The organism is Shewanella sp. ENK2 (assembly GCF_043568515.1).
GTDB lineage: Bacteria > Pseudomonadota > Gammaproteobacteria > Enterobacterales > Shewanellaceae > Shewanella > Shewanella japonica.
On record NZ_CP171406.1, the window covers coordinates 2,702,816 to 2,760,486 of the forward strand.

At 40.8% G+C, this 57,671-nt stretch carries 38 protein-coding genes, 1 tRNA gene, 2 pseudogenes and 1 riboswitch (1 of these 42 cut by a window edge); of the genes and pseudogenes, 20 read left to right on the forward strand and 21 right to left on the reverse strand.

All coding sequences use genetic code 11. The features are described from left to right. Positions 1 to 435 precede the first annotated feature (435 nt). Both tcdA and ACGEDC_RS11900 read left to right on the forward strand, forming a co-directional pair. Entirely contained in the window at positions 436 to 1,230 is a 795-nt protein-coding gene (tcdA, locus tag ACGEDC_RS11895; protein ID WP_394498325.1) for a tRNA cyclic N6-threonylcarbamoyladenosine(37) synthase TcdA, read from the forward strand. A 301-nt stretch (positions 1,231 to 1,531) separates the two neighbouring features. Further along, positions 1,532 to 2,143, forward strand: coding sequence for a superinfection exclusion B family protein (locus ACGEDC_RS11900; protein ID WP_080914885.1), 612 nt, complete (start codon positions 1,532 to 1,534; stop codon positions 2,141 to 2,143). Between the two features lie 130 nt (positions 2,144 to 2,273). On the opposite strand, the gene ACGEDC_RS11905 is transcribed toward ACGEDC_RS11900, so the two are convergent. Further along, positions 2,274 to 2,405 carry a DUF3149 domain-containing protein gene (locus tag ACGEDC_RS11905; protein ID WP_076540587.1) on the reverse strand — a complete coding sequence of 44 codons (132 nt, stop codon included), beginning with the start codon at positions 2,403 to 2,405 and terminating at the stop codon, positions 2,274 to 2,276. A gap of 338 nt (positions 2,406 to 2,743) precedes the next feature. Here ACGEDC_RS11905 and ACGEDC_RS11910 point away from each other — a divergent pair. Then, positions 2,744 to 2,828: transfer RNA gene (locus tag ACGEDC_RS11910), tRNA-Leu, on the forward strand. Between the two features lie 378 nt (positions 2,829 to 3,206). On the opposite strand, the gene ACGEDC_RS11915 is transcribed toward ACGEDC_RS11910, so the two are convergent. Both ACGEDC_RS11915 and ACGEDC_RS11920 read right to left on the reverse strand, forming a co-directional pair. Next, a complete protein-coding gene (locus ACGEDC_RS11915) occupies positions 3,207 to 10,382 on the reverse strand; it encodes a LamG-like jellyroll fold domain-containing protein (protein WP_394493421.1) in 7,176 nt (2,391 codons plus the stop codon). Between the two features lie 1,116 nt (positions 10,383 to 11,498). Then, on the reverse strand, positions 11,499 to 12,059 hold the full coding sequence (locus ACGEDC_RS11920) for an outer membrane beta-barrel protein (RefSeq protein ID WP_394493423.1): 561 nt from the start codon (positions 12,057 to 12,059) through the stop codon (positions 11,499 to 11,501). A gap of 548 nt (positions 12,060 to 12,607) precedes the next feature. Here ACGEDC_RS11920 and ACGEDC_RS11925 point away from each other — a divergent pair. Beyond that, positions 12,608 to 13,914, forward strand: a pseudogene (locus ACGEDC_RS11925) (anaerobic C4-dicarboxylate transporter). Between the two features lie 69 nt (positions 13,915 to 13,983). On the opposite strand, the gene ACGEDC_RS11930 reads toward ACGEDC_RS11925, so the two are convergent. The 5 genes from ACGEDC_RS11930 to ACGEDC_RS11950 all read right to left on the reverse strand — a co-directional run bounded on the left by ACGEDC_RS11930 (position 13,984) and on the right by ACGEDC_RS11950 (position 20,522). Next, a complete protein-coding gene (locus tag ACGEDC_RS11930; protein WP_394493425.1) occupies positions 13,984 to 17,859 on the reverse strand; it encodes a S8 family serine peptidase in 3,876 nt (1,291 codons plus the stop codon). A 254-nt stretch (positions 17,860 to 18,113) separates the two neighbouring features. Continuing rightward, the gene (gene asnC, locus ACGEDC_RS11935; protein ID WP_055022683.1) at positions 18,114 to 18,575 is read right to left on the reverse strand and encodes a transcriptional regulator AsnC; all 462 of its coding nucleotides are present in this window, start codon (positions 18,573 to 18,575) and stop codon (positions 18,114 to 18,116) included. 394 nt (positions 18,576 to 18,969) lie between these two features. Then, positions 18,970 to 19,647 carry a bifunctional tRNA pseudouridine(32) synthase/23S rRNA pseudouridine(746) synthase RluA gene (gene rluA / locus ACGEDC_RS11940; protein ID WP_055022682.1) on the reverse strand — a complete coding sequence of 226 codons (678 nt, stop codon included), beginning with the start codon at positions 19,645 to 19,647 and terminating at the stop codon, positions 18,970 to 18,972. 128 nt (positions 19,648 to 19,775) lie between these two features. Then, complete coding sequence (locus tag ACGEDC_RS11945) at positions 19,776 to 20,066, reverse strand: hypothetical protein (RefSeq protein ID WP_055022681.1); 291 nt, start codon at positions 20,064 to 20,066, stop codon at positions 19,776 to 19,778. Between the two features lie 36 nt (positions 20,067 to 20,102). Next, positions 20,103 to 20,522 carry a hypothetical protein gene (locus tag ACGEDC_RS11950; RefSeq protein WP_055022680.1) on the reverse strand — a complete coding sequence of 140 codons (420 nt, stop codon included), beginning with the start codon at positions 20,520 to 20,522 and terminating at the stop codon, positions 20,103 to 20,105. A 188-nt stretch (positions 20,523 to 20,710) separates the two neighbouring features. Here ACGEDC_RS11950 and ACGEDC_RS11955 point away from each other — a divergent pair, with 188 nt between their 5' ends. Next, positions 20,711 to 21,700 carry a 2-hydroxyacid dehydrogenase gene (locus ACGEDC_RS11955; RefSeq protein WP_055022679.1) on the forward strand — a complete coding sequence of 330 codons (990 nt, stop codon included), beginning with the start codon at positions 20,711 to 20,713 and terminating at the stop codon, positions 21,698 to 21,700. A gap of 98 nt (positions 21,701 to 21,798) precedes the next feature. Then, complete coding sequence (locus ACGEDC_RS11960; protein ID WP_394493429.1) at positions 21,799 to 22,536, forward strand: dienelactone hydrolase family protein; 738 nt, start codon at positions 21,799 to 21,801, stop codon at positions 22,534 to 22,536. A 103-nt stretch (positions 22,537 to 22,639) separates the two neighbouring features. Here the strand turns inward: ACGEDC_RS11960 and ACGEDC_RS11965 are convergent, their stop codons facing one another. Next, the gene (locus ACGEDC_RS11965) at positions 22,640 to 23,197 is read right to left on the reverse strand and encodes a mechanosensitive ion channel domain-containing protein (protein WP_080914888.1); all 558 of its coding nucleotides are present in this window, start codon (positions 23,195 to 23,197) and stop codon (positions 22,640 to 22,642) included. 150 nt (positions 23,198 to 23,347) lie between these two features. Between ACGEDC_RS11965 and ACGEDC_RS11970 the strand changes: the two genes are divergently transcribed. The 10 genes from ACGEDC_RS11970 to ACGEDC_RS12015 all read left to right on the forward strand — a co-directional run bounded on the left by ACGEDC_RS11970 (position 23,348) and on the right by ACGEDC_RS12015 (position 38,583). Continuing rightward, on the forward strand, positions 23,348 to 24,091 hold the full coding sequence (locus tag ACGEDC_RS11970) for a spermidine synthase (RefSeq protein WP_394493432.1): 744 nt from the start codon (positions 23,348 to 23,350) through the stop codon (positions 24,089 to 24,091). A gap of 180 nt (positions 24,092 to 24,271) precedes the next feature. Next, positions 24,272 to 24,841, forward strand: a complete 570-nt coding sequence (gene ahpC / locus ACGEDC_RS11975) for an alkyl hydroperoxide reductase subunit C (protein WP_055022675.1) — start codon at positions 24,272 to 24,274, stop codon at positions 24,839 to 24,841. 204 nt (positions 24,842 to 25,045) lie between these two features. Beyond that, complete coding sequence (gene ahpF / locus ACGEDC_RS11980; protein WP_394493435.1) at positions 25,046 to 26,653, forward strand: alkyl hydroperoxide reductase subunit F; 1,608 nt, start codon at positions 25,046 to 25,048, stop codon at positions 26,651 to 26,653. Between the two features lie 260 nt (positions 26,654 to 26,913). Beyond that, positions 26,914 to 28,023, forward strand: a complete 1,110-nt coding sequence (locus ACGEDC_RS11985; RefSeq protein ID WP_394493437.1) for a GGDEF domain-containing protein — start codon at positions 26,914 to 26,916, stop codon at positions 28,021 to 28,023. Between the two features lie 195 nt (positions 28,024 to 28,218). Continuing rightward, positions 28,219 to 29,838, forward strand: a complete 1,620-nt coding sequence (locus ACGEDC_RS11990; protein ID WP_065109794.1) for a methyl-accepting chemotaxis protein — start codon at positions 28,219 to 28,221, stop codon at positions 29,836 to 29,838. A 439-nt stretch (positions 29,839 to 30,277) separates the two neighbouring features. Next, positions 30,278 to 33,955 (forward strand): ATP-binding protein, encoded by a 3,678-nt coding sequence (locus tag ACGEDC_RS11995; protein ID WP_394493440.1) that lies wholly within the window; start codon positions 30,278 to 30,280, stop codon positions 33,953 to 33,955. Continuing rightward, complete coding sequence (locus tag ACGEDC_RS12000; RefSeq protein WP_225442170.1) at positions 33,955 to 34,644, forward strand: hypothetical protein; 690 nt, start codon at positions 33,955 to 33,957, stop codon at positions 34,642 to 34,644. Before ACGEDC_RS11995 ends, ACGEDC_RS12000 begins: the two co-directional genes overlap by 1 nt. Next, a complete protein-coding gene (locus ACGEDC_RS12005; protein WP_055022670.1) occupies positions 34,641 to 35,861 on the forward strand; it encodes a hypothetical protein in 1,221 nt (406 codons plus the stop codon). The genes ACGEDC_RS12000 and ACGEDC_RS12005 overlap by 4 nt, the downstream gene beginning before the upstream one ends. 592 nt (positions 35,862 to 36,453) lie before the next feature. Further along, a complete protein-coding gene (locus ACGEDC_RS12010; RefSeq protein WP_394493443.1) occupies positions 36,454 to 37,698 on the forward strand; it encodes a dicarboxylate/amino acid:cation symporter in 1,245 nt (414 codons plus the stop codon). 129 nt (positions 37,699 to 37,827) lie between these two features. Continuing rightward, positions 37,828 to 38,583, forward strand: a complete 756-nt coding sequence (locus ACGEDC_RS12015) for a thioredoxin family protein (protein WP_394493445.1) — start codon at positions 37,828 to 37,830, stop codon at positions 38,581 to 38,583. A gap of 86 nt (positions 38,584 to 38,669) precedes the next feature. On the opposite strand, the gene ACGEDC_RS12020 is transcribed toward ACGEDC_RS12015, so the two are convergent. Then, positions 38,670 to 39,662, reverse strand: coding sequence for a class 1 fructose-bisphosphatase (locus tag ACGEDC_RS12020; RefSeq protein ID WP_394493447.1), 993 nt, complete (start codon positions 39,660 to 39,662; stop codon positions 38,670 to 38,672). A gap of 234 nt (positions 39,663 to 39,896) precedes the next feature. Here ACGEDC_RS12020 and ACGEDC_RS12025 point away from each other — a divergent pair, with 234 nt between their 5' ends. After that, the gene (locus tag ACGEDC_RS12025) at positions 39,897 to 42,167 is read left to right on the forward strand and encodes a S9 family peptidase (protein WP_394493449.1); all 2,271 of its coding nucleotides are present in this window, start codon (positions 39,897 to 39,899) and stop codon (positions 42,165 to 42,167) included. 242 nt (positions 42,168 to 42,409) lie between these two features. Here the strand turns inward: ACGEDC_RS12025 and arcA are convergent, their stop codons facing one another. Further along, positions 42,410 to 43,126, reverse strand: coding sequence for a two-component system response regulator ArcA (gene arcA / locus ACGEDC_RS12030; protein ID WP_055022666.1), 717 nt, complete (start codon positions 43,124 to 43,126; stop codon positions 42,410 to 42,412). A gap of 682 nt (positions 43,127 to 43,808) precedes the next feature. Here arcA and ACGEDC_RS12035 point away from each other — a divergent pair. From ACGEDC_RS12035 to ACGEDC_RS12045, 3 genes are all read left to right on the forward strand, one after another. Continuing rightward, a complete protein-coding gene (locus ACGEDC_RS12035) occupies positions 43,809 to 44,243 on the forward strand; it encodes a DUF3293 domain-containing protein (RefSeq protein ID WP_055022665.1) in 435 nt (144 codons plus the stop codon). Positions 44,244 to 44,694: 451 nt separating this feature from the next. Further along, positions 44,695 to 44,871, forward strand: a riboswitch (Lysine riboswitch). 143 nt (positions 44,872 to 45,014) lie between these two features. Continuing rightward, positions 45,015 to 46,364 carry a lysine-sensitive aspartokinase 3 gene (gene lysC / locus ACGEDC_RS12040; RefSeq protein ID WP_055022664.1) on the forward strand — a complete coding sequence of 450 codons (1,350 nt, stop codon included), beginning with the start codon at positions 45,015 to 45,017 and terminating at the stop codon, positions 46,362 to 46,364. A 53-nt stretch (positions 46,365 to 46,417) separates the two neighbouring features. Beyond that, positions 46,418 to 47,557, forward strand: a complete 1,140-nt coding sequence (locus ACGEDC_RS12045) for a succinylglutamate desuccinylase/aspartoacylase family protein (protein WP_394493452.1) — start codon at positions 46,418 to 46,420, stop codon at positions 47,555 to 47,557. 60 nt (positions 47,558 to 47,617) lie between these two features. Here ACGEDC_RS12045 and ACGEDC_RS12050 read toward each other — a convergent pair whose 3' ends face one another. The 10 genes and pseudogenes from ACGEDC_RS12050 to ACGEDC_RS12095 all read right to left on the reverse strand — a co-directional run. Continuing rightward, entirely contained in the window at positions 47,618 to 48,748 is a 1,131-nt protein-coding gene (locus tag ACGEDC_RS12050) for a site-2 protease family protein (RefSeq protein ID WP_394493454.1), read from the reverse strand. 99 nt (positions 48,749 to 48,847) lie between these two features. Further along, the gene (locus tag ACGEDC_RS12055; RefSeq protein ID WP_394493456.1) at positions 48,848 to 49,228 is read right to left on the reverse strand and encodes a DUF4144 family protein; all 381 of its coding nucleotides are present in this window, start codon (positions 49,226 to 49,228) and stop codon (positions 48,848 to 48,850) included. A gap of 178 nt (positions 49,229 to 49,406) precedes the next feature. Further along, positions 49,407 to 51,074, reverse strand: a complete 1,668-nt coding sequence (locus ACGEDC_RS12060) for a DUF342 domain-containing protein (RefSeq protein ID WP_394493458.1) — start codon at positions 51,072 to 51,074, stop codon at positions 49,407 to 49,409. A gap of 177 nt (positions 51,075 to 51,251) precedes the next feature. Then, the gene (locus ACGEDC_RS12065) at positions 51,252 to 52,283 is read right to left on the reverse strand and encodes a methyltransferase (protein WP_055022660.1); all 1,032 of its coding nucleotides are present in this window, start codon (positions 52,281 to 52,283) and stop codon (positions 51,252 to 51,254) included. Between the two features lie 161 nt (positions 52,284 to 52,444). Further along, positions 52,445 to 53,950 (reverse strand): alkaline phosphatase, encoded by a 1,506-nt coding sequence (locus ACGEDC_RS12070; RefSeq protein WP_394493461.1) that lies wholly within the window; start codon positions 53,948 to 53,950, stop codon positions 52,445 to 52,447. 71 nt (positions 53,951 to 54,021) lie between these two features. After that, a complete protein-coding gene (gene gshB, locus ACGEDC_RS12075; RefSeq protein WP_055022659.1) occupies positions 54,022 to 54,975 on the reverse strand; it encodes a glutathione synthase in 954 nt (317 codons plus the stop codon). A gap of 37 nt (positions 54,976 to 55,012) precedes the next feature. Further along, a pseudogene (rsmE, locus tag ACGEDC_RS12080) lies at positions 55,013 to 55,746 on the reverse strand (16S rRNA (uracil(1498)-N(3))-methyltransferase). Positions 55,747 to 55,755: 9 nt separating this feature from the next. Next, positions 55,756 to 56,469, reverse strand: coding sequence for an endonuclease (locus tag ACGEDC_RS12085; protein ID WP_394498326.1), 714 nt, complete (start codon positions 56,467 to 56,469; stop codon positions 55,756 to 55,758). 216 nt (positions 56,470 to 56,685) lie between these two features. Then, positions 56,686 to 57,276 carry a SprT family zinc-dependent metalloprotease gene (locus tag ACGEDC_RS12090; RefSeq protein WP_394493463.1) on the reverse strand — a complete coding sequence of 197 codons (591 nt, stop codon included), beginning with the start codon at positions 57,274 to 57,276 and terminating at the stop codon, positions 56,686 to 56,688. 140 nt (positions 57,277 to 57,416) lie between these two features. Further along, on the reverse strand, positions 57,417 to 57,671 hold the end of the coding sequence (locus ACGEDC_RS12095) for a hypothetical protein (RefSeq protein WP_394493465.1). 915 nt of this gene lie beyond the right edge of the window; only the last 255 of its 1,170 coding nucleotides appear in the window; its start codon lies off the right edge, out of view; its stop codon occupies positions 57,417 to 57,419.

The following is a 57,671-nucleotide window of genomic DNA, read 5'->3' on the forward strand; positions in this document are numbered from 1 at the left end:
TTTTCATCATCTTAATCTTCCTTTGGTAAGGGCTTGATTTTGTTGGGCACTCATCAGGTGTGCTCAACATTGATAGAAATAGTGACTCATAACGGATACGTTAAAGATACTATTATTCTGGATCCTTTATTTGCGCCCGATATTGACATAAAAGCTTCACTGAAAAGTGTGACAATTATCACTAATGATGTTTTTTATTTGATTTGTATCATATTGGTTTACAAGGCTTATATTGCTTTTTAACAAGCAGGCTGCAACCGTTAACTGCACTTATCACAAAATGATGTGGTTAGTTAATGTTTGCAACAGGTGTGTCGAGAAATGTGTCTATCTCAATCTGCTGTATTTATTGCAATGGCAGAGTTTTATTTCGCTCCTCAGCGAATTCGTATAAAATACCGCCCCCGAATAAGTCAGTAGCAAGAGCATCACATGTTGACAGAATCATATTTAAATCGTTTTGGTGGAATTGGCCGTTTATATGGTCAACATGCACTTGAAAACTTTGCCAAGGCACATGTGGTCATTATTGGAATTGGCGGTGTAGGCACTTGGGTTGCTGAGTCGTTAGCTCGTAGTGGGATCGGGCAAATCACATTAGTTGATTTAGATGACATTTGCGTGACTAATACTAATCGTCAATCTCATGCATTAGCGTCAACCATTGGCGAGTCAAAGGTTGAGGTGATGGCAAAGCGTTTACGTGAAATTAATCCAGAATGCGTTGTTAATGAAGTCGAAGATTTTATAACAGCAGATAACTTGGCTGAATACTTGGGCACTAAGCAAGAGCCTCTTGCCATTGATTATGTGGTTGATTGTATTGACGCAGTAAAGCAGAAAGCGGCTTTAATTGCCTGGTGTAAGCGTAATAAACTGAAAATAGTGACCGTGGGTGGAGCGGGTGGTCAAACTGATCCAACCCAAATTCAGTTAACTGACTTAGCTAAAACCATTCAAGATCCTTTACTCGCAAAAGTGAGGGGGATTTTAAGACGTGAATATAATTTCACTAAAAATACGCAAAGACGGTTTGCTGTTGACGCGGTATTTTCGACTCAACATCTAGTTTATCCGCAAAATGATGGCAGTGTATGTAGTACCAAGGCTGCATCTGACGGTAGCATGAGAATGGATTGTGCTTCAGGCTTTGGCGCGGTCACTATGGTCACAGGTACATTTGGTTTTATTGCCGCGAGCAGAGTGTTAGCAAGACTTGCAGAAAAGTAACTAAAGTTATCGCCCCCATTTCAGTGTTGCAACATTTTTTGGCGTAATCCAATAAGGTTACGCCATCTATATTAAGACTTTTCTGTATAACAATGAACGATTTGTCATCTTCACATAGCGTAAGAGAAGCGGAATAATTAGCGGTCGAAATGGTTCTATTTCACATGGCCCACATCATCAGCCACGCCCCTGTGCATCTTAAGTCCTATTAAACATTTATTTTTTACTTACGGATAATCTCTTGGCACCAAAATTGCTTTTTGAAGTGATAGATTCAAAAATCTGACACTTTGGACGTAACATGATGAAATTTAAATTAGATACCTTAAAGTTAGCCAATATTAAGCGTGTATTGGTAAGCGTGATGCTTTGGTGGGTGGTAGCGTGTGCAGTATTATTATTTGCACCGAACCATGTGTTACAAACTTTGTCCCTTGACGGTTTTGTGTCTAACTATGGGCACTTTATTGGTTTAGGTTTAATTGTTGGTGCCGCTTTCTTTTTGAGTCAGTTATTCACATTTGTTGTTGATGAGTCGATTAGTTACTTACGTGAAAAACGTGCCATAGAAACCATTGAAGCGAAAGTGAAGCTATTGGATCCGGCTGAACGTGCCTTATTACGAGAGTTCTTTCTTCAAGGAGCCACTATTTTGGCACTACCGCAAAACGAGTTAGCCGTAAAAGGACTCGTTGCAACAAGTATTCTTGAGCTTGTCGGTAATGAAAGACATTACGCTATTCAAGGGCCTACTGCTGAATATAAGATTTCAATGAAGGCGCGCGTATACCTCAATCGGGAAGTGCTGCGTTTACCCGCCGGCGAACCAAGTAAAGAAGAGTTAACTCATCTAATCAAAGCAAGGCCGCAGTTTATTAATGGATTAGTGCAGCCAAGAAAACATGCCGCTTAATTGACTATGTCGACTTATGTCACTGCTGTATTTTTCAATACGAATTTTTGACACAAAAATGGGGGCTATAAGCCCCCTAATTATTTGCCAAGAAACACAAAAAACTGACTTAAATCAAAATAAGTAATACTTATTCTTTTGGAGCCGACTTCACAATAAACATCCACATCATGTACGACATAATTCCCATAGTGCAGAAGATAACAATCATTGATAGCAAACCTATTGCATTACCAAACATCAAATCTAACCAGAATGCCATTTCATAATCCTCTTTATCGTGAAGTCATAAATAACATATCGCATACATCTGTTAACAATTATGATCTCGATCAATTAACCTCTCGGTTATTGCTGAATGCCTAATGTAATAGATTAGGAGGTAATGAAATATGTGACAGAGGTATTGTCTGTTCACCTATGTAGGGAAGGGCAGCTTACTTAGTCGCTTTAAACGTTCTAAAGCGATGCTTTGAATGAGATTTGAGCTGTTGAATGGAAAACTGCTAAATAGAAGACTAAAGAGCTTGCGATTGTAATTGGCCTAGGTATAATTCTGACTCTCGATTGAGCGCTGCTCTTTTGAGACATCAATATGATGCCGGTGTGGTGAAATTGGTATACACGACGGATTCAAAATCCGTTGCTTTCGAGCGTGGCGGTTCAAGTCCGCCCACCGGTACCATCTCTCTAACCTACTATTAAATAGTAGGTTTTTTTGTTTCTGGGCATCCAGAACAAGTGTGTAACCTCCAATATTTACCTCAAAAACCTCCAAGTGTGACGATTTTTTGCCAATAAGTCGTTTCCGGCTTCGATATGTTTTGTGGCCTCGCGTTGTGCATTAAATCATGAAACCTAAGACCATAAAGTTGTGCGGACTTTATCATTCTATTCCACATTTGATGCGATATTTGGCGACGCAGTTATTTCTTGTGTTGATAGTGAAGCTAGGCTATATCTTTGGTGCATAAACAAAAGACCCATTACCTTAATAAAAAATGCCAGTCAGTGTTACTGACTGGCATTAGCTCTAGAGCGTTTTCCTGCTTAGTAATAACGATTACTGGCGGTTAATCGTGACCACTTTTTTGAGGCTTTCTCTATCATCGGCTGTATAAACAATATACGTGAATGAATCTGTTGCCACCGTACTGTCACCGTCAGGTGTGTAAGTAAACTCGCCTGTGTAGTGACTAAACACTAACTCACCATTGCTTGGTATATCTACAATGTTAAATTCAATGCCTTCACTGATAGGCAACGCTCCGGTAAATGTTTCGTCGTGACCTGTTGTAAATGACAAGTTAAGGCCATTTTCAACCGTTATTGCGCCAAAGATAGTGCCGTTGTATTTATTACTTGCTTTGTTTTTGCGCGTTTCTAATTCGAAATCGTAATATAGCAATAAGTCTTGTTCACAGCCCAACTCCATCACATCTTTACACGCGTTAACCTCGTCTGCAGACAATGCTCGTGTCCAAACGGCTACATCATCGATTTTGCCTTTAAAGGTGTTTGATGTGGTATTGGTAGAGCTGTATGCACCAATGCGCATTGGTACGTGGTTACTTAAGTTACGTTTGGTGCCTAAGCCGTTACTGGAGCTATTTTGTTCGCTACCGTTAACATACGTTTTAATCTTGCCTCCTTCCCAATCGGCAACAACTGCTACGTGGTACCAACGATCTGTTTTAAAAGTGGTTCCAACTGAGTACGTCTTCGCACCATCATTGTAAGCATTATGTTGCCAGCTCAAACGGTTAGTGTCGTCAATACTTAAACTCCATCCTTTGTAGCCAGCATTTGCAGAAATTTTCTTCGCTAGAATATTGCGGTTTGAGTTATTTGAACCTGGCTCTAAATAAATCCAAGCTTGAATGGTAAAATTCTCACCAGCAAAATCAATTGAACCATCACTAGCATCAGCGATCTGTACGTAGTCAGCATTTCCATCAAAGGTTAAATAAGCATCATGCTTTTCAAGCTCTGGTGAGTTAACTAATGTCATTGTACTCTGACTTGTTAGGTCTACTACTTCACCATCAACTAAGTTGTCGAAATTGTAGTAAGACACTAAATTCGGATCACTTAATGACACACCTAATGCGCGATTCGCTGTAATAGTCTGTTGTGAAAGCGCTTGATTCCAAATGCGGATTTCATCAATTTGGCCGTCGAGCTTTTTGCTAACACCGTCATTACCTGAAGCCCAAACAAAGTAAACGTCGCTTGAGTCAGCCGCATCAACTTCAGAGATGATTAATTCACCGTCTAAATACACAGATAGCTGTTGCGTTGGTTGGTCATAGCTAATGGCATAATGCTGCCACTGTCCAATCGTAACAGTTTCTGTTGATTTAAAGGTCGTGTTAGTCGCCTTAATACGTAAGCCACCGTCAGAAAATATTCTAACCGCGGCTTTAGAGTTACTGTCACTTTCAGAGAAGGTCACTAAATTTGAATTATCTTCAGCATTCAATGAATTCACTTTCACCCAAGCTTCCAACGTATACGAACTGTCTGGATTGAAACCTGCGTTCATGGTTTGAACCATCGCTTGATCAGTGCCATTAAATGCGATCGAATCACCAAAACCATTTTTTATCGATAAGTCTTGTGAATACGGACTTTCAATGTAAGTCCACTGAGAACATGTTGGGTTGCCAAAATCCGTACCATCATAAGGTGTTACACAAAATGCTACGTATTTATCAACATCTTCTGTCGATAATGTATATGACTCATAAACTTCATCGCCGATAACTTGTGCATCGGTGTCATTGCCTGTTGCAGAACGATACCACTGATAATTTGATGACTCTTCAATATCATCTTCTGGATCGCTATAGGTGTACGTCGCAGACAATGTTGACTTACCAATATAGTCACCTGCTACGGTGATACCAGATGCCGTTGGTGCGTTATTTTTGTATGACAGTACCGGTTCGCCACACACACCACCTTCGTTACACAAATCAAAAGATAACTGCGTTGTGTAGGTGTTTTGCGCTAACGTAATTTTGGTAGAGCCACCAAAATCAGTTTCTCTAAATGGTACAACGTATTCGGTATCCATTAATGGGCCGTATGAACCTTTTTCGTACTGAAGGCCTTGTTTGCCCATCAAGTAGGTATTAGCAGCAGTACATACTGCTTCTTGCACGTTGTATTCAAATTCTAAGAACTTAAATGGCATTTTCAATGAGCTTGCCATTTTACTCTTGTTAACGAAGTTCGATTCAGTGTTGACCGTTAATACAGCGTCAATCATACCGTCGTTGTCAACATCGTGTGCGAGTTCAGGTGTGAAACTTATGTCTTCTTCAGGATCGAAATAAATCTCAGTACCATCTTCTAACACTAAAATAGCGGCAGATTCAATATTCAATTCAAAGTCTTGATACAAATCGAATGTGAAACTTACAAAGGTATCTAAGGTATTGAACTTGTAGCTGCGGTATAAGTCTTCACCTATAGGTGCGAAGAAGCCTTCAATACAGGTGTCAGTTGCCCCTTCAACTGCCTGCATACCAGCTTTGGCATGCCATTGGGTCCAATTTTTACCCCAGTAAATTTCTTCTGCGACCCAATTCTCTAAATCGTGCCCAGCAAGAAAGCGTAATTTGTCTACTTCTAAGTTAATTGCTTTTTCAATCGCTTTTCTTGCGGTAAGCTGCACATCTGCAGCTAATGATTCACGCGTTAAATTTTTAATAAATAACGCAATCTCTTCATTAGTTTTTTCCGCTGGAGTGAATGAGTATATTGTTGCCGTAGGATCTGAAATGTCGTCACTGATGATTTCAATACCGTCGGTTGCACCAACATGTGCATAGACCACATCAACAAGATAGTCGCCATTCACCATGCTGGTGTCGAATGTGATAACTGAGCTAACTTGTTTCGCTTGGTAGATTGCTGTTGCTAAAGACAACTCATAAAAATGACCATCAATCAGTGCCGTTATTTTCTCATCGGTTAATGCACGTGTTAAATCAAATACCTCTGTATCATCGTCTAACTTATAGCAATCAGCTCGATTCAGGGCATTGGCACAATTGTCGCCATAAACACCAGACGATTCCGCGCCAACGCTTTTCGACACCGAACCATAATCGATTTTTGTTGTGTCGTTCATATTGGGGAATACTTCCGACTCAAAACTCATAAAGAAGTCTTCCACAATTAATTCTGCAGAAATTTCCACTCCTGGAGAAGACGCCATAAAGTTTGCGTTCTGATCAACGGTAAACAAGGTTGTTAAGTTGACAGGTTGACCTACTTGGATTTCATCGGGGAATTTCAAGTCCATTGTTAATGGAATATCTGCTTCAACCCAACCACCAAATACATCTAAACCGCCAACATAGTGAATTTTACCGGCAGATTGCACTCTAAATGCAGGCCATGTTGCCGCACCTGAATCTTCATCAGGTAGCGTCCACGTCATTTTGGTTTCTGTAGAGGCCCACTCAGGTGAATTCATACCCAGTAATTCGAGTACTGTATTTTCACCCCAGTAACTGCCTTCACCACTGACGTCACCGTCAAAGCTGACAGTAATTGCATCCATGTCCAATACGTTTACGGTAATCGTCGCGATATCCGTTACGTTATATTGGTCATAAACAATCACTTCTAAAGAATAAGTTGACGTATTCTCGAAGTCTAAACGGGAAATCGTATTACTGATGCTCAACAACCCTGTTTGTTCATCAAGCACTAAATCGCCATCAGTATTTCCACTTAAGATTTGGAACGTCACAAAGTCGCCAACATCGTTTGGATCGGCGGCAATAGTACCAATCGCAGTACCGCTAGCGGCTGATTCACTCATCGTGAATGCTTGTGCTTCAATGGTTGGCGCGTTATTTACGGTAATTGTGACAACGTCTTGCACTAACATAATGGCAGAGCCTGCCGTAAATACGTTGTAGGTTACGTTGTCGATAACTTGCGTTGTACCTGAGTCAACCCACTGGTTGTTCGCTGCCCCTACATAGTCATTCTCGTCACCTAAAATACGTAAGTTTGAATTGCTGCTGACGCTTTTGTTAAGGGTAATGGAGTTTGCGCCGCTGCCGCGGATGTCAAACACTTCAACGTTACGCACACGAGAAGCTGTAGCAGCAAGGTTTAGGTGAATGCCTGAACCATCAAATACTAAGGTATCAGTGTTACCACCACCGTCAATACGGGTAAAGTCGTTGTCTGATATGTAAATGACGTCTTCACCAGGACCGGTATAAACAGCGTCTGAACCGCCGTTGGTGCGAATTACATCATCGCCGGTTCCCGTCGCTATGTTGTCTGCCGCTGCAGACCCTGTGATTGAATCATCACCATCAGTACCCCAAAGCGTAACTAAATTACCGTCACCATTAAGCACATAGACGGCACCTGTATTGTTTAGGTTGTTTTTATTTGAAGAAGGTGTACCAAATTGAATGTCTTTGATACCGTCGCCATTGATATCACCTGCACTCGCGATGAACTGACCTAACTGCTCGCCACCGTTACCTTCCGAGTAAAAACCTTGGCTCGTTTCAATAATTTCATTTAGGTAAACAGGTTCAGTACCTTTACGACCATATACTGCATAGACACGGCCCTTGTTGTCTTCTGCGAACGGGTCACCAATGATGATGTCGTCATAGCCGTCACCATTTAAGTCACCAGCCCCGCCAATTGAACCTAAAATAACTTGTAATTGGTGGTGGTCGATATTTGACGCATCGTTGTGAATAACAAAGCCGCCATTGCCATTCGCAATGTCACCTAGGTTAATTTCATCAGCAACGTTTACACCACCAAATAAGATATACGCGCGAGGATGCTCAATAGCAGAACAACATCCAGTGTCAGTCAGCAATAAGGCGATATCGTCAACACCATCAGCATTTACATCACCCACGTGTGACGTAGTAAACGATGGCAATGCATCTAACGTTGCGTCACCAAAGTCAAAGCCGAAATTACCACTTCCTTCTGGAACAATCTTTATGCCATTTCCAGCTGACTTGATGTTGTTATATTTAACTGCCTCGCCACCAATGCGGCCATTTACCACATAACTTGTGCCTGACAAGTCCACGTATAAACCATGACTAACGATAAAATCAGTTAAACCATCACTGTTAAAGTCACCAGTAGGCAATACCTGTGCGCCGTATTTCCAATCGCTGAATAGCTTTCGGTTAGGACGGGTAATCGCAAAACCTTGTTCGTTGTAGTCTGTTGCGACATTCGCTAACTGAACCACGTCATTATTCGTTTTACCGTAAACAACGTAGGCAAGATTTGGATCTGGAGAAGCATCCTCTAATAAGTCTCTTAATGTAAATGAGCCTGTGCCCGCTAGGTAGCGAGTGACCGTTTCACCAATAATAATATCGCCAAGGCCATCACCATTAACGTCGCCAACCACCAAAGAGCCACCAGCTAAGTCGTCCTCGTACGCACCGTGAATTGCAAAACCATCGTCACTGCCACCGTTATTTAAATCTGATAGCGGCACATAGTTGGTGCCTGTCTTACCAAAGACGACATAGGTCGAACCTGATTCTTTACCATTTATACTCGAATATGGCGCACCAACAACCACGTCTGATAAACCGTCTCCATTGATATCAACACCACCTGCAACGGCAAAACCAGCGTTGTCGCCAGAGGCCGCCCCCATGATGCCGAAACCTCGAGTACCACCTCGAACCTCAATTAATGACGGGAACGTACCTGTAGCATCACTGAACAGAACATATGCCGCTCCGTTATCTTCTAAAACAAAAGAACCATCATTTGTTAGCACATCAGACTGCGGAGAGCCGACGATAATATCGTCAAAGCCGTCACCGTTAACGTCACCTGCAGGCGCAACTGCCCACCCGGTCCACTCATCAGCACTTAATCCGTCGATGGATTGCGCATTATTGTTTAACGAGTCGTTAATGTCATTAACATTGATAGTTACTGGCGTGTCATATTGATTACCAGCCCCATCGGTAACACGAACAGTCAATGAATATTGGTTGTTACCTAACTCGAAGTCTAATTGTTTTTGGTCCGCTACTTTGACGTCACCCTTTATTGCATCAATGGTGAACACGCCAGCGTCGTTACCTGAAACAATTTCATAGGTGTAATGCTCAAGTGGGATATCCCAACGGCCGACTTCAAAAACTTGGTAATGTAGTTCAAACTCGCCAAAGCTGTTTGGTAGTACGCTTTCGTTATCTGAGTGCAAATAACCTTGCAGGCCCATAGGTGCGACAAAGTTTAAACGTACCGACGCGTCATAAATGTCTTTGTCTTTACCAACCGCTTGTACGAACACAACGGGATTATTGTAAGACTTTGAAAAGTTGATAGAAAATGGACTGTCTTTGTCGGTATCAGATACGGTAATAACACCTGTTTCACCGACGATAGCCATGGTTTCAGTGAATAAGAAACCTGTACCCTGCACGGCAAATACACTGACGTTTTCCGTCGCATGAGCGTCATCATCAAGGTTATCAATATGCACCTTAACTTTATTCGGAGATAATTCATCAATCGCAACACCACTTTGTGAGTTGCCATTGTATGAGGTTAACGACGTTAACATGACTGGATTATCAGTAAATGGTGCGCTGAATGCGTGGCCATAGGGTTCATGAGTGACAGCCTCACCTGTGCTTGCCACCTCGATTGGCTTGTCGTTTATGACCCCAGAAATAGGTTCAGCAAATGCGATCCAACCTAATGTTTCACCTTCACCAGTATCAAGAAAACTTTGAATAACACTGGTGCCTTTTTTGTCTAATTCAGACTCAAGTACCGCTTCAAAGCCTAATGCGCTGACATTGTCTATGCGATGGCGCATCAGTAAGCTGTTATTGTTCTTGCTTGTAATGCCAGAGTAAGAGTAGGTACTTACTTCATATTCAACCGTATAATCACTATTCGATTGAATTTGGCCAAATACAATCGGCGTTTGCGTAAAGTTGGATGAAAACGAGATAGGCTCAAATGCTTCGCCATTTGTAACCCAGTTTTTGATTTCGGTTGTTCCTACTTCTAAACGTACCGTTTTATCTGATACGCCATCAAGGAAAGAAATGGTGCCAATTGTTGAGTTGATTTTTGAGTTTTCATCTACATTGAAAACTTGTGCTGGTAAGGAGGACGCCAGTACAGCATATGGCACAATACCATAGGTTAGCAATAGACTGTTTAAGATCTTTTTCTTATTCATATTTTACTCTCTACACATCCGTAACACATCGCAATGTTGCGAGAGTAACAATCAATTGTGAATCAAATGTGGAATAAAAATGCCTAGAAGGTGTTTATTTAATTTTTAGGTTTTGTAATGATTGTGGGAATATAAAAAGCAGTAATTTGCACTAATAAATGAGATAGGGGTATTTGTGTTCAGGTATTGTTTAAAAGTGACTCTCAAAAAATTTTCTTTGGTTTTTTAACGTATTTTTCATTTCCCGCAGTTTGCTAGATAGCAAATCGCTGAGCTAATTATTTATTTAGAAATAACCTATTATCATGCTGTGTTAACTCGTCAAATGGAAATATTTGGGAGGTGTGATAAAGTCTGTGTAAAAACTCTTAAGTTTTTTATCTTTAGCAACTTTGTATGTTGAAGGTTGTTTATCAACGTCAATCATAAGAAAAGGTAATGGTATAATAGTGACCAAGGTAACCTAAACACTAGTGCTGATTATCTCGGATTTATGAAGGAACACAATCTTGTTCCGTTAGTAAGTTGAGTCTAGATTGTTGTGATAGTGCTATTACTGAAGCTTTTTACGATTTAAAAGAGAATAGTTCAGCTCAGCGAAAGGTATAAGCGATAAGCGAAAATGCTAAAGCTGAGAAATCAGTTGAGTCATTTTTTGCTTCCGTTTCAGTTTGCCTACAACTTTCAGCAAACACAAACTGTTATATGCTCCAAACATGTCGTGGAAACTATTTAGGCTGCATTATTGCTCCAAAATACCATGATTCAAGTTGTGTTGTTTTTCATAGCCTGCATTAATGCCTAACTCGTAAAAGGGATCTTTACTGCGAGAGATTTTTGCAATTACTTCACCTTTTATCCAGCCTAAACTACATAGTATTATTGCTGTGATGCAGGTGTAATGAATAATTTCTGAAAAATATTTAATGGTTATTATTTAATTAAATATTGAAAATAAGTTTAACAAATAGATGGATGTTTAAATGGTAAAAATACTCAGATTTTAAAATGGTGCTTTAATGTTGAGTATTTTTATTGATAATGAAGTTTGAGATAGAGATACAAATAATAAAGGACAACCTAAGTTGTCCTTTATTCTTTTTAAACTATATTTAACTAAAATTTGTAATCAATCGCTAAATAAACTTGTTGAGTATCATTTAATGAGAATGTGCTATTGTTTGCTCCATTACCTACATCTTTTTCATAATCTTGCTTTAAATATTGGTAGCCTATTTCAGTAGACCAATTATCATTGATGTTATACATGAAGCCAGTTTGGCCACCCCAAACAAAATTGTTGCCCGAATCTAAGTTAGCTGCATCGATACTAGTGTGAGTCATACCAGCCGTGGCGCCAACGAACCAGTTCATATTACTTTGACCGAGTGGTACTAGGTAGTCATAAGATAATAAGAAGTTCTGCTGTTTACCAATATCTTCCGAATTATAGCCATAAGTACCATATACACGACTATTATCGTTAATATACTTACCAACACGAAGTTGATATGCCATATCTTTTTCTTTCTCTTTAGCACCATCGACTGAAGAGTCTAACTCGTAAGCATTCTTCTGATAACCAGCAGCACCACCGACAAACCAATCTGATGCCATTGCTGGTACTGACATCATAGACGTTACTACACCAGCTAAAATAAGTTGTTTAGTTTTCATAATTCACTCCAAGGTATTAATCATTATTTCGTTTTTGTTGGAGCCACTATAAGCCTCACTTGCTGTATAAAAACTGAATGAAATTAATTAGTGAGTTTTTGAAGTAATAAAACCTAGTAAAAAATAATTCATAATTGGTTTCTAATAATTGAAATTAGTGATTGCTCTTTCATTGAGTGTGAGGCAGAAAAACTGGCTTTACATTGGTTTAATTAAGCTGATTTTAAACAAGAATATTTACTTGATGGAATACTTAAATATTGAGAGATCACAAATTTATAACTTACTTTAAGAATTCTATGCGCGAGGTCACTGTATCGTTTGTGGCTTATATTTGCAGCTAGTTATTTGTTGTATAAACAATCTGAGGGCTAACCAAAAAGATAACGATTCAATTAGCTCTTGACGACGAATTTTAGTGTTTATTACTTGATATACAAATCCCTTATATCAATAGGGTATTAATACTAGGTTTTACTATTATGGCTGGAGTTGCCATAGATTACTCAATGTTTGCTAAGGAGATTTAGCTAATGTTTTATATTCATATGCTGTTGTTATTGGTCGTGATATTTGTCGGTATCCGTCATGGTGGCGTCGCTTTTGGTTTGTTAGGCGGCTTAGGTGTGTCAGTGCTGGCGTTTGTATTTGGTATTGCACCAGGCTCTCCCCTGTCAGTGTCATGCTGATTATTCTGGCTGTAGTTGCAGCTTCAGCAACATTAGAGGCGACTGGCGGTCTTAAGTTACTGGTAAAATATGCTGAAAAATTATTAAGAAAGCATCCAAGCCAAATTACTTTTCTTGGCCCTTTATGTACTTACTCTTTAACTGTATTGGTGGGAACTGGACACTCAGTTTATCCATTATTGCCTGTTATTTATGATGTTGCTTATAAAAAGGGAATTAGACCAGAACGTCCACTCGCTATGGCTACAGTTGCATCGCAAATGGGAATTACGGCAAGTCCAATTGCAGCAGCTGCGGCTGTGGTCATGGCCACTGCAATGGATAATAATCTTGATATTAGTTTGATTAATGTGCTGTCAGTTACTATTCCAGCAACCTTAATTGGTGTACTAGCAGGTTGTGCTTGGAGTTTAAATCGCGGTAAAGATTTAGATAAAGATGAAGCATTTCAAGAGCGTCTTAAAGATGATGAATTTCGTCAGAATCTGATTGATCCTGAGGTTGAAACTGACGATCAGGCACATACCGATAGCATTGCCAAAAGAGGTTTAGCATTATTTTTGGCCGGGATTTTATCTGTTATTGTGTTAGCTATGTTCAGTAAAGAATTGCTACCAGAAGGCGTAAAAATGTCTGTAGCGATACAGTTCATGATGTTGTCTGTTGGTGCGGTTATATTACTGGCAACCAAGGTTTCGCCACAAAAGATTGTTAATAGTAATGTCTTTACTGCTGGTATGACGGCTGTGGTGATTATTTTTGGTATTGCATGGTTGAGTGACACTATTATTGGACATCATAAAAGCTACTTAGTGAGTTCATTAAGTGACTTAGTGAGCGCCTACCCTTGGTCATTTGCGATTGCTATGTTTATGGCATCTATTTTTCTTAAAAGCCAAGCGGCAGTATTAACTATTATGTTCCCGTTGGGATTTGCATTAGGTATACCCGCACCTGTGTTAATTGGTGTTATACCTGCTTGTTATGCTTACTTCTTTTTCCCATTCTACCCAAGTGATTTAGCGGCAATTAGCTTTGACCGCTCAGGTACGACAAATATTGGTAAGTATGTGTTAAATCATAGCTTTTTAGTGCCAGGATTTATCGGTGTCACCACGGCAACCGTATTGGGCTACTTTATCTCGACATTGGTTATTAACCATTAACTGATAAGTCAATCGACATAAAAAAGCCCAGCATATGCTGGGCTTTATACGTTAAGTGTTAAATAACGATTATGACTTCATTTTACGACGACGGAACATCGCTAAAGGAAGAAGAAGCGTAGTTAACCAGCCCATAGAGCCGCTGTCATCCTTAAGGTCAGGAGCAGAAAGAATATCTATTGAAACTTGTTCAGTAGTACTATCTGCTTCGCCATCATTTGCTGTGACAGTGAAGGTATAGACACCAGTTTTAGTAGAAACAAAGCTAATATCTTTGGCTGTACTATCGAAAGATACATCTACAGGTCCAGCTGTTTGAGTCCAAGCATATGTTAGCGAGTCACCATCAACATCAGCAGCACCAGAACTAACCGTTGCTTCCAGACCTACTAAGATCTTGCTGGCTGAAGGGGATACAGTCGGTGCATCGTTAACATTGGTTACATCAACCACTACTTCAGTTGGAGTGCTTACAGTACCTGCAGCGTCTGTAGCTGAGTAGGTAAACATATCCTTACCGAAGAAATCTTTATTAGGCGTGTAAGTTGCTTCGCCAGACTCTGTGATTGTCACTGTACCATTTGCTGGCTCATCAACAATTTTCACCATACCAAGATCACCTGTCGCGGCAATATTGATAATGCGTTGGGCAGAGGCTGTTATTCCATCACCAGTCACTTTAGAGCGAGCCACTTTTTGAGCTGGCATTGTATCATTCTCTAAAACGTTGAATGTAACAGCTGTTTCTTCAACTGTAGTTGAGCTGTCCATATACCCAAGATCGAAATCTTCCGCTGTTGCTTTATAGTCAATTTTGACTTGTCCAGCAGCTGATGAAACAACTTGAAGGTAGTCATCGTTAGTTACCGCAGTTCCTTCGCCATTGTAGTAATAAGTAGAACCAATCGTGCCACCTATATTTTCTGCACCAATAGATACATTAGCAGGCATATTTGGAATATCTAGATAGTTAAATGAAACATCTTCAACATCACCAGTCTTAATCCAAACACTAAATGAATATGCCGTACCAGATGGGTCGGCATATAATTGGCCATCGTTCCATTCAACAACAATGAAGGTTCCTGATTCAAGTTCGATAATGTTTAAGCCTAATTGACCGCCACCAGTATCAGTTGCAGTTCCATCACTTAAATCAAAATCTGACCAGAAAGGAGCAAGAATGTTATTAGGGTTAGCACTATCAGGTAATTCTTTATTATTCCAAGTACCGCCTGTATTACCGCCACCAACTAAAACAATACCATTGTCTGAAATCGTAATCGTATCGTAAGTTGAACCATTATATTTGAATGATGGAAGACCTTCATAAGTGAATGATTTTTCATCACAGCCTTCGTCACATGTTGGAATAAATGCTAAATCTGCATCAAAAATACTTGGATAAGTACCAGTGAAGGCTTCGATAGACATTTCAGATTGCTCTAAACTTCCAACCCAAGTAATTACACCAGTTTCTTCGTTTACACTAAAACCATTTTGAGAAGCATTGGTTAAAGTAACTGATACATCATCTTCAGAGGTTAACATGGAACCTTCAGGTGCCATTGCTGTGAAGGTAACAGTATTCTCAAACATCGTGTTGTTGAGCACTGCTGAAATTTCCATATCATCTGAAGTCGTCAAATCTGCATCATCAGAAGTTACAGAAATCAATGAAGAGTCGCTAGACTCTTGCGCTAACACTGCGAGAGGTAAATGAGCATCTTGCATGCCTGATGCACTCGAAAGCATCACATTACCGAATATCCAATCACCATATTCTGCAAAAGTAGAATCGACTGTGACCATAAAGCTCGCAGAGCCGCCAGCTGGGATATCTAAAGTACTTGGAGAAACCATGATGCCTGCAGAATCAGAGCTTGCGGCTAATGACCATGAGGTGTCTTCTTCACTCTTATTGTAAACCGTGCGAGTGAAAGTACATGGACCAACACATGAATCAGCAGCAATTGAAGGCTTATCGAAAGTTAATACCGCTTTAGCTGCAGCATCTAAATCCATACGACCCGCACCCATTGCAAACGGTGAAGCTGCAGTAGTTGCATCATCATCTAGGATGCCATCAACAGTTGAAGTTGATGTTAGTGCGGTCTTAATATCATTTGCAGACCAATCAGGATGTAATTGACGCATCATTGCTGCAGCGCCAGCAACATGAGGGCTTGCCATACTGGTACCAGAGATCATATTGAAATCTAGTCCACCATCATCAGGCGAGTAAGCTGATAAGATATTAGTACCTGGAGCAGCAATATCCGGCTTTAAGATATTTTGGTTACCGTTTGGTCCACGTGAGCTAGAACTATTAATGGTATCAGCTAGTTCAGGTACCATTAAACGCTTAATTTCTGAACCAACAGTACCTTCGGTTGCTGTTTCGCCCATAGCATCGATAATATCTAATCCATCACCATTTGAAATCATCACCGATGGGAATGTAACGCCTGGCATAGACATGGTAATCGGTGCACCAGGATTACTGTTATATACTACAAGTGCACTTGCACCTGCATTCATCGCATTTTCAGCTTTCGACGAAAATGCACAAGCACCTCGAGATATTAATGCGATACTGTCTTTAAAGCTATCAACTGGGAAAGCATCACACCCTTCAAAATTAGCTTCATCGATATTTATTGCAGCAACAACAGGTGCTGTAACATCCATTTCGATAACCGTATCAGAACCAGGTATTGCGAGTAAGTCTTCACCACCAGCATTGAAACTGTTGGCAAAGTAGCGGCCTGTTGTGCTGTTGGCTACAGCAATACCAGACTCAATACATGCAGGGCAACCAATAGTGCTTGCGCCATTACCATCGTTACCCGCTGCAGAAACAACGACAACACCCGCCGCTTCAGCTGCTTCAAACATGGTTTTATATGGGCTACTGGCAGGATCCGCACCAGCGCCACCACCCCAAGAATTGTTGATAACATCAGCGCCATCATTAACAGCATGCTCTAACGCTTCCATTAACATGATGTTAGAGCCACTACCACCTGAACAGTCTGCTTTAGAATATAACGCCTTGTATGACATTAAGTATGCTGCTGGAGCTACACCTGATAATTCAACATCAATGTCATTAAATTGGGTAGAGACTAAGTTACCTACCGCTGTACCAGCAACGTGTGTACCGTGACCGCCGTAACCTAGTGGACTCATGTATTCATCAGGACAGACTTCAAAAGTCGGTTGAGACCAACGTGCTACAATCAGTTTGTTATTACAGAATGACTCATCTGTTGTTGAACAGTAATCATCAGTTGGCATGGCACCCATAGGTGCTTCAAAACCCTCATCGGCAAACATTGGGTTTTCTGGTCGAATACCACCATCGATAACTGCAACTCGAATGCCTTTACCTGCATTTGCCATTCCATTCACAGTTGTCCACATTGCTTCAGTATTAATAACTTGAAGCGATGCATCCATGCTGATGTCATACATAGTTTCAGGGTAAACAGATTTAACCCCAGGAATAGCCATTAACTGCTCAACAGTTAAATTTTGACCTGCGACTGTTACGCCATTGAAAAGAGTTTTGAATTGGCGCTCTACTTTACTGTTGGCAGAGATTTTATTGAGTGCATTTGAAAATGCTTTCTGTTCATTAGCAAGATGTGATGCGTAATTTTGAACAGCAGCAGATTGTATATCTAATTTGGCTTCCTTTGCAGTTACTGCTGTTGCAGCAAGATTTTGAGTACCGCCTTGGTATGATGCTACCGCAGGAGAAGATAGTTCAACGATAAATCGTTTTGGTGCAGTTACATTGATAGGGCTGACAGCTGGTTTGCTGTATTGATTACTAGACAATATTTCTAATTCATATTTATTGCCTGTCATTTCGGTGTTTGCAAAGCTAGCACTTGATAATAGTGCTGCTGATATAGCTATAGATAATTTAGTCTTCACAACTTCTTCCTTGGTTAAAGCATTGACCACGTCCAAGCATGTGTAGGGTAGAGACTAGGTCGGTGGTAATGCTGTTTTATAATTTTGTTTATAATGCGTATGGCGCATTCTTCGATGCACTCTACGACTTTTTAACACAAAACTTTAACAAAGGTAACCAAAGGTGTTACAAATTTGCAAAATTATTATGAATTTTAACTATCTCTTAAGTGGTATATCATTATAAAGTAAGTTATAAGCCATTATTTTTTGGACTAAGGCTTAACACCACGAACAATAGGGTTTTGTAGGCTGATTAACGTTTCTGTTGATTGAATTTCATCAATTGACTGGATGCGATTGATTAAAACATGCTGTAATCCATCGATAGACTGGCACATTACCTTTACAAAAACACTGTAATTACCAGTGGTATAATATGCCTCGACAACTTCCTCAAGGGCATTTAACTTTGATATGGCAGCAGGATAATCACCTGCACTTTTTAAATTGATACCAATAAAACAGCAAACGTCATAGCCTAAAGCTTTAGGATCTACTGTTATCCTTGCTCCAGTAATAATGCCTGCTTGTTTCATTTTTTCTACTCGGACATGAATCGTCCCTGCACTGACGGCAAACCGTTTCGCCAGTTCAGCAAAAGGGGTGCGGGCTTCTTCCATCAATGCTTCAAGAATTTGATTATCGAGCTGATCTCTTTGAAATGGGGTTTCCATATTAAAATGCCTAATTTAGTTACAATTAATTATTAATTTAAGGCTAAATATACATAAATGCCATCAAAAACTTCTCATGAAGTCATTTTGATGAATACCCCTTCTATGATTAAGTGGCTTCCGAGGAGGTGAGTTTGAATATGACTATCGACAACTATCTAGAGATAAGTCATTAAAATAACGATGCAGAGTATGTAGTAAAGACAAGTAAGCTGGAAAACTAAGTATGAGAACTCAGTAAGAGACCTAAGTAAAAGAAACAAGCGAGTCAAATAAGGGGAACCATATTAATAGCAATAGCAATAGCAATAGCAATAGTCATAGGGCTGACAGTGCAACAATCTATGATTGAGTACTCGATCATATCTCGGTTTTATCGCTAATTAAGCCCTAATTATTGATCATTAATAGGTTCTATAAATGGCACTTCGGCTTTAAAGGTTAACGCTTGCTGATGATACGGATGATTAAACGAAAGTTCTGCAGCATGCAGTAATAATCGTGTTGATAATCTTTTGGCGAGTGGATCAGCGTAAAAACCATCACCTAAAATGACATGGCCTATTGCCATCATATGAATTCTTAGTTGATGAGAGCGACCTGTAATGGGCGTGAGTTTAACTAAGGTAGATTGTTTGGCGTAACTGATGACTTCTACATAGGTTAATGAGGGCTTACCTAACTTATGGTCCACTTTTTGTTTTGGGCGATTTGGCCAGTCGCAAATCAGCGGGTAATCCACTTGCTTAATCGCAGGATTCACATGGCCCGCAACTCTTGCGTAATAGGTTTTGGCCGTTTCTCTATCTCGAAACTGACGTTTTAACTCACGCTCTGCATTACGGCGCAGTGCAACGACAATAACCCCAGATGTGGCCATATCTAAGCGATGTACAATTTGTGCATTGGGGTGCTTCTCAAGCACACGGCTATATATGCTGTCATGGTATTGAGCTTCTCTTCCAGGAATAGATAGCAATCCTGAAGGCTTATTCAGTACGATAATGTCTTTATCTTCGTGAATGATATCAAGCCAAGGATCGGTTGGAGGAAGGTAAATGAAATCTGCCATGGTAAGCCTTTAACGTAAATGCGCGGCAAAGATACCTTTGCCGCCATATTTGTGCAAGTTGTTCTCGCTACCTTTGTGGCTAAATGACAATTTCAGCCTTTATTTAAATCAAATCGTTAAATTTTGTATTAAGAAAAAGCGTTGCCATTAACGTGCATAATGGTAAAAGTCCAAACAACAAAAGCGAGAGGAACATGAACCAAGGCATAAAAGCTTTGATCTAATCGAGACATACCTTGAGCATTCCAGATTAAATACACATGCGCGATGAGTACTAAAGGAAATAATGACAGTAGCGGATAGAGGGCAAACGGGCTAGCATCAGCAAAAATACTGTGACTAAACAGTGCCCAAAAAACCATAAAACTGGTGGTTAGCGGCGGTGCAGCTAACCGATATTGTTCTGGATAAGGAAACATCCTATAACCTTAATAGCAACAAAAGATACTACTAGATTAACCTTTAATTTCCTTTTTGCCATGTATTACTTTTCGATGGACCACAGAATAATGTCTAAGCCCAGCAGGTCCATGAGATACCACCACTGATAACAGCACAATAAAGATAGTGATCTCAGGCTTCCAATTTGCCATTGGGATAAATAGCAACAAGAGTAAAATTTTACAGATGGTTAATACGCCTTTTAATTGAATTAACCAGCGCCAATCGCGAATAACTTCCCATGCAAACAGGGCAACACCACTGGCCATTGCTATGATCCAATAGTTAAGCCACTCACTTTGCTCTATACCCAGTAGCAGACCGCCACCGGCACCGACGACACCAACAATATGCAAGGCGCGTAAACTGGTTTTTCCGAGGCGTTGGATCCAAAATTGAAATTCTGATACTTCTTGTTGCTGCTTTTTAGACATAGAAAATACGTAATTGGTCAGTTATTGACGTATCAGCTTAACAAATTCATTTCGAATGAATAGCGATCTATAGCAAACTCTAAATTATTGCTATGCTGATGTGATAAAAATGCGCAACCTTGATATCCGATTTACTTATTTGATTTCAAGTATAAGCCGTTGTAACGCTTTCTATTAAGGACAATGACATGAAAATTGGCTTCTTCAGTGCCAAAAATTACGATATTCAGCACTTTGATGCAATCAACCAAGATTTTGGTGCAACCATTGAATATTTCGATTATCGACTTTGCATGCAAAACGTTAAATTGGCTGATGGTTTTGAAGTGGTGTGCGCATTTGTTAACGACTCATTGTGCGAAGAAGTGTTAGTAGAGCTGGCTAAAGGTGGCACAAAAATTATCGCAATGCGCTGCGCCGGATTTAATAATGTGGATTTAGATGCAGCGCATCGATTAGGAATCACTGTCGTCAATGTACCAGCTTATTCTCCCGAGTCGGTTGCAGAGCATACTATTGCGATTATGCTGACATTGAACCGGAAAATACATAAAGCATACCAACGCACTCGTGACGCCAACTTTGCCCTATCGGGTTTGGTGGGTTTTAACATGCATGGTAAAACCGTCGGTGTTATTGGCACTGGGAAAATAGGCATTGCTACGATTAAGATTTTGCTTGGTTTTGGCTGTAAGGTGATTGCTTACGATCCATATCCTAATCAGCAAGTGATTGATTTAGGAGTTAACTATACCAGTCTCGATGAATTGTACCCTCAATGTGACATCATCAGTTTGCACTGCCCATTGACTGAAGATAATCATCATATGCTGTGTACTCAAAGTTTTCATAAAATGAAAACAGGGGTCATGGTGGTTAATACTTCACGTGGTGGATTGTTAAATGCAATCGATGCCATGGAAGCGCTAAAAGAGGGGCAACTTGGTGCATTAGGTTTGGATGTTTATGAAAATGAAAAAGAACTCTTTTTTCAAGATAAGTCCAACGAAATAATTCAAGATGATGTTTTTAGACGGCTGTCAGCCTGTCACAATGTTATCTTCACTGGTCATCAAGCGTTTTTAACTGATGAGGCGCTTAATGCAATTGCCTCGACAACCTTAAAAAATGTCACCGACTTACTCTCAGGGCAGCATTCTGCTAACGAATTAAATTAGATCGTAAGTAAACATGGTGAGACTCATTATGTTAGGTAATGCTCAACGTTTACACATGTTAATAAAACCAGCACTCAGACTGACTAAAAAGAGGGAATATGATAATCACCAAGGAAGTTCATGATATTGACACGCCAACAGGCGTGATGCGCACCTACGTTTATCGCCCAGATGTCGCAGGACAGTTCTCGACAATTATTTTTTACTCTGAAATTTTTCAGCAAACAGCACCTATAGCTCGCAGTGCAGCAATACTTGCTGGGCACGGATTTGTCGTGCTAGTTCCTGAGGTTTTTCACGAGTTAAACCCGATTGGTACCGTGCTTGATTATGATGATATTGGTAAAGATAAAGGCAATGCGGATAAATTTGCAAAGCCCTTAGAACATCATGATAGTGATACGCAAGCAATGGTGGATTTTGCTCGTAGCCAAGCCTATTGCACCAGTAAAGTCGCTGCTATGGGAGTGTGTATTGGAGGGCATTTAGCATATAGAGCAGCGCTGAATGCGGATATCAGTGGCGCTTTTTGCTTGTATCCTACAGACATACATTCCAATACCTTACCGTGTGAAGCATTGAATGATTCACTTACCCGCACGGGGGATATTGCTGGTGAAATGACCTTGGTGTTTGGCAAGCAAGATCCTCACGTGTCTAGTGAAGGGCGCAAAGTGATTTACCAAAAGCTTGAGCAAGAAGGCGTGAGTTTTAGCTGGCAAGAAGTCAATGCTCAGCATGCGTTTATGCGTGATGAAGGTGAACGTTATGATGCGGCACTGGCATTGCAAATGTATTTACAAGCTGTGGCATTTTTTCAGCGCTTATTAAATTAACCCGATACACAGATGCGATAGCACTCGTGAAGATAGCTTAATTAATGAATGCGCTATGGGAGCTCCCCATGTGGCGCATTTTTTATTAGGCCAATGTGTAAAGCTAATCAGGCGTGATATCTTCATCGACATATTGAGAGGCGTTTTTCTCTGTAGATGAGTTTGATTCCTTCACTGTTTTAGGTATTTTTATGACTGCCTTTTGTAGCATAAGGTTATTCGGGTAAGTCATCATATCGCCTTGATCGCGTTTAATTATCACATGAAATAAACTGATTTCGACAATCACCCCTGTCATATCTTCATCTTTATCCACGATTTTTATCTTATCGCCAATTCGATACGGAAATGCAAAGAAAATCAGTACCCCTGCAGTAATGTTGCTTAACATTGACCATTGGGCAAATAACGCAACCCCCAAAACGGCAAAGGCAGATGAAACAAATAACGAGACTTCTTGGTACCCCAATCCTAATGACACAGCCATAATGGATGCAGTAATAAAAAAGAGTAGGTAAGTTAATAGTCTTGTCACTAAACGGCTGCGTACTTCATTGACCTGTTTTTTCTTGGCTTGTTGGCTGATAAATTGCTTCAGCTGTTGCTGTATAAAGATAAATACAGCAATGCAAATAGCGCAAATTAGGATTTGAATTGTCATAGTGGCTCACTTTAATGCGTCAAGTTCCGACTTATTTAAGCTAAGTTTGAAGTCAAGATGATGTGAGTTTGAATTTATCCTGTAAACTGTCTTTCTTGCAACCAAATTCGTCAGGTTGAAATTAGCTGACGGTATACCAGAGTCAGTTCCATGTCAGATTATCAGCAGTTACATCATATTAGTGATGAGATCGGTCCTATCTATGTCTTAGAAGACAATGAATGTCGAATTTTGTCCTTTGGTGACAATGACGAGCAAAGTAAAATCCTTAAAGCCCAGCCCCATATTCCTCAGCATACCTATATTCAAGCGATGTTAGCAGTATTGCTTTTTAGTCAACCTAAAAGTGCAATCATATTAGGTTTAGGTGGCGGTGGGTTAATTCATGCTTTGCGTCGTTATGATGCAGCCATAAAATTGACCGCTGTTGAACTGCGTTCACCTGTTATTGATATTGCTAAACGATTTTTCCAGTTGCCAATTGGCAAAAAGTTGAATTTGGTTCATCAAGATGGCACCGCATTTCTTGCTGAAGGTAATCATAAACGCGTAGATATTATTTTCGCGGATATGTACATAGAGCAAGGCGTCGATGAAAAACAACTTACAGTGGAGTTTATTGCCCATTGTCATCAAAGCTTAAAAACTGACGGTTTTTTGGTACTCAATTGCTGGAAAGAGCATAGCAAAAGTGAACTATTAAAGCAGACATTGTCTATGCACTTTGCAAATGTTTATGCAACATTAACCGGTGGTGGTAATTGGGTTGTGTATGCTAGTAAGCAGCCACACTCTTTTGGTAGTGCAGTCAATAAGCAACATGTGCAGCAATTATCCAAACAGCTTGATTATCCAGTTGGACGGGCGCTAACACGTTTTATCCAATGGGAATAAGCAAGTTTAATATCAGTGATTCGGAAAATCCGATAACCCAAGTCTTTTATCTGTCTTTGTTCTAAAAAACCGATTAGGGTGATAGTTTTTACCCGTTATATTTAATTTTAAAGACTCGCTATTATCTATTCCATCAAACAGATACAGCGACACACTTAATTAAATTATCGGAGTAACACAATGACTCAATCAATTATCAATTCTACAATCAAGCCATTTTCAGCTACTGCATTTCACAATGGCGAATTTGTACCAGTGACTGAGCAAGACCTACTAGGTAAATGGTCAGTAGTATTCTTTTACCCTGCTGATTTTACTTTCGTATGTCCTACTGAATTAGGCGACATGGCAGACCATTACGCTAAGCTACAAGAAATGGGCGTTGAAGTTTACTCAGTATCTACTGACACTCACTTCACTCACAAAGCATGGCACGCAAGCTCAGACACTATCGGCAAAATCAACTACCCAATGATTGGTGACCCAACTGGTGCAATCACGCGTAATTTCGGTGTGATGATTGAAGAAGACGGTTTAGCACTTCGCGGTACATTCGTAATGAACCCAGAAGGCGAAATCAAAGTTGCTGAAGTACATGACCTAGGTATTGGTCGTAGCGCATCAGAGCTAGTACGTAAAATTCAAGCTGCTCAGTACGTAGCAACACACGACGGCGAAGTTTGTCCAGCAGCATGGCAGCCAGGTGAAGAAACACTTGCTCCATCAATTGACTTAGTCGGTAAAATCTAAGCTTACAGACTTAATACGTCATAATGGCTTACTCATCTCATCATCTGAGTAAGCCATATTGCTAACAAAGGTTAGCAAGCCTGTTTCAAATCATCTCCGGTCAATCTTAGGCATCCCGATTTCTGTGTGATTCATCACCATGCAGAGATACTAAGATTGACAATTTTTTTGCTCAATCTCATTTTATTTTCCAGGAGCACACGTATGTTAGATACGAATATTAAAAATCAACTGAATACCTACCTGCAAAACCTCAAGCGCCCAGTTGAACTTGTCGTGTCAGCAGATGCAAGCTCTAAGTCTCAAGAGTTGTTATCACTTGCTCAAGATATTGAAGGTTTATCATCTTTAGTGAGTTTACAGCAGCAAACGTCGGATAGAACGCCGTCAATGAGCATTAAAAATCCACAAAATGGATCAAATATTACCTTTGCTGGTTTACCAATGGGGCATGAATTTACCTCTTTAGTGCTTGCGTTACTGCACTCTGGTGGTCATCCGATCAAATTAGATGCCGATGTGATCGAACAGATCCAAAATTTACCTGGTGAATTCCATTTCGAAACCTATGTGTCGTTGAGCTGTCAGACTTGTCCTGAAGTGGTGCAAGCGTTGAATATGATGGCTGCGATCAACCCAAATATTACTAATGTGATGATTGATGGCGCATTATTTCAAGATGAAATTAATGACCGCAATATCATGTCGGTGCCTACAGTGTATATGAATGGAGAGCCGTTCTCTGTTGGCGCGATTTCTGTTGTAGAAATCTTAAACAAGTTAGATGTAAATGCAGCAGCAAGAAAAGCTGAACAGCTAAATAACAAAGAAACGTTTGATGTTTTAGTTGTTGGTGGTGGCCCTGCTGGCGCGTCAGCTGCGATATATGCAGCGCGCAAAGGACTTCGCACTGGCGTAGTTGCCGATAAGTTTGGTGGCCAAGTGGCTGAAACTGTTGGCATTGAAAACTTTATTTCAGTGTCTAAAACAGAAGGCCCTAAGCTAGTGGCTAACCTTGAAGCACACGTTAAAGATTATGATGTCGATATCATGGATAATCAACGTGCTTTGTCATTAAAGTCGGGTAAACAATTTGAACTAGAACTTGAAAGTGGCGCTAAGCTAACAAGTAAAACCATTTTATTAGCAACGGGTGCACGCTGGCGTGAAATGAATGTACCTGGTGAGCAAGAGTATCGTGGTAGTGGTGTAGCTTATTGTCCACATTGTGATGGCCCATTATTTAAAGGTAAGCGTGTTGCAGTGATTGGCGGTGGTAACTCCGGCATTGAAGCCGCTATTGACTTAGCTGGCATCGTTGAACATGTCACCGTACTTGAATTTGACGCTAGTTTACGTGCTGATGAAGTCTTGCAGCGTAAAGCTAATTCAATGGGCAACATTGACATTATTACTCAAGCAATGACCACTGAAGTTTTGGGTGACGGTAAGCGTGTAACGGGTCTTACATATACTGACCGCAGCACTAACGAATCTCATAATGTTGAACTCGCGGGTATTTTTGTTCAAATTGGTTTAGTACCCAATACAGAGTGGCTAACCGATACCGTAGACTTAACTCCGCGTGGTGAGATTATTGTTGATGGTAAAGGTGAGACATCTATTCCCGGAGTGTTTGCAGCTGGCGATGTGACTAACTCAGCTTACAAGCAAATTATCATTGCGATGGGAAGTGGTGCAACAGCATCATTAGGGGCATTCGATTACTTGATTCGTCATAGTGATGAAGCAGATAACGCAACTGATGATACTGTTGAGAAAGCATTGAACTCTGATACCGTTGCTGCATAAGTCACCTCCACAAACAGGCGATAGCCTTTAGGTTACTTTAGAAAATATCGAAAAAGTAAAAACAGCTAACTTTGTTAGCTGTTTTTTTGTTTGGCGAGAAAATTTAGCGTTAACAGTGAAGTGTCTAAACCAAGTGGCAATACTATGTAAGCTATTGTTGTTTAAGTTCAAGTGCTGGTTAAATTAAAAGCAAAAAGCATGTCGCAACAGGAGTGAAAGTCGCTATAATCAATTGAGATGTCCTCATACATAAGTGAAAGATGCAAAAAACAACCCCGACATTTGAGCAACAGTTACACTTTGAAACCCAGCAATACATTGCCAAAGGGTGTCGTTGGTTAAGTGTACTGAGCTTTATTTTAGCGGTTGTGATTGCCATTACTCGATTGTTGAATATTCCAGAGCTAAATTTCACCTTCACACTGATTAGTATCCTGCCATTAGCATTGGTATCGCTTTACGGCACAATGCGTGATTTCTCTCTTCCTTCGTCGCAAAAGATAAATGACTACGGCCGCTTCTATCGTTATATATTGGCGTTACTTTTATGTTGGATCACAGTCTGTAACTGGTTGATATTATCAGCACCATTTGCTCAGGGAAAAGTAGAATCAATATTGCATTTAATGATGTTTGCTTTATCTATCGCATTTTTTCCTGTCCGTCGTTTATTGCTTTTCGCTGTACTCATCATGTCGACTTATATGGCATCGGTGAGAGTTTTCTTTTTTGCTGATGAGTTGTTTTTCCCAATAATGAAAATGTTGAGCTTTCTTGGGATTGTCATTTCAGGTCAGCAAGTCATTGAAAAATGGTTTAGGAAGTCGATTTTTAAAGATGTTGAAAATCAGCGCTTAGTGAATGAACTCAATCAATTAGCGTTAACAGACAGTTTGACCAAGCTGAGTAATCGACGTTATTTTGATGCGATGTTAATCAAAGAAATTCAGCATTGCGAGCGAAGTGGCTCGGCCATGTCAATCATTCTAATGGATATAGACTTCTTTAAAAAACTCAATGACAACTTAGGCCATAAGCGTGGTGACGAATGCTTGATTGAGCTGGCAAAGTTATTAAAACATCAGATTAAAAGGCCGAGAGATGTTTGTGCTCGTTATGGTGGAGAAGAGTTTATTGTGTTGCTTCCAGAAACCGATATAGCAGGCGCAGTTGAAGTCGCTAATAATATTAAGTTACGCCTTAACCAATTAGCATTTCAGCACCCAGACTCTTTGGTGAGCGAGTATGTCACTGTCTCTCAAGGGGCTGCGCAATGGCAACCCGGGATCAATGCAGAACAATTAATCAAGCAAGCTGATGATAAGCTGTACGAAGTTAAAGCGACGACTCGAAATAATATTGCTTATTAACTTTAGCATTTTGCCGAGTGGCCGATAAACAAATTGTAACGTATTTGTCGTTAATAGCAGTATAAAAGGATTTTAACGCGTTTTAGCAAGGTAAGCTGCGATAAATAATATGGTCACTTTAAAGTGACAGCGCAGTTTATTTATACGTGTTTTATTAAGGCAAATATCCTTTTACGAGTGCTTTGGGGGCAACAAATGAATTGGTTTAGCAACATGTCAATCTTCAAGAAAGTCGGCTTGATTTTCGTACTTTCTGTCATCATCTTTGCCGTCAATTTAACGATCAGTATTATTTCGATTAATAAGAACAACGATGCTATGACGTTCATGCAAGACAAAGTCTCGCAGCGTGTTGAGCTTGCCAATCAAAATGTTATTTATGTTCAAAGGCTTGATGAACTTTATACTCAAGCGGTGTCATTTTCTGATGAAGACTTGATTGATAACGCCAATAAAACATACCAATCTCTGCAAAAAAACATTAATAGCCTTATTAGTCTCGACAGTGAACAGTCGAGTAATTTGTCATTACTTAATAAAGAACTAAATCAATATAATGAGGTGACCTTTGACCTTGCTAAAGGCATGGTTGATAACACAATTGACATGAGCAAAGTCGGCCAGATTATTGCTACTAAAACCCAAGTTTATGACAAATTAATGGTAGGTATTCAGCAATATAAAGCGGACAAAGTTACCGAGTTTAATTATACGATTCAAGAGTCGGTTAGCCATTCAGAAACCGGTTTAATGCTGACGTTATCTATTGGTTTGTCTTTACTATTATTAATGGCTATTGCAACTATCTCTATTGCCAAATCGTTAAGTAGCTCTGCGGGTAATTTAGCTAACTCGCTTGGCGAATTAGCCGATGGTAAAGGTGATTTACGTCATCAACTTGATGTCACAGGGCGCGATGAACTAGGCCAAGTCTCGACCAACTTTAACCGTTTTTTACGTTTACTTGCCGATGCGATTCAGCAAGTGGTAAGCGTTACAGCGCCATTACTACAAAGCGCAGAGTCTTTAAAAGAGCGAATGGGCATTGCGACTCAAGCAACAGAAAAGCAAAGTCTAGATGCCAAAACAGTGCAGCATTCAATGGAAGAAATGGGTTTGTCTGTTAATGAAATTTCTCAAAGCGCCCAACAGGCAGCAGAAGCGGCTGATAGTGCAGAGCGTGAAGCCACAAACGGCCTAGCTGTGGTGGCAAGTACGATTAATATTTCTCAAGAGCTTAATGCAGAAATTGAAATCGCTTCAGAGTCGATTAATGAATTAGCCAAAGACACTGAAAGTGTAAATTCAATTCTCAATGTCATTACCTCCATTGCAGAACAAACAAACTTATTGGCGCTTAATGCCGCGATTGAAGCTGCACGAGCGGGTGAGCAAGGCCGAGGTTTTGCGGTTGTAGCGGATGAAGTTCGGGCTTTAGCCTCTAAAACTGCAGATGCCACTAAAGAAATTCGTGAAGTTCTGTCTCGCTTAAAAGGCGCCGCAGAGTCATCAGTTACAACGATGGATGTTGCTATTGGTAAAGCGTCTGATAATGAAAAACATGCCCGTGAAACTGGTGATGTTTTAAAGTCTATTCAAGAACAGATTGTGAATATCAATACCATGAATACACACATAGCAGCGGCAACAGAGCAGCAATCTGCAGTAGCAGCGCAAGTCAGCCATAACGTTGTTGAAATGAATGCTTCATTTGTACAAACATTAGAGATTTTAGCCGAAGTACAAGATGTGTCTGATGGGTTGTTAGATTTCTCTGACGAGCTGAATAATGCCACCTCTCAGTTTAAGCTTTAATGTGGTTTCTAAGTTTATGTCTGAGGTATGTGACTTAGCCTTATGCCTTAAGGGTGTTTCTTAGCCTTTTTCACTGGATATGTTCAAACTTTAACTTAACATTGGCACATTAAATTAATGAAAAACCACCTCTTAGGTGGTTTTTTTGTGGCTGTAGTTAGCGGTTTTTCGGTTGCTGCTTTTACTTGGTAGTGAGTTAACACCTTAAAACGCCAAAACCTGCTCACAATTGTATGCTGATTAAGCAAAATATACTTCAACTGCTGCTTTGTTAAGCGCTGTTTTGAGTTATGTTAGCGTATCATTTAGGCCAATTTAATCAGCGAAATTGCTTCACGCATCGCTTTGATTTAACTTATTAGCATAAGAAAATTGCTCACAACAATAACCGTGATAAAACGAGTTTTTGCTTTCGCAGATAGTGCGTAAAAGGATCCCAATGCCAAGCTTGATCAGAATCGTATTAATCAATACCCATTTACCGGGTGTCGTTGAATTGCAACTTGATGGACATACCAATATTTGTGGTACCAATGCATCAGGTAAAACGACATTACAACGACTGGTACCTGTATTCTATGGTGAGTACCCAAGTCGAGTCGTTCCGTCGACTAGGGATAGCTTTGAGCGTTGGTATTTGCCTCATGATTCAAGCTACATCATTTACGAATATCAAAAGAGCGATGGCAAGCTATACCAAGCGATTATGGCTTCTGCTGGTGATGGTAAAGGGGTTAATTACCGGTTTATTGCCAAAGGCTTTGAGTTAGATGATTACGTAAAATCACGTAATGGCGACACCATTATTTGTCATACCATGGCTGAACTTGGTCGTGAAATGAAGCGTGCCCAAGTGACTCACACTCATTTGCTAAATACCCGAGAGTATCGAGCCATTATTCAACATGATCGTAGCTTACTCACCACAGGCGGCAATAAAGGCGAGCTGCGCACTTATGGGCATCAATTCTCCTTATGTGATAGCGAATACTCACTACGTCATATTGAAAAACTCGCTAAAGCGGTGCATTCCAAAGAAGGAAAAATGGAAACCGTTAAGTCGATGGTGGCGGCGATTTTAGAAGAAGATGGCGTTAACCCGCCCACATCACGTTTAAACCCTCAGCGAGTTGAAAGTTGGATACGTGAAAGCCAGTTAGTGCAGGGGTTTGAGCAAATACGCCCAGAATTTGAAAAACTAGAGCAAGAGTTTAACCAATTACTCAGTGCTGAATTACGACTTGGCAGCCTTGCTAAAGGTTATCGCGGTGATGAAACGTTGGAAGCGCAAAGGCAAGAGCTGAGTCAAAATGAATCTAAAGATGCCAGTTTGCAACTGCGTTTACTCGATGAAGAGTGGAAAGAAGCAAGGGACGAAATAAGTCAAGAGTTATCATTTGCACAAGGTGATACTCGCAAGTATGAGGCTGAGCTTGATGTAATTGAGGATCAATATGAAGGTTTCTTAAATGCCAATATTGAACAAGCTAAAGCTGATTTAGACAGTTTAGATAATTGGCGTAGTGATTTAGAAAATCTAACAGAGCGTCATAAACTGCAAACTGAAAAGCATCAAGATATTGAAGCAGCTTACAGTAGTCGACGTAGCAAGATAGCAGAGCAGCTTCATCGTGAGCTTGAAACGCTCCACGAAGAGCAAGATGAACTGCGTGAAAACCGTGATGCTCAACGTGAGGCCGCTTCAGAAGATTTAGCTAATCTTGAAAATGTTTGGCGTGAAAAAACTGATGCGGGTAAAGCGACATTTGCGGAACAAGAATATCAACTTAAATTGACTCGTGGTGAACTTAGCCATCAAATTGACGGTGTGACGTACACTGAAGAAGAAAAAACCACGTTAGCCATTTTTGATGAGCGCATTAGCCGTGCAGATGAAGAACAAGAAATCTGTAATCAAAAGGTCGATCGCTTATCCATAGACGAACGTAAATTACGTGCTAAACGCGATCAAGTGAGTGAAGCGCTGCGGATTGCGAGTGTCAGAGTGAATGAACGTTTAGCTGATGTTGATGATGTTAAAGGGATATTATTCCCGCAGTCACACACGTTACTTGAGTTTTTACGTAAAGAGTCACCAGGTTGGGAGCAAAGCTTTGGTAAAGTGATAGCACCTGAGTTGCTTCATCGCACCGACTTACATCCTAATGTGGCAGGCAGTAGCGATGACGCGCTATTTGGTATTGGGCTTGATTTAAAGGCGATAGATGTCCCTGATTATGCTGCGTCCGAGCAAGATTTACGCTTACGGTTAACCAAAGCAGAAGAGGCTTTATCTCAAGCTGAAGAGCTAAAGGCTGAACATGAAGATCAGCTTGTTATGATTAATGATGAGTTAGATAACCTCAGCAAAGAACTGACTTTTGCACGAACGGCGTATAAAAATAGCCGTGAAGATGTCAGACGTTTATTTGATGAAAAACGTAGCACTCAGACTCAAATTAACCAAGCGTTAGCAGATAGAAAAGCCCATGCAGCCAAACGATTAGTGCAGCTTGATAATGAGCTCAAGCAGCAACATAACCAGCATCTAGAGTGGTTAGATGAGCAAAAAGGCCAAGCGCTTGAAGCTCGAATGGAAAAAAATGCTTATTGGCAAGATGTTGTCGGAGCATTAGACAATCAGCTCGCGCAAATCAAAACCAATATTGAAACCCGTCGCAGCAATGCTAAACAAGAGCAAAAAGCCTGTGATACTTGGTATAAAAATGAGCTTAAATCTCGTGGGGTTGATGAAGCTGCAATTGTGGCGCTTAAAGGGAAAATACGAGAACTAGAAGCGCAAATCAGCCATGCTGAAAAACGTCGCAGTGATGTATTGCGTTACGATCATTGGTATCAAAATGCCTGGCTTGTCAGCAAGCCAAAGTTGCAAACAGACTTATCTAAAGTAAAACAAGCCGTGCTTGAACTCGAGCAACAACTTGCGAATAAAACGGCTGAAGTTAAACAGCGCAAACAGCAGCTAGAGACGGTTAAAAAAGCCTCTGATGCAGCACAAGTTGACGCATCAGAGAACTTAACGAAATTGCGTGCAGTGATGCGTAAACTCGCTGAGCTTAAATTACCTAAAAGTAAAGAAGAAGCTGATGGCAGCATTGGTGAACGTTTAAGACAAGGTGAAGAGTTACTTTTACAACGTGACTATCTTCTAGGTTCAGTGAAGCAATATGTTGAACATTTTGATTCCGTTATTGCCAGTAAATCTGGTTCAAGCCTCGCTGAGTTTTGGGAGCGTGCTCGTGATGAGTCTAGCTTTACCAACGATAAAGGAATTCGATTACTGGATTACCGTAAGTTAGTGCCCCAACTTGAACAATTATTAAATGTGATGGTACCGCAATCACTTATGGCGATTCGTGAACAAGGACGAATTTTTGGTATCGACTTAACCGCTTACTACGATGTATTAGCTGATATCGATAGACGTATTGCTTCACAAAGTGCTCGCATTACCCGTGAAGTCGGTGAAGAGTTATTCCTTGATGGGGTATCTGAATCGGCAGTTAAGATTCGTTCTCGCATTAGTGAGTTAGAGTTCTGGCCTGAACTGGAAGTGTTTGTGAAAGCCTTTAAGCAATGGAAAGCAGATGGTTTCAGTCAATTACCTGATGAGCACTACACATCAAGCATGCGTCGTGCGCTAGATATTATTGGTCGTGCAGCGCTTTCTGGCGGTATTGCCAAGCTATTAGAAATTGAGCTGCGCTTAAAAGAAGGTAACAGCGATTTAGTTATACGTACTGATAGACAGCTCAATGAGTCTTCTAGTCACGGTATGGCGTATCTCATTCTGTGTAAGTTCCTGCTCGCATTTACTCGCTTATTACGTGGTAAAGCGGATGTCACGATTCATTGGCCTATTGATGAGCTGGGTACTTTGCATCATACCAATGTGAAAAAAATCTTTGATGCCTGTGTGAATAACAATATTAGCGTATTAGGGGCTTTCCCGAATCCTGAGTCTGAAGTACTTAATCTGTTTGCTAACCGATACATCATTAATAAACAAACCCGCAAATTGCAGGTGGTGAAACCGAAAAGCAATCCACTGGCTGAGCGATTAAGTCAGCGTGCCAATAATAAGGAGGCGATCTAATGTCTGAATCAATGCAATCACCTTTGTCTTCTAAAAGCGTAGCGCCTTCAGAAACCACCTTGGTCGGAACCGGAATGCTTATCGAGCAATTATTGCGTGGTGAGTTTATCTGTCGCACCACAAATGAAGATGGTTGGCGTGCTTTAAAAAGCCCGCATACCTTTGAGAAAATTGAACAGTATTTAAATCAAATTAATCGTACGATTTCTTCGGCAGCTGAAGGAGATGTCTTTTTTTGTGGTTATCAGCAGTTAGGCGAGCAAGAAAAGAAAGTGATTTCTAGCCAATTTAAGGATATTTGCTCAGCGCTGGTGCCATTAGTTGAGTGGCTGGTTTTAGTTCAAGAAAGCAGTGGTCAAGATGCTCCTTTAAGTGAAGGTGCACCGATCCGTTTGACTGAGCTTCAAGCACGTATTGAAGACACCCCAGCTTTTATGGAGCAATTGGCTAAGCTAAGTCATTATCGATTGTTTGGCTCCACCAGTCACAATGTTGATAATCAAATCAAGCTGGTATTTAAGCGTTTAGTTGAACTAGGTTATTTAGTTAAACCCAACAGTGAAAAGCAAATTTACATTGCCACAGGTAAGCTTGATTATTTATACGAAGTGATCCGCTTTATTGATGAAACAGAAGGATTAAGCCTTGAAGCTCAAGCTGAAACTGCGACACAAAGGGATTTAGTATGAGTAATAATTTACATCAAGCAGGGGTTAAGCTGCTCAAGCAGTTAAGCCGTCATGCTGATGTGGTTATGGATGCCTATTTAGCGGGTTCTGTCAGTGAAACAACGCATGACGTTGCTGTGATAGAAAAGCTAAAAAAGAGTGGTATTTTATGGCGACCAGAACCCGATGAGGCCCTACGTCTTAAGCGTTCAGTGAGAGCATTACTGGAAGAAGCGTTGAGCGATGAGCGCAATCGTCAGATTGATGCCAATGTTGGCTCAGCGTTTAGTACGATTAAAACGTTAGCCGATCATTATAAAGAAGCACGGCATAATATTGATTATAGTGCTGCAGAGGCTTACTTAGCCGATTTAAGTGAACATGTTTATAGCTTCACCGATAGCCTAAGATATTCTATTAGGGTGTTGTGGAGCCGCATTAATAACGAGTTCGGTTATGTTGGCAGTATTAGTGCAAAAATTCGTGAGAATGAACTTGCACAAAGCCAAGTGTCTGAGTTGCTTAATGGATTGGAAATGTTCCAGTTCAGTGAATTGAGTGACATTGCTGGTGATATTCGAGAGTTAAGACGACTGCTTGTCACTAACTTGCAAGAAACACTGAGCCAATGCACTCAAGAAATTAGCGCTGTTCAAGGGCGATTACTTGAATTGCTAGGTCGGTTTAGACAAATTCAGGGTCGTACTCGTCTGCTTAAAGGCTTTTTGTTACATACTGATCTGCATCCAGATTACCAGCCTGAAAACCACGTTGGTCATAAGCACGTGCCAAACTTATTCAATTGCGCCGACGCAATGATTAAGCCTGCCAGTGTTGACGTTAATAACAGTCAGCACGAACTTGTGTTATTAGATGTGGTATCTAAAGTGAAAGCCATTAGTCGTGACTTATTGCCAACAAAAGTACGTGAACACAATGTGGCAACGACCATGAGTGATGTAGAAGATTTCGACATCCCTGATAACCCGCTTAAACTGGCTGTGGATCAATACTTTTGTGAAGTCATCGATTCAGGTCTGCGACAGTCAGCGCTAGAGTATCTTCATGCCAATAAGCTCGAATGGGAAGCTGAAAACTGGTTATATCAGGTGATTGGCGGTTATGAAGGTTTACCAGATGAGCATAAGGTTTACTTTGAACTTGAACCGATTGGTGAGCCTGACCCAATCTATAACGGTAACTTTATGATCCATGATGTAGAGCTGTGGCTGGCCTAATCCCGTTATCGGCTCGTTTGATAACATGTTTTTGTATTTAGCGTATGCCTATCGAATGTGTTAGATAGCCTAGAAAGCGTTCATTGAATTAAAGCAGTTGACTAACCTCAACTGCTTTTTTGTTTTCATGTATTTCCAATGAGAAATGTAACTGGAGTCTACCTGGTTGTTACAACTTAACCCCTTTTCGTTTTCTTTGTGTTAACTCATATTTCGATTTGATTTAGCAACATATATTACTTATGTGATGCACTATGGGGTGAAGTCGAAATATTAACCCGTATACTAGTGACTTTAACTTTTCAGTCTTTTAAACACGATATGTTTAGCTGTTAAAGGGATGTGTTTTGGTGAGCAAAACTGGCTTTGACTCTTAAATGATTAATTTTTTAGTGTAAGGCTTTTAAAATCAGCTGGTTAATTATAGTTGTAAATCTGCCGTTTCAATGGGAGTAACAACTTATTGATCTCTAACATTGAAATGTATTGCAACTTGTTTCAGTATCGTGGTCGCTAAAATAATTAAAACAATTTTATTGTCGTTTTTAGGTGTTTGCTTCTGAAGTCGGCTTGAACTAGGAATACAACAATCATGGTTAAATCATTATCAACTCGAATTTTTATCGGGTTATTCTTAGGGGTATTTCTCGGAAGTATCGTCCAATTTGCGCTAAATGATGTAGCGTTCTTTTCTGGGACATTAGTCGACATTGCATCGGGCATCGGAAAGATGTTCGTCAATATGATCATGATGCTTGTTGTGCCTTTGGTGTTTGTGAGTATTGTTTGCGGTGTCTGTGAACTGCAAGATTTAAAAAGCTTTGGCAGGCTTGGTGGTAAAACATTTGGTTTTTATATCATCAATACCCTAGTGGCTATCACGGCAGCATTTGCCGTTGCTATGCTCTTAGAGCCTGGTAAAGGGATCGACATGACAAGCAATGTCGATGTGGCCATTACAGCGACTGAATTACCCAACTTAATGACGCTTATCGTGAATATCGTGCCGAATAACCCGTTCTCGGCATTTACTTCGGGCAATATGCTTCAGGTTATCTTTATGGCGCTGCTACTTGGCGGCGTGATTAAATCATTAGGTGAAGTTGCCAAAGGTGCTGTAAAAGGCTTTCAAACTGCAAATATTATTATGATGCGTTTGATTTCTGTTGTGATGAATTTGGCTCCTATTGGTGTGTTTGCGTTGATGTTCAAGTTAGGGGCAACGTTAGAGCCAGAAATTTTCTTCAGTGTTGTGCAGTATTTATTACTCATTTTAGGGCTATTGTTGCTGTGGATTTTTGTGGTTTACCCATTCGCAGTCAGCTTCTTCACGCAAGTGACTGCCAAGCAGTTTCGTGAGAAAACCCGCGAGCAAATCTTATTCTCGTTATCAACCGCAAGCTCAAATGCCACGATTCCGGTTACTATGCGAACCTTGACTGATAAGCTTGGTGTTAATCGTGCCGTTGCTGGTTTTGGCGTGCCGCTTGGTGCAACGATGAATATGGGCGGCGTATCGATTTATATTACTATCGCGATTTTCTTTGTGGCGAATGCCTTTGGCATGCCAATCAGTGGCGAGCAAATCCCAGCATTATTGTTCAGTGTGTTTTTACTGTCAGTGGGCGCTGGTGGTGTTCCAGGTGGCGGGATGGTCATGATTGGTGTGCTTATCCATCAGATGGGCTTACCTGTTGAAGCCTTTGCGATTGTGGCAGCGCTTGACCGTATCATTGATATGGTACTGACTTCATGTAACGTAGTGGGTGATACCGCGGTATTAACTATCGTTGATCAAACTGAGAAGCCGCATCAATTAGAAGCTGAAAAAGCTTAATGCGATGAGTCGATTCACTATTAAATGAATTAGTTCTTTTAATAAGCTAGATAAGGGTCTGCATTTGCAGGCCTTTTTTGTATATGCTGATAAGGTAAATCAGTATCACTGACCAAAAGGGAGCGTTAAGTGAGATTAGCAATTGGAATATTATTAATACCATTGATGTTATTGATGGGCTGTCAGTCAACAGAGCACCACGTTGAAGCGTTACCGCAATATACTTTTATCGAACACGATAATGATCTGCAAAGAGTTGAGTTAGCTCAGTTAAAGGCTTTAGAGCAAGGAAAGTTATTGTTAGTCGTGATGGGAGCACAGTGGTGTCATGACAGCAGAGGTCTGGCGGGTAACTTTTCAGACCAAACAATGCAGCCTATTTTAATCTCACGTTTTGAAACCGTATTCGTCGATGTGGCATATTTTGACGATATGCATAGCTTACCGCAAAAGTATGGTTATCCCGCTTACTTTGGCACACCAACTGTAATGGTTATTGAACCGAAAACGGGGCAGTTGCTTAATGAGGCAGGTTTATCAAAATGGCAAAGCGCTGACAGTGTTCCGTTAGATGAATATATCGATTTTTTCTCAACCATCGGCACTCAGCCTGTTGAATCATTACCAACATCACCGCAACTAGATGAGTTCATTGATGCTAATGTGGCCCACTTAAAGCAAGGTTTTGATTATCTACGTCCAATATGGGCTGCGGTGAGAAACGGTAACGCTGGCGATTCAAAAGAGCTTCAAGCGGTTGCGACAGAAGTGTGGCAATACAGAACGCAGTTGCAAAAAGATATTATAACAATGAAGCAAGAGCTGGCAGCTAACCCGCAAACAGCGCTGGCTTTTCCTGAATATGGTAAATTCAGTTGGGAATAGGGAATCGTTGAGTCAACGTATAAGTTTGAGTCGATGGCTTAATAAAAAAACCGCCAATTGGCGGTTTTTTTATAAAGTGTGCACGATTATGCAATATCTGGTTCGTTACTATAATCAAGTCCATGATAGCTTAAGCAAGCATCGACTTCGTTTGCACTACCTAAGATGACCGCTACACGCTGATGAATCGCTTCTGGTTCAATGTCTAAGATATCGCCATAGCCAGTAGATGCCTTACCACCGGCCTGTTCTACTAATAGTGCCATAGGGTTTGCTTCGTACATTAAACGCAGCTTGTATGGCTTCTCTGGGTTCTTATTGTCAGTTGGGTACATGAAGATACCGCCACGACATAATACGCGATGAACATCGCCCACCATCGCAGCAATCCAGCGCATGTTAAATGACTTTTCTCGAGGACCAATGTTACCCAGCAATAATTCACTGATGTAAGTTTGCATTGGTGCTTCCCAAAAGCGCTGGTTTGACATATTGATGGCAAACTCTGCAGTGTCTTTACTGATGTTAACCGCTTCATCAGTAAGTAAAAACTCATTGGTATCAGGATTTAGGGTGTATAATTGAGTACCTTGGCCAGTGGTTAATGCCATCATGGTTGATGGTCCATAAAGCACGTAACCTGCAGCAAGTTGCTGACGACCATTTTGTAAAAAGCTGGCTTCTGTTAATTCGCCATCTTGTGCTGGCAAGATTGAAAAAATAGTGCCAACTAGCGAATTGATATCAATGTTTGATGAACCATCTAAGGGATCAAAACACACAAGGAATTCGCCTTGTTTATTGACTTCAACGACATAATCTTCTTCTTCTGATGCGAGTCCACGCACGTTTCCTTCGGCTTTTAACGCATCTTTAAGCATGTCATTAGTGATAACGTCGAGCTTTTTCTGAGTTTCACCTTGAACATTTTCTTGCTCTGTTGCGCCCAAGACGCCAGCAAGTGCGCCGTGGCGAACCGCTTGGCTGATGTCTTTCGAACAGTCAGCTAAGCGTAAAATGAGTTGTGAAAGTGAATCGGGTACTGCTTGTTTTGTAAGGGTTTGTGTCAAAGTTTGCATGCTTGTTCCTAAGACAGTAGAGGTTAAGGTCGGTAACCAGTGGTTAATGTTTTAATTTATTGGCAACGATAATACCTCAGATTGACGCACAATACAGCGTGAAAAAGTTGAGCAAGTTAGGACGGGATACCGATTTGTTATAAACTCAGGCAAAATGACGAATTCTAGTAGGCATTAGGTTAAATAAATAATTCAAATAATGAAATTTGCCTCGGTTTACAGCAAGGAATAACAATGACAAATAAATGGAAAGCGACATGGTCAGCTGTGTCGGTAATGTCGTTAGCATTGGCTGGCGCACTGGTTTCTTCACAAGCAATAGCGGCGACGAAAATGACAGGAAATTCTACCCCACTCACCATCGAACGTATTCATGCATCGCCTGCCTTAGCAGGAGCAAGCCCAAGAGGGTTAAAGCTGTCACCTGATGGCAGTCGAGTAACCTACCTTGCGAGCCGTGAGGATAACCAATATTTGTTTGATTTATGGCAGATGGATATTAAGACATCTAAACGCAGCATATTGCTTAATGCTGATGATTTAGCGTCAGGCGAATTATCGGATGAAGAAAAGGCTCGCCGCGAACGCCAACGTATTTATGGTCAAGGGATCATGGAGTACTTTTGGGCAGAAAACAGTCAATCTTTGCTTATTCCTGCTGCGGGTAAGCTTTATTACTTCACTTTAGCAGACAATAAAACGGTAGAACTGGATACGGGTGAAGGCTTTGTTACTGACGCAAGATTATCGCCAAAAGGAAACTTTGTTTCGTTTGTACGTGAGCAGAATATTTTTGTCCTAGCCCTAGAAACGTCAAAACTCATCCAACTGACTTTTGATGGCAAAGGGCCGATAAAAAATGGTATGGCTGAATTTGTCGCCCAAGAAGAAATGGGGCGCATGACAGGTTACTGGTGGTCACCAGATGAAACTTCCATTGCCTTTACTCGCATTGATGAGTCAGGCGTTGAGCTGGTTACTCGTAATGAGATTTATGCTGATGGAATTAAACTCACCGAGCAGCGTTACCCATATGCGGGAAAAACCAACGTTGAAATAGAGTTAGGCGTTATTACGCTTGCCAAAGAAGGAAAAGAGCAACAAGTTTCATGGATTGACTTAGGCAAAGAAAAAGACATTTACCTGCCAAGAGTGAAATGGTTACCAGATAGTAAGCATCTGTCATTCCAATGGCAGAGTCGCGACCAACAATCACTAGACTTACGGATTGCTGATTTAAGCAGTAACAACAAGACGAAAACCATTGTTGCTGAACGAAGTGAAGCTTGGGTAAATCTTAATGACGATTTACAGTTTTTAAAACAACAAAAGTCTTTCATTTGGGCATCAGAACGTGATGGTTTTAACCACCTTTACTTATTCGATTTAAGCGGCAAAGTGCTGCAACAATTAACCCAAGGCGACTGGGTGGTGGATGCGCTTGAACTGGTAGATGAAAAAGCAGGTTGGGTTTACTTCTCTGGTCGAAAAGATAGCGTGGTTGAGCGTCATTTATACCGAGTGCCATTAGCTGGTGGTAAAATTGAGAAGTTATCATCTCGTAGTGGCATGCATTCAGCAGTGTTTGCAGATAATAAGCCTGTGTACTTAGATTATTTTAGTAGCTTAAGTCAGCCACCACAGGTGAGTTTACATGATGAAACGGGTGAACAATTAGCTTGGGTTGAACAAAACGAAGTCACTAAAAGCCATCCTCTATATGACTTTGCTGGTTTGTGGCAAATGCCTGAGTTTGGCGAGCTTAAAGCTGAAGATGGCCAAGCATTACAGTATCGCTTATTTAAGCCTGTACCATTTGATGACAGTAAAAAGCATCCGGTAGTGGTACGTGTTTATGGTGGTCCACATGCGCAATTAGTCGTTAATAGCTGGAGTGAGGCGGATTACTTTACTCAGTATTTACTTCAACAAGGCTTTGCAGTATTTCAGCTTGATAATCGTGGCTCTGCCCATCGCGGCACAAAATTTGAGTATGTAATTTATCAAAATATGGGCGATGCGGAAGTTGAGGATCAAAAAGTCGGGGTTGATTACCTGAGAAGCTTACCGTTTGTTGATGGTGATAATATTGGTATTTATGGCCATAGTTATGGCGGGTACATGGCGCTTATGGCGCAGTTTAAAGCGCCTGATTATTTTAAAGCGGCAATCTCTGGGGCTCCGGTAACGGATTGGCGTTTATATGATACCCATTACACAGAACGTTACATGGGTCACCCAGAAAAAAATAAAAAAGGGTATGATGCAGCGAGCGTTTTACCATATGTGAAAAATTATCAATCAGGTTTGATGATGTATCACGGCATGGCCGATGACAATGTATTGTTTGAAAACAGTACGCGTGTTTATAAGGCATTGCAGGACGAAGGTAAATTATTTCAGATGATGGATTATCCAGGTTCGAAACATTCAATGCGTGGTGAGAAAGTGAGAAATCACCTATACAAATCATTGGCTGCTTTCTTGGAAAATGAGTTGAAGTAAATGGCTGTAGTGGTACTCATTGCCCTCAATTTGATTGTGGGGGCATTGTGCGTAAAGAATTTGATAGAGTTGCTCAACAATAATCGTCGCCATTAAAGGGGGTTAGGTTTAAGGATAAGCAAGTAAGTGCGTAATGCACTTTGGCGAGATGTCATATGCTGATGATTGTAGAAACGTGACCGATAAAAAGTTATAAAAAAAGCCAAGTCATTGACTTGGCTTTTTTGTATCACTATTAGTGATTAGTCTTCTAAGTTACCGCAAAAACGATAGCCTTCACCGTGGATAGTCGCGATGATTTCTGGCGTATCAGGTAAGCTTTCGAAGTGCTTACGAATACGACGGATAGTAACGTCAACAGTACGGTCATGTGGCTTAAGCTCACGGCCAGTCATTTTCATTAACAGGTCTGCACGAGTTAAGATTTTTCCTGGGTTTTCAACAAAGTGAAGCATTGCACGGAATTCACTACGTGGTAGCTTGTAAGACTCACCTTGTGGGCTAACTAGAGAACGACTGTTGATTTCTAAGCTCCAACCATTGAAACGGTAGAATTCAACTGAACCTTTCTCTTCTACTTCTGCGCCAGTGCTATTAACACGAGTTAATAAGTTACGAGCACGGATAGTTAATTCGCGTGGGTTAAATGGCTTAGTGATGTAGTCATCAGCGCCAATTTCTAAACCAAGAATTTTGTCAACTTCGTTATCACGACCAGTCAAGAAAATAAGACCGATGTTGTTGATTTCACGAAGTTCACGAGCTAACAATAAACCGTTTTTACCAGGAAGATTGATATCCATAACAACAAGATTAATCTTATTATCCTGCATGGCTGTGTGCATTTCTGCGCCATCGTTTGCTTCAGTTACTACATACCCTTCTGCTTCAAAAATACTGCGCAGAGTATTACGGGTTACAGCTTCATCTTCAACAATAAGAATGTGTGGGTTTTGCATGTTATTTACCTAAATTAAAAACAATTCGATTCTAGTCATGTTGCACTAGGGCGGTGGCACTGCTTATTTATGAAAGTGCCGATAATTTTTCAATTTCACGATAGGTGTTTATCTATGTCTGCCCTGAACAAAACACGCTTCATGACTAACTACATTATATACATTCAGCTTAATACATCATTAAAGTGACATACGTGACATAAATGTGATCATAAAAAATCAATACTTAGATTGTATGCTGAGTATTAATTGACTCACAATCAGTCGAAAGATCTATTAAAACAATGATTCATAAAACTATGAGATTAGATTGCTCGTTAAAGTTCCTTGGCAAACTAATTATTGTTCTATATTTATATCATCTAAAATGTAGAACAAAATGTACAAGCTTGAAAATTTAGTAGCAATTAAACTAATGAAGTATGTAACTGCTTGTATCACTGTTAATAGTTATGTAGCAAAATCTAGCTAGTGATGATTATTGTACTCGTTTTAGGCATTTGTTAACAAATGAAATGTTAACAAATTTACTCTCTAGAATTGTTACAAAATTGGTTTTTTAGGTAAGATGCTGATTTAAAAGGTTAATATAATTATGGTTCTTGTGACTTGTATCACATGGGCTGTCACTGTAATAAAGGGTTTGCTACTGTAAACTGGGTTCAACAGAGAAAATGAAATAATGGAAAATGCAATTGAGTGCCTTTGGCACAAATATCAAGGGACACAATTCTTACTAACGCAGAGACTTGCGAATGATATTCCTTTTGCAATCGTCACTGCTCATAACCCGTTAGGGAGTATCTTAACTCCTTGTCAAAACCGTTTGCTCGACCGCCAATTACAAACCAAAATCGAACAATATAAGCGTCCATATCGCTCACTTATTGGAGCCGCTCCCGATTTATCTCATATGGAAAAAAGCTGGGCTATCTTTATTGAAAAAGAACAAGCTTTGGAGCTTGGACGCGAGTTTAAACAGCATGCAATCTATTATGTCAATCAAGGCCGTTTGTCATTAGTTGCTTGTGGCGATGCACCTGATAAAGAAGTGATGATAGGCGATTTTATGACTCGCACTCAGGTGGTCAATGAGTTGCCTGATCTTCATGAGTAATTTATTGATTGATAAAGCAGTTCGGTCACGCTGATACTGCTAGTCACCTATTATATCAACGCATTAGGGCTGCTGATAAACCCACTTTATATAGGCAAGGTTATTTATAATAGCGCTGTATTGATTTGAACCATAAATGGCTTATGGAAGGCCGACCTATCTAAAAGTGCCTTTATTCAGAGTTTGAAACTAAAACTTCCCTTATGGTCTATTTAATATAGCTAAGTACTGTATTGTTAGCATTTTACGTTAAAGTTAATGCTTGCTTTCATATCTTTAGTATCTGTAAATAAAGCTATTTTTATCCAAACTATTTAAATATCTAAGCTGATGTGATGACAGCGAGTATGAATGTCGTATATTCAGTATTCAGTTATTTAGTAATTTTATTACATTCCATAATTGACTTAGGTGGTTATTTATTGGTATTTTTCAATTTCTTCCTGAGGGAAGAAACAGAAGAGGAGCGTTAGCTAGGTAGTAAGTGTGAGGAAAACCAATTCCTAAAACCACTTATGAGGGAGATTAGCGCCGAGGTATGTCAAATGGTTGGTTTCATTTCATATCGGTCGATTAGGCTGAATCCTAACGATTGTCACCTATTCATTGGTGGAGAGCTTCTGGTGAAGATTGCTGTTTCCCTTCTTATAAGGGTGCGTTATCACTGCACCAGGCTCTTCGAACGAAGTAAGTTCGGAGTGTAATCATGTTTTTTAATCTAAGTAGTCAATTCGTATTTGTATGTCAGCCTTCAAGCGTGGAGGTGTCAGTATGAGCTTAGTTGTAGCTAAATTCGGTGGAACCTCTGTGGCAGATTACGCTGCAATGAACCGCTGCGCCGATATTATCTTAGCGAACAGACATACTCGAGTCGTTGTTGTTAGTGCATCCAGCGGCGTAACTAATTTATTGGTGGAGCTTACGCAAGCTAATGTGAATGACAAGCGTCGTTTAGCATTACTGACGCAAATTGGCCAAATTCAATATGACATTGTTGATCAGCTCGATCGTCCTCAAGATGTTGCCGCAGGTATTGATAAGTTACTTAGCCGTATGTCAGTGCTTAGTGATGCGCTTGTATTAGATCGCAGTAAAGCAATCATTGATGAACTACTTTCAATGGGAGAGCAATGTTCTTCATTGCTATTTTCTGCTGTTATTCGTGAAAAGGGCACTCCTTCAAGTGCATTTGATGTCAGACAAGTATTACGTACAGACAGCCATTTTGGCCGCGCAGAGCCGCAAATAGAGCAAATAGCATCGTTAGGTGCTGAGCATTTAGCACCACTATTAGCCAATGAAGTTATTGTTACGCAAGGTTTCATTGGCGCTGATGACCAAGGGCGCACCACCACTCTTGGCCGTGGTGGTAGTGATTATTCAGCAGCACTGTTGGCAGAGGGCTTAAAAGCTGATGCGGTAGAAATCTGGACCGATGTAGCAGGTATTTATACAACCGATCCTCGTCTTGCTCCCAATGCTAGACCAATCCCTGAAATCAGTTTTAATGAAGCCGCTGAAATGGCAACATTTGGTGCTAAAGTATTGCACCCTGCGACGATTCTTCCTGCCGTTCGTCAGCAAATTCAAGTGTTTGTTGGTTCAAGTAAAGCGCCAGAGCAAGGCGGTACTTGGATTCGACATCAAGTAGAAAACGCTCCCGTTTACCGTGCTGTTGCATTAAGACGTGATCAAACCCTGCTTAATTTGCATAGCCTGCAAATGTTGCATGCACAAGGCTTCCTTGCTGAAACATTTGCGACATTAGCCAAGCACAAAATCTCAGTTGATCTGATTACTACTTCAGAAGTGAATGTTTCATTAACGCTCGATAAAACAGGATCAGACTCTAGCGGTCAGGGGCTATTGAGTGAATCATTACTGCAGGAGTTATCACAGCATTGTCGAGTTCGTGTTGAAGATAAATTGGCGTTAGTGGCTATTATTGGTAATAAAATTGCCTCAACAGCAGGGATTTGTAGCCGTGTTTTCTCAGTATTAGAAAAGCACAATGTGCGAATGATTTGTCAAGGCGCAAGCCCGCATAACTTATGTGTATTAGTAGCAGAGTCTGAAGCGGCAGATGTGGTCAATTCATTGCACCAAAATTTATTTGAATAATAGGAAGTGTTCACCAAGTAACAATGCTTGGAACATATGAGGCTAAAGAATATATGACAGAAGCGAATCGCACCTCCAACGCTCACGTATCTACAGTTCAATTAGGTGAATTGGCTACTGGCCAAGCGCTAACAGCTCCTATTTATACGTTTAAAGGAAGTGATAGTGCTGCACCATCTGTCTATATTCAAGCCAATGTTCATGGCGCAGAAGTGCAAGGTAACGCGGTAATTCATCAGTTGATGACGCTATTGGAAGGCCATCAAATCTTAGGTGATATACATTGTGTTCCTTTAGCTAACCCATTGGGGATTAATCAAAAAAGTGGTGAGTTTACTCTTGGGCGATTTGATCCTATTACGGGAGTGAACTGGAATAGAGAATATTTTGAACATGCCGCAATAGTGGCAGACATTCCTAATTGGTATCAAGCAAACAAGGCTTTATCAAATAATGAGTTGTTCGCCGCATTTCGAGTGTTATTAGCACAAAGCTGTCAGCAACGTTTAAATAACTCTTGGGGAATTAGCACGGGGCATCAACTCGCGGTGACACTGCAATCGATGGCGCATCAAGCGGATATTGTATTGGATTTACATACCGGCCCTAAGTCTGCAAAACATCTATATTGCCCAGAGTATGATGTCGCATCTGCGGCTTATTTCTCAATTCCTTATTCATTGGTTATTCCTAATGAGTTTGGCGGTGCTATGGATGAGGCTGCATTTTACCCGTGGTGGCAGCTCCAACGCTTTTGTGCGCGTAAAGGGAGACATTTTGACGTCCCCGTAGCGGCGTTTACGCTTGAATTGGCGAGTCAAGAGCGTGTCGATATGGCTGATGCAGAACTCGATGCGATGGGGATTTTGGCGTACTTAAGTCATAGAGGTGTGATCGCAGAAACAGTGCAACCTGCAGCAATGAAGCGTTGGGGATGTGATTTAGCTAACTATAAAAAATTCCATGCACCAAAAGCTGGATTAGTTGAGTATTGCGCAGAGGTAGGACAACCTTTGAAAGCTGGTGAGCCGTTAGTGACCCTTTTACGACTTGATCAATACGGAACAGAGAATGCCATGACGACAATCAGTTTACCTTGTGATTGCGTTCCTGTACTGCATTTTGCCTCAGCTTCTGTGCATCAAGGGACAGAGCTTTATAAGGTAATGACTAAGGTTTTTGAGATCAGTTAATGGTGAGTCGCTGGCATTCGCAACGATATTGCAAACTGCCAGCGATAGCATATTGAAGTATTAACTCTTTAAAATTTCAAGCGGCATAGCCAGCATCTCGTCGCCTGAAGCTGCAAAATACCAAATAATAGCGATAAGTAGACCAACCGTTAAAAAGTACCAAACCGTTGAGAAAATTTGCCCATACCTATCTAAGGGCAACAGGTGACTTTGGTGTCGAGTTTTCCACTCAAATACAATCTCTAAACTACCAATTAGCAACAAGAACCCTAATAAAGCCAGCCCCAAGCTATAACTGATAAACACGCCTATTGCCGCTCCAGCGATACAGGCTATTAACCCTACCATGCTGTTCATAGAAAACGTGATGCTTTTAAGAATATGGCCGCCATCTAAGGGTAAAATTGGCAGTAGATTAAACAGATTTAGTAAGGCGTTAAAACTGGCTAAACCTGCAAAAAAGATATTGCCGGTGATCCAATAAGCGACCATGCAGGCTATTGACATCAAGAGGCCAAATGTTGGCCCCATGATAGAGATGACGACATTTTGCCATCGAGTATTTATTCGCTCATCGCTGACAGCTAAACCGCCCATGAATGGGATAAGGTAAATCCCTTTGGTTTTCATACCAAAGTGCTTCATGGCTTTAATATGGCCATATTCGTGAACAACCAGACAGGCAATTAATGCTAGTGCAAATTCAATTGAGAATAGCCATGAATAGGCCGCGACACTTGCCGCAGCGAGCATAGCTTTGACAACTTTGGCACTTTTTAATAGCTTAAACCCAAGTGAGGCTAAGCCAATCATACTGAATTTTTGCGTTTTAACAGGAGCAACTTCAGGCACTTGTTGTTCAATATCTTTAGTATTTCTCTGCCCTTGAGCTACTGTGTCATTATCAACCAAAATCGTGTAGTTAATGATAAAAGGCTGCCACTGGACATCAGCCTCTACTCTTACTTTTACAATGGTTTTACTGGTTTCAGTAATAATGTCATCAGTCGTTGCTCCTGCCATTGAAGCGGGGCGCGATAATTCGAATTCGTGCACATTGAAAGCCTGGTTATCTGCTGATGCCGATTTTTGAGAGACTAATTGATTATCCCAATAAAGTTGTTGCCAACCGGCCATAGAGCCTTCTAATCGCAGACGTTTGCCAAGGCATTCTAAATTCAGCAGTTCCATATTTTTTGCTGTTCCATTGTTGTGTGATGAATCATGATGAGTGAAGTAGCGATGGTGAAATTGCTAGGCATTTTGCCCGATAGGTTGCAGTGACTCAAGCTAAATAGATTCAAGATATGCCACGGTGTCGATACCTTGCTTGATATCCGTAAACACCAGTTTGCCACTGCAGCAATGACCATTAAGGGTTGCATGTGTTCGTACGTATTGAATAAAGATCACTAAATCTATGGGGTGCAGGCTTGCTCTAAGTTGTGGTAATTCCGCTGTTGGGTGATTAGCCTGATGTTGTTGAGGGTGAGCTTGCGCCTCGATAACAATATCGAATGTAGAGCCCTCGCTATCTAATAACCTATCGTTACTACCTATGAGGTGCAGTTGTAAACAACAATACTCTAGCCAGTCAATCTGATTAGCGAGGTAAATGAGCTCTTCACTTGCTTGCTGTTTTATAATTGCTGGCCAACAAATCGCTAGCATCGAATTCTTCTCTTATGGTCAATAAATTCAGTCAACTTGTTAACTGTTTCCTAAGTACGATTTTTAGTAAAAAAGCGATTAGGTTTCTCACGTTGAGTGTTTTATAAGTTGCTGTTTGATAGCAACAATTACCATGCTAATTGCTGCGTTAGCTGATCCCGAACGGCCAAGTTAGAAATTAATGGCTACCATAATCGAAACTGATTTCATTATGGAGGTTTTTAACATGACAGGGGCCATGTTCACGCTGAGTGCGATTTTGCGCTGGGCCAATATGAATCTCTACATTGGCAAAGATGTGTTTCTCTGCTTGCACAAAATATTTACTGTAATAGCCATCCACTTCTTGCTGAAGTTGCTTACATTCTGCTTCAGCTTTCGCACGGCGATTGGCGATTTCTTTTTTCTCATCAAGCATCATTTTCACTTGCTCAATCATTCCCGCATCTGTTTGCCACTCCGTTTTAGGAGGCAGCTTTCTCAAGCGAGACTCGATATCTAATCCTGCGACAACAAGCTGCTTAGCTTGGTCATCACTGGCTTTAGCCTCAGCTTTGAGCTCAGTTTGATCCATGGCGCAATAAAGCTCAGTCTTAGTGCCAGCCGTTGCGCCAAAGGCTACAGCCTTAATGCCTTTTTTAGCGGTCGCTCGCCCACCGACAAGATCGCCTCGTCTGGCATTAGGATCGCTAACGGTAATGACATTGTCTGAGACTGAATGGCTATGAAGCAGTTGTTTAGTGACTAAGATGTCACTTTTGGCGGTTAAATTGGAATATTGCACAAACTGAGCACAGATTTGGCCACGGGCAGTAATATGGGTACTTAACTCATGCTCTTTAATTTGTCGGCCAATGACTCCTTTACTGACAATTACATCGCCTTGGGCTTCAAGGCTAGCTGAGTCTACAAACCCCATAACTGTTATGTCACCAGTGCTTTTTACTTTCATACCCTCGTGGACATCGCCTGTGATTAAGACACTACCTTCAAAATCAACATGACCGTATTTTACGTCAACATCTTTAATTTGCAGCACATCATCTACTTGCATACCTTTTGGTGTTTCAACAGGCTGACCAGATACTGTTGCGACAAGTTGGTTAGTATCGCTACTTAATAATTCAGTGCCATTACCAGGCTTCATTTGCAGATCTTTGCCTTCAATCTGCATGATAGGTTCCCCGTGTACGTTATAGCCAGGAGTGCCGGTAGTCGCAGGCGTTTTTATCATTAAAACGTCGCCTGGTTTCACCATGATCATTGCGCCCAGATTTCGCATGTCGACAGAGCCATCTTCACGTTCTTGAGGTTGTAATAACCGTTCACGAGCGAGGGGGACTTGTCTTGTTAATGTTGCATTAATGCCATTTACAGCCAATTTACCAATGGCGATTTGGCTACTGCAACTTTCACCCGGTGGTAAAATCGCTAATTGCTGGATCAGAGATTGAATTTTAGGTTTGCTTAATCCCATTTTGACTTTATGGGATTTTAGGGTGTTAAGGATCATTGGCAGTGAAGGGTCTTTCCCACCCCATGCTGATGCTAATGTCATAGAGGCCGACATTTTATCTTCGCTGATTTCTATGGTCACACTGCCATCAGCTCGTTCACCAATGATAAAAAATAACTCATGCTTACCATTGTCATGAGTGCTGAGGGCATTAACTTCAGCAACACAATTATGAATATTGTGGGTTAACGGTTTCAGCATGGCAAACTCTGCCTGCGTCAGTAGCTGTTTTACGTCATCGTCAGAAATTGGCCCATGAATATTGGGCGTAACACGAAACTCTACTTGGGTTTGAGTTTCATTAAAAACAGCCATGCTCCAATCCAGCATAAAAACCCTTATTAGCCATGAGACTTAAATGCGTGTTAGCTCATGTATTGTTTTTCATAATGTGTGATGTTGATATCAAAATGTAGCTGTTTTTATGAATAAAGACTAGATAATTATCAAGCTTATGAGCGCAAATTGAGAATTAGCACTCATCTTTCTTTAGTTGTTAATTTGTTGTTACTTATGGAAAAAGTACAATTTGTACTTATTATTTTCAGCAGGAACATTAACTTGGCCAAATTCTGCTGCAATTGTGTCTGCGTATGGAAGGTTACGGTTAGCCACTATTTGCCATACACCATTGGCAGATAAACTGCTGGCGCTTTGTTTGACGAAATCTTTGGCAATATGTGTGGTGGCGGCTAATCCATCGTGAAACGGCGGGTTAGAAATTATGCCGTTAAATTGCCCTTGTATTTGTTTAAAGCCATCTGATGGATAAACTTTAGCAGTCATCTGATTGGCAGCTAAGGTCAGCTCGCAGGCTTTGAGTGCCATTGCATTAATATCAATACATTCAACGTTAAGTTGTGGGTTTACTTTAAGCATTGCTGCACTAATAACGCCAGCTCCACAGCCGAAATCTAGAACTCTTCCCGATAATTCTGGCAGGTTTGACAGTAGTAATTCAGTACCTTGATCGAGCTTTTTCTCACTGAATACGCCAACAAGGTTACAAATAGTAATGTCTCCTTGCGGTGTCGATAATGAATAGTGGCTGACCCAATCTTCAATCGAGAATATTGGTGCAATTGCGGTTAATTCTGCAATGAATAGTAAACAATGCCGAGCATTATCGCGCTTTAATGGCGCAGAATAATAGTCAGGCAATAGCTTTGCTAAGGATTTTACTCCGCCTTTATTGTCGCCAATAACGATAAGCGTACCGCCAACAGATAGATGTTGAGCTGCTAATTGAAATAGGTAGGGCGCCAATGCTTTTGCTTTTGGAAAGTAGACAATGACAGTATCAAATTTCTGTTTGGTATCGTCAGGCAGTTGGTGACCAAAGTAGCTCGTAAGATGCGCTTTATCCTGTTTAGCCACATATTGATAATGATTAAAATCAAGCGCTAAGCTTGTAACTGATGCAGCATGACTAAGGAGCTCTGATGCGAGAGTATCGGCTTCATGGTTTAAAATCAGCAGGTGCTGGTTTTCGATGAATTGAACATTGCGCATTAAAACTTGAGAAGTGTTGGTGAGCACAGAATCGACCTTAATAAATTAACTCAGTTGTTATGAGGGCGATTATAGCAAAGAAGTGCTGAACTGTTTACGTTATCAAAGCGTGTTTATTAAAGGTAAATTTGCATAAAAAAGGGCACAGCTAATACTGCGCCCTTTCATCAAGATATGAGGTTTAGGGGTTATCGAGCAGCTTTAGGCAATAAACTCATCATCTTAGTGGCGATATCAATATTATCTTGGTGACCACTGAATAAGATTGCTCCCGGTCCAGCGGCAAACACTTGTACGTCATCAGCTGTGTGTCCTAAAGACGTCCAACCTGTGTTTGTACGAAGATCTATGACAGATAAAATGGTTGTAAATAGCTGCTTTTGTCCCTGCATTCTTGCAGCGCTAAGCTTAGCGATTTCTTCGTCTGTTGCCTCAAAACCAATGAGCTCGTTAAAACGTTTTTGCCATTCATCAGTTGCGATTAGTGCTTTTGCAATCATTTCAGGTGAAGCCGTTATTTGATGAAGAATCGCGGGCTCCCAAGCGTATTCATTATTTGCGCCGATAGATAGGCCACCCGTATTGTGGTCTGCAGTAACAACCATTAGCGTATCTTGGCGTTCACGAACAAATTGCTCCACAACCTCGATAGCATTAGCGAACTCATCCATTTCTCCCATGGCCGTGGCGATATCATTTGAATGGCCAGCCCAGTCGATTAAGCTACCTTCAACCATTAAGACAAAACCTTGCTCGTTTTGAGATAATAAATCTAATGCTTTTTGAGTTAAGGTGCTGAGTTTGTGTCCTTGTTTGTCATCGATGACCCAAGGCAGTTGCACATCGGCAAACAGTCCTAGCACTTTAGGTTCGGTTATAGAGTCTAATTGAGCAAACTCTGTGATGTGCTGATACCCTTTATCGGTAAATTGCTTCAGTAAGGCTTCTGAAAAATATTTTTGTCCGCCACCTAAAATGACATCTGCATCAGAGTTAAGGTAGTCCTCAGCGATTTCGACGTAGTTTCTGCGGTGTTCATTATGAGCAAGAAAAGCCGCTGGTGTGGCATGATTTACCTGAGATGATACAGCTACGCCAGTCGATAAACCTCGCTTTTTAGCCATTTCCATAATTGTTGTCAACGGACGTTTATTTTCATCAACAGCAATGGCACCGTTATAGGTTTTAAAGCCCGTCGCTAAGGCTGTGGCTGATGCGGCTGAATCTGTGACATATCCGCTAACAGGTGCAGGGTAAGTGCTTGACATACCGACAAGTAAGCGATCAAACACTGTTTGTTCAATCTCTTGTGTTTCAGGGTTATCTTTAAAATAGCGGTAGGCGGTGGTGTATGCGGGACCCATACCATCACCAATCATAATGATCATATTCTTGGGTTTAGCCGGGCCTGAAGTTTGTTTTGCTTTTTTATTAGGAATATTAGTGATGGGCGCGACAATAGGTGTTGATGAGTCCTTGCTTGAAGTTGTGTCAGAATTTGTGGCTTGTGGTGCTGTGCTTGGAGCACTAGAAACTGTGGTATCAGAAACACTAGAAACTTGAACCTGTACTTGATTGGTCTGTTTGGTTGCTGCAAGCATATTGGCTTCTGCTAATGGCTGACTTGCCATAGAAACCGATGAGAAACACAGGGTCATCCCAAGCATTAAGCTTAGTGTTGTTCTTATTGTCATGATAAATCCTGAAGTAAAATTAAGGCTCAACTTGATGGTAAATGACCGTCATTATTGAGCCTATAATATTGTTAAGCTTGTTTATTGATTCGTGCTTCAATTGCGTCCATTAGCATGCCGGTAATATCGACATCAAACGCAGCTTCAATTTCTTTGATACACGTTGGGCTAGTAACATTGATTTCGGTAAGCTTATCACCGATAACATCTAACCCAACAAAGATGAGGCCACGCTTTTTAAGTTCAGGCCCTAAGGTGCGTGCAATATGAAAATCGCTTTCAGATAGCGGTTGAGCAACCCCGCTGCCACCTGCCGCTAAATTACCTCGGGTTTCACCTTTCATGGGTATACGTGCAAGTGAGTAAGGGACTGGCTCACCATCAACAACTAAAATACGTTTATCACCTTGCTTAATTTCTGGGATAAAGCCTTGTGCCATGGCGTAGCGTGAACCGTGCTCTGTGAGCGTTTCTAAAATAACGCCAATGTTCGGGTCATCTTGTTTTACACGGAAAATTGATGCGCCACCCATACCATCAAGTGGTTTAAGAATAATATCGCCTTTTTCAGCGAGGAAAGCACGGATGCGTTTGGCATCACGAGTTACCACGGTTTCAGGGGTAAACTCTGGAAACCAAGCAGTGAACAATTTTTCATTCGCATCACGCAAACTTTGTGGTTTGTTGACGATTAAAACGCCTTCTTCTTCAGCGCGTTCAAGCATGTAAGTGGCATAAATGAACTCAGTATCAAATGGCGGATCTTTACGCATTAAAATGACATCTAAGTCAGCAAGTGGCGTATCTTCGCTGTCGCCTAATTCAAACCATTTAGTGGCATTATCTTCAACTGTCAGTGAACGCATGGTTGCCATTGCCTTGCCATTTACCATAGCGAGATCTTGCATTTCCATATAATACAGTTCGTAACCACGAGATTGGGCTGCCATTAACATTGCAAAACTTGAGTCTTTTTTGATGTTAATGTCGCTGATTGGATCCATTACTATGCCGAGCTTAATCATACTTTATCCTTATTTTCTCAATGCTTATTATCATTGATTAACCGATATCACCGAAACGTAGTTGCAACGCGGTAATCGCAGTCAGTGAAGCTGTTTCTGTGCGTAATACTCTTGGGCCAAGTAACACATCCGTAAATTGATGTGTTTCCGTCATGGCGATCTCTTCTTCTGATAGACCGCCTTCAGGGCCAATTAATAACCGAACCTTGGTATTTTCTAGCGATAGTCCATTAATACCATGTGCAGCACGAGGGTGCAGATTTAACTTTAATGCGTCAGTTTGCTCAGCACACCATTGATTAAGTGTCATTGCAGGCCTGACTTTCGGTACGAAACTACGTCCCGATTGTTCACATGCACTGATGACAATTTTTTGCCATTGGCTGATTTTCTTTTCTAAACGCTCGCCACTTAATTTGACCCCACAGCGGTCAGAAAAGAGCGGGGTGATAGTGGTTACGCCCAATTCAACTGACTTTTGAATGGTAAAGTCCATTCTGTCACCTCGAGATATCACTTGACCTAAATGTAAGTCTAGTGGTGACTCTGAATTATTTGGCGTATTTTCAATGATTTCAACGGTGACGTTTTTTTGTTTGCACTGATTATTGTTGCCAAATAATCGTTGCCATTTCCAGTAAATAAACGGATGTTTTCGCCTTCGGTCATTCGCAGAACACGACCAATGTGCGCAGCACCATCTTCGTCTAGTTTTACGTGCTGATTAACAGCAAGATCATTGATTGGTTGATAAATTCTTGGGACGCGCATAGTAAATCCTTAATCAATGAGGCCGAGATTCTGACATTGTATTAAGACAAAATTATTATGATTGCCTTGATTCTCTGAAATTAATTTATCTCTTAAACATTCAACCTTATCAACTGGATAAGTTTTATCCCATGCGTTGAATAAGCGTTTCTGGCTAGCAGAGATGGCTAAGCCATAAGTTTGCTGCATGTAAAAGTAGGTACGAGCAATTGCGCCGCGGCTTTGCTTTGGCGGCTGTACTTTGCGGCCTTTAAAGTCAACAACCATAGCACATTGGCCATATTGTGTGGCTTCTCCATTCCATTCGCTAAAGCGGTAGTTGCTTCTATCGCCATTAACTTCACCAACAGCAGGGGTTAGATTGTGCAAATCGGCTTCCATTTTCTTAAATTCTGCACTGGTTCTGCCGCAATTCTTACGACCGCCATTTTGCCAGCATTGCAACTGATGACCAAACTCCCATGCAGGGACAACATGCTCCCACTCGATTCGATTTGCTCGTGGAACTTGTTTGCGTACTTGGTAACCACAGCTGTCTAGGTTTGGTTTCCATTGTTTACCAATCACTTCAATATCACAACCGCAATAAAAGCTGCTCATTGGCAATGACTGACTATATATCTTCTGGGCAATTTTTTTCGCACTTCTAAAACTTGATGGATGTTGGGCTGCTTGCGCACTAACACTCGTAATAGTTGTGATAACAAATAACACGATACCCATTTGGAACAGATTTGAAACTTTTAAATACGGCACAATAAACCCTAACGACATTCAATACGGCACAGGCTATACGGGTTGGTTTAGCCTGATATTTGCAAAGGATGGTAAGGGATTGAAACTTGGGATGCAATCAGAACTGTGGATTGTATTTTGGATTTTAACGGCCAGACCATAAGCTCATATTTTGCATTATTAAATAGCAGATTATTGCGAAAGTTATTGCGAAAGAGTTAATGGCGTTAATACTTGCTGACAAGATTTGCAGCGGTACTGTGTTTGATGACGTTGCACTTTATTGTGGCGCCTAATGGATAACATGATAGGACCGCAGTCACAACGATATTGAAATTGCTTACCTGCAACGGATTGAGTATTCAGCTGATGGGTCGTATCGGCAGGTACATTAAATACATTAGTCATGATGTTTTGCCACTCTTGCCCGTGGGGCTTAACCCGACCATACAGTTGAAAACTGAGTAAATGGCTGATTTCATGAGGCACAACTTGATCGATAAATTCAGTGATATTTTCTTCAAGTAATACAGGATTAAACCTGAGCTTATTTAATTGGAGATGAGCCGTTCCTGCGCTTTTTCCTCTTAAGGTAAATTGGATAGTAGGGCGTGGGAATTGACGTTTCAATAAGCTTTCTGCCTGCAGATAGTCTGCTTCTACTTTGCGTAAAATTTGTTGTTGCGCCTCAGTTTTAGGTAAACAAGTTTTCGTCGATGCTTTATCGTTGGGAATACTTGGTGCAGCGTGGTTTATTGATGACTGCGTTTGACGACGGAACAATGATTTAAGCATATTTGGCTTGGCTAAAAGGCTTGTTGAAAGCGTTTATAGTGAATAAGGAAATGAATACATCGAGCTTGATTATAGCGTGTAGAATCGTCCTGCCTCAAACCTTGAGATAATAGCATGCGGCAAGATGAGTGATGCTGCAGTTATTCTGCAGCGGCAAGTTTTACCATGTCGACGATTTGTTCAACGATGGCCCATTCCGTATCGGCATCATAACCACTGACTCTCGGGGTATGAATGTGCCCAACAGGAATATCACGGTTAAACTGCTGTTTTAGCAAGATACTACGATAAGATATTTCATTGGACAAATAGCCGCCGCCAGAACCTTCAACTGATGTTTCATTGGCTAATTCGTAAATGTTTTTCGCATCAAATTGTCCACGGCTCACGGTGGT

Coding starts and splice junctions, on each gene's coding strand:
- gshB (WP_055022659.1), bottom strand. CDS start 54,975: ATGATTAAGCTCGGCATAGTAATGGATCCAATCAGCGACATTAACATC.
- ahpF (WP_394493435.1), top strand. CDS start 25,046: ATGTTAGATACGAATATTAAAAATCAACTGAATACCTACCTGCAAAAC.
- ACGEDC_RS12085 (WP_394498326.1), bottom strand. CDS start 56,469: ATGGGTATCGTGTTATTTGTTATCACAACTATTACGAGTGTTAGTGCG.
- ACGEDC_RS11945 (WP_055022681.1), bottom strand. CDS start 20,066: ATGTTTCCTTATCCAGAACAATATCGGTTAGCTGCACCGCCGCTAACC.
- ACGEDC_RS11990 (WP_065109794.1), top strand. CDS start 28,219: ATGAATTGGTTTAGCAACATGTCAATCTTCAAGAAAGTCGGCTTGATT.
- ACGEDC_RS11905 (WP_076540587.1), bottom strand. CDS start 2,405: ATGGCATTCTGGTTAGATTTGATGTTTGGTAATGCAATAGGTTTGCTA.
- ACGEDC_RS11965 (WP_080914888.1), bottom strand. CDS start 23,197: ATGACAATTCAAATCCTAATTTGCGCTATTTGCATTGCTGTATTTATC.
- ACGEDC_RS11955 (WP_055022679.1), top strand. CDS start 20,711: ATGAAAATTGGCTTCTTCAGTGCCAAAAATTACGATATTCAGCACTTT.
- rluA (WP_055022682.1), bottom strand. CDS start 19,647: ATGGCAGATTTCATTTACCTTCCTCCAACCGATCCTTGGCTTGATATC.
- ACGEDC_RS12060 (WP_394493458.1), bottom strand. CDS start 51,074: ATGCTGGATTGGAGCATGGCTGTTTTTAATGAAACTCAAACCCAAGTA.
- ACGEDC_RS11995 (WP_394493440.1), top strand. CDS start 30,278: ATGCCAAGCTTGATCAGAATCGTATTAATCAATACCCATTTACCGGGT.
- ACGEDC_RS12045 (WP_394493452.1), top strand. CDS start 46,418: ATGACAGAAGCGAATCGCACCTCCAACGCTCACGTATCTACAGTTCAA.
- lysC (WP_055022664.1), top strand. CDS start 45,015: ATGAGCTTAGTTGTAGCTAAATTCGGTGGAACCTCTGTGGCAGATTAC.
- ACGEDC_RS11970 (WP_394493432.1), top strand. CDS start 23,348: ATGTCAGATTATCAGCAGTTACATCATATTAGTGATGAGATCGGTCCT.
- ACGEDC_RS12055 (WP_394493456.1), bottom strand. CDS start 49,228: ATGCTAGCGATTTGTTGGCCAGCAATTATAAAACAGCAAGCAAGTGAA.
- ACGEDC_RS12010 (WP_394493443.1), top strand. CDS start 36,454: ATGGTTAAATCATTATCAACTCGAATTTTTATCGGGTTATTCTTAGGG.
- ACGEDC_RS12070 (WP_394493461.1), bottom strand. CDS start 53,950: ATGACAATAAGAACAACACTAAGCTTAATGCTTGGGATGACCCTGTGT.
- ahpC (WP_055022675.1), top strand. CDS start 24,272: ATGACTCAATCAATTATCAATTCTACAATCAAGCCATTTTCAGCTACT.
- asnC (WP_055022683.1), bottom strand. CDS start 18,575: ATGGAAACCCCATTTCAAAGAGATCAGCTCGATAATCAAATTCTTGAA.
- ACGEDC_RS12005 (WP_055022670.1), top strand. CDS start 34,641: ATGAGTAATAATTTACATCAAGCAGGGGTTAAGCTGCTCAAGCAGTTA.
- ACGEDC_RS12025 (WP_394493449.1), top strand. CDS start 39,897: ATGACAAATAAATGGAAAGCGACATGGTCAGCTGTGTCGGTAATGTCG.
- ACGEDC_RS11960 (WP_394493429.1), top strand. CDS start 21,799: ATGATAATCACCAAGGAAGTTCATGATATTGACACGCCAACAGGCGTG.
- ACGEDC_RS12020 (WP_394493447.1), bottom strand. CDS start 39,662: ATGCAAACTTTGACACAAACCCTTACAAAACAAGCAGTACCCGATTCA.
- ACGEDC_RS11950 (WP_055022680.1), bottom strand. CDS start 20,522: ATGTCTAAAAAGCAGCAACAAGAAGTATCAGAATTTCAATTTTGGATC.
- arcA (WP_055022666.1), bottom strand. CDS start 43,126: ATGCAAAACCCACACATTCTTATTGTTGAAGATGAAGCTGTAACCCGT.
- ACGEDC_RS11920 (WP_394493423.1), bottom strand. CDS start 12,059: ATGAAAACTAAACAACTTATTTTAGCTGGTGTAGTAACGTCTATGATG.
- ACGEDC_RS12000 (WP_225442170.1), top strand. CDS start 33,955: ATGTCTGAATCAATGCAATCACCTTTGTCTTCTAAAAGCGTAGCGCCT.
- ACGEDC_RS11915 (WP_394493421.1), bottom strand. CDS start 10,382: ATGAATAAGAAAAAGATCTTAAACAGTCTATTGCTAACCTATGGTATT.
- ACGEDC_RS11900 (WP_080914885.1), top strand. CDS start 1,532: ATGATGAAATTTAAATTAGATACCTTAAAGTTAGCCAATATTAAGCGT.
- ACGEDC_RS12090 (WP_394493463.1), bottom strand. CDS start 57,276: ATGCTTAAATCATTGTTCCGTCGTCAAACGCAGTCATCAATAAACCAC.
- ACGEDC_RS12050 (WP_394493454.1), bottom strand. CDS start 48,748: ATGGAACTGCTGAATTTAGAATGCCTTGGCAAACGTCTGCGATTAGAA.
- ACGEDC_RS12035 (WP_055022665.1), top strand. CDS start 43,809: ATGGAAAATGCAATTGAGTGCCTTTGGCACAAATATCAAGGGACACAA.
- ACGEDC_RS11985 (WP_394493437.1), top strand. CDS start 26,914: ATGCAAAAAACAACCCCGACATTTGAGCAACAGTTACACTTTGAAACC.